The 42,235-nt window shown below is 64.7% G+C and carries 23 protein-coding genes and 1 tRNA gene (1 of these 24 cut by a window edge); 13 read left to right on the top strand and 11 right to left on the bottom strand.

Features of this window, described 5'->3' with window-relative positions; translation table 11 throughout:
- The 8 genes from H3221_RS18740 to H3221_RS18705 all read right to left on the bottom strand — a co-directional run.
- Window positions 1-1,434, bottom strand: a 1,434-nt coding sequence (locus H3221_RS18740) for a condensation domain-containing protein (protein WP_224490681.1), incomplete at its 3' end; no start/stop codon positions are given.
- Window positions 1,431-11,090, bottom strand: a complete 9,660-nt coding sequence (locus H3221_RS18735; protein ID WP_196475307.1) for a non-ribosomal peptide synthetase — start codon at window positions 11,088-11,090, stop codon at window positions 1,431-1,433. The genes H3221_RS18735 and H3221_RS18740, both read right to left, overlap by 4 nt.
- A 98-nt stretch (window positions 11,091-11,188) precedes the next feature.
- A complete protein-coding gene (locus tag H3221_RS18730) occupies window positions 11,189-12,505 on the bottom strand; it encodes a lysine N(6)-hydroxylase/L-ornithine N(5)-oxygenase family protein (RefSeq protein ID WP_196475196.1) in 1,317 nt (438 codons plus the stop codon).
- A 183-nt stretch (window positions 12,506-12,688) separates the two neighbouring features.
- Window positions 12,689-14,365 carry a multidrug ABC transporter permease/ATP-binding protein gene (locus H3221_RS18725; protein ID WP_196475197.1) on the bottom strand — a complete coding sequence of 559 codons (1,677 nt, stop codon included), beginning with the start codon at window positions 14,363-14,365 and terminating at the stop codon, window positions 12,689-12,691.
- Complete coding sequence (locus tag H3221_RS18720) at window positions 14,366-14,998, bottom strand: sigma-70 family RNA polymerase sigma factor (RefSeq protein WP_196475198.1); 633 nt, start codon at window positions 14,996-14,998, stop codon at window positions 14,366-14,368.
- Between the two features lie 233 nt (window positions 14,999-15,231).
- Window positions 15,232-15,306 (bottom strand) — tRNA-Arg (locus tag H3221_RS18715).
- Window positions 15,307-15,381: 75 nt separating this feature from the next.
- Entirely contained in the window at window positions 15,382-16,494 is a 1,113-nt protein-coding gene (locus tag H3221_RS18710) for a Leu/Phe/Val dehydrogenase (protein ID WP_196475199.1), read from the bottom strand.
- Between the two features lie 80 nt (window positions 16,495-16,574).
- Window positions 16,575-20,042, bottom strand: coding sequence for an indolepyruvate ferredoxin oxidoreductase family protein (locus tag H3221_RS18705; protein ID WP_196475200.1), 3,468 nt, complete (start codon window positions 20,040-20,042; stop codon window positions 16,575-16,577).
- 198 nt (window positions 20,043-20,240) lie between these two features.
- Here H3221_RS18705 and H3221_RS18700 point away from each other — a divergent pair, with 198 nt between their 5' ends.
- The gene (locus H3221_RS18700; RefSeq protein WP_160017566.1) at window positions 20,241-20,708 is read left to right on the top strand and encodes an Lrp/AsnC family transcriptional regulator; all 468 of its coding nucleotides are present in this window, start codon (window positions 20,241-20,243) and stop codon (window positions 20,706-20,708) included.
- 158 nt (window positions 20,709-20,866) lie between these two features.
- On the opposite strand, the gene H3221_RS18695 is transcribed toward H3221_RS18700, so the two are convergent.
- On the bottom strand, window positions 20,867-21,823 hold the full coding sequence (locus H3221_RS18695) for a DMT family transporter (protein WP_196475201.1): 957 nt from the start codon (window positions 21,821-21,823) through the stop codon (window positions 20,867-20,869).
- A gap of 278 nt (window positions 21,824-22,101) precedes the next feature.
- Here H3221_RS18695 and H3221_RS18690 point away from each other — a divergent pair, with 278 nt between their 5' ends.
- Entirely contained in the window at window positions 22,102-22,362 is a 261-nt protein-coding gene (locus tag H3221_RS18690; RefSeq protein ID WP_196475202.1) for a DUF6316 family protein, read from the top strand.
- An 11-nt stretch (window positions 22,363-22,373) separates the two neighbouring features.
- Here the strand turns inward: H3221_RS18690 and H3221_RS18685 are convergent, their stop codons facing one another.
- On the bottom strand, window positions 22,374-23,363 hold the full coding sequence (locus H3221_RS18685; RefSeq protein WP_196475203.1) for an alpha/beta fold hydrolase: 990 nt from the start codon (window positions 23,361-23,363) through the stop codon (window positions 22,374-22,376).
- A 199-nt stretch (window positions 23,364-23,562) separates the two neighbouring features.
- Window positions 23,563-25,866: a 5-methyltetrahydropteroyltriglutamate--homocysteine S-methyltransferase gene (metE, locus tag H3221_RS18680; protein ID WP_196475204.1), complete on the bottom strand. Its 2,304-nt coding sequence runs from the start codon at window positions 25,864-25,866 to the stop codon at window positions 23,563-23,565.
- A 168-nt stretch (window positions 25,867-26,034) separates the two neighbouring features.
- Between metE and metR the strand changes: the two genes are divergently transcribed.
- From metR to H3221_RS18625, 11 genes are all read left to right on the top strand, one after another.
- Window positions 26,035-26,952 (top strand): transcriptional regulator MetR, encoded by a 918-nt coding sequence (gene metR, locus H3221_RS18675; protein WP_125834287.1) that lies wholly within the window; start codon window positions 26,035-26,037, stop codon window positions 26,950-26,952.
- Window positions 26,953-27,155: 203 nt separating this feature from the next.
- Window positions 27,156-27,812, top strand: coding sequence for a TetR/AcrR family transcriptional regulator (locus tag H3221_RS18670; RefSeq protein WP_196475205.1), 657 nt, complete (start codon window positions 27,156-27,158; stop codon window positions 27,810-27,812).
- A 6-nt stretch (window positions 27,813-27,818) separates the two neighbouring features.
- Window positions 27,819-28,901: an efflux RND transporter periplasmic adaptor subunit gene (locus H3221_RS18665; RefSeq protein ID WP_196475206.1), complete on the top strand. Its 1,083-nt coding sequence runs from the start codon at window positions 27,819-27,821 to the stop codon at window positions 28,899-28,901.
- Window position 28,902: 1 nt separating this feature from the next.
- The gene (locus H3221_RS18660; RefSeq protein ID WP_196475207.1) at window positions 28,903-32,058 is read left to right on the top strand and encodes an efflux RND transporter permease subunit; all 3,156 of its coding nucleotides are present in this window, start codon (window positions 28,903-28,905) and stop codon (window positions 32,056-32,058) included.
- Window positions 32,059-32,858: 800 nt separating this feature from the next.
- Window positions 32,859-34,169, top strand: a complete 1,311-nt coding sequence (gene algD / locus H3221_RS18655; RefSeq protein ID WP_196475208.1) for a GDP-mannose 6-dehydrogenase — start codon at window positions 32,859-32,861, stop codon at window positions 34,167-34,169.
- A gap of 303 nt (window positions 34,170-34,472) precedes the next feature.
- Window positions 34,473-35,897, top strand: coding sequence for a mannose-1-phosphate guanylyltransferase/mannose-6-phosphate isomerase (locus H3221_RS18650; protein WP_196475209.1), 1,425 nt, complete (start codon window positions 34,473-34,475; stop codon window positions 35,895-35,897).
- Between the two features lie 61 nt (window positions 35,898-35,958).
- Window positions 35,959-37,479 (top strand): glycosyltransferase, encoded by a 1,521-nt coding sequence (locus H3221_RS18645; RefSeq protein WP_196475210.1) that lies wholly within the window; start codon window positions 35,959-35,961, stop codon window positions 37,477-37,479.
- 17 nt (window positions 37,480-37,496) lie between these two features.
- Window positions 37,497-38,642 (top strand): PilZ domain-containing protein, encoded by a 1,146-nt coding sequence (locus H3221_RS18640; protein WP_192981895.1) that lies wholly within the window; start codon window positions 37,497-37,499, stop codon window positions 38,640-38,642.
- 7 nt (window positions 38,643-38,649) lie between these two features.
- Window positions 38,650-40,125 (top strand): sel1 repeat family protein, encoded by a 1,476-nt coding sequence (locus H3221_RS18635; protein ID WP_196475211.1) that lies wholly within the window; start codon window positions 38,650-38,652, stop codon window positions 40,123-40,125.
- On the top strand, window positions 40,122-41,513 hold the full coding sequence (locus tag H3221_RS18630; RefSeq protein ID WP_196475212.1) for an alginate export family protein: 1,392 nt from the start codon (window positions 40,122-40,124) through the stop codon (window positions 41,511-41,513). The genes H3221_RS18635 and H3221_RS18630 overlap by 4 nt, the downstream gene beginning before the upstream one ends.
- Window positions 41,514-41,530: 17 nt before the next feature.
- Window positions 41,531-42,235, top strand: partial view of an MBOAT family O-acyltransferase gene (locus H3221_RS18625; RefSeq protein ID WP_196475213.1) — the beginning only. It continues 729 nt past the right edge of the window; the window shows 705 of its 1,434 coding nt (coding positions 1-705); it begins with the start codon at window positions 41,531-41,533; the stop codon falls past the right edge of the window.

Below are 42,235 nucleotides of genomic sequence, written 5' to 3'. Positions count from 1 at the left end.
ATGCTCGCCGATGGCCAGTTGCGGCTGTTCCAGCAACTGCTCCAGCAGGCGGATGAAGCGCTGATGCAGACGCTCCACCGTGGCTGCTTCGAACAGATCCAGGGCGTAGTTCCAGTTGCCGGCCAGCGCTTCGCCCGGGCCTTCCCAGGTGTGCAGGGCCAGGTCGAACTGCGCGCTGCCGCTGTCCAGGGCGATCAGCTCGGCACGCAGGTCGGCGGTCAGTTGCAGGCTGTCCTGCGGGCGCTGCTGATGGTTGTAGAGCACTTGGAACAGCGGGTTGTGGCTGAGGCTGCGCTCGGGCTGCAACGCCTCGACCAGTTGCTCGAAAGGCAGCGCCTGATGCGCCTGGGCGCCCTGCGCCGTACGCAGCACCTGCGCCAGCAGCTGGTTGAAGCTCTGCTCGCCGCTCAGCTCGCTGCGCAGCACCTGGGTGTTGACGAAGAAGCCGATCAGCCCCTGGGTTTCGCTCTGTGTACGCCCGGAGATGGGCACGCCGACACGCAGGTCGCGCTGCCCGCTGGTGCGCTGCAACAGCACCTTGTAGGCCGCTAGCAACACGGTGAACGGCGTGCAGCCCTGTTGCCGGGCCAGCTCGCGCACGCGCGCCGCCAGCGCGGGCTCCACGCGAAAGGCCAGGCGCGCGCCACGGAAGCTTTGCTGCGCCGGGCGCGGATGATCGCAGGGCAGCTCCAGCAACGGCTGCTCGTCGCCCAGTTGTTCGCGCCAGTAGGCCAGTTGCCGCTCGCCTTCGCCGGCATCCAGGCAAGCGCGCTGCCACAGGGCATGGTCGGCGTAACTCAGCGGCAGCTCGGCAAGTGCGGCTGGTTCGCCCTGCACACGCGCGTGGTAGAACTGCGCCAGTTCGGTCAACAGCAGCTGGATCGACCAGCCGTCGGCGATGATGTGGTGCAGACAGACCAGCAGCGCATGCCGCTGCTCATCCTGGCGCAGCAAACCGATGCGCCACAGCGGCGCCTGCTCGAGATCGAACGGGCGCTGGGCGAACTCACGCGCCAGGGCGGCAAAGTCATCGCCCTGCAGCAGCTCCAGTTTCAGTGCCGACGCTGCTTCGACGCACTGACGCGGGTTGCCGTCGGCATCGGCGAAGAAGCGCGTGCGCAGGCTCGGGTGACGCTGCGCCAGATCGCCGAAGGCGCCCAGCAGCGCGGCCTCGTCCAATGGCCCCTGCAATTGCAGGGCACCCGGCAGGTGATAGGCGCTGTTGCCCGGCTGCAGCTGTTCGAGGAACCACAGGCGCTGCTGCGCGTAGGACAGCACGCTGCCCTCGGCATCGGCCGCATCCGGCGGGATCGGCAGCGCCGAGGCGTCGAGCCCCTGTTCGCGCAGCTTGTCGAGGAAGGCGCGGCGCTGCTGCGGCCCCAGGCCGAGAAAGCGACGCGACAGCAGCAGGGCTTTGTCATGCAACAGGTTCACTGAATTTCCTCCAGAGCGCTCATCAGGTCGTCGAGCGCATCCAGCCGTTCATCGTTGAGGGCCTGGCTTTCCAGGGTGCGGATCAGGCTGGCCATGGCGGCCACGGTGGTGGCCTCGAAGGCCTGCGCCAGCGGCACCGTGACGCCGCGCGTCTCGCGGATCAGCGCCAGCAGGCGGGTGGCCAGCAGCGAGTGGCCACCGAGTTCGAAGAAGTGGTCGTGACGGCCGACCTGCTCCACCTTGAGCAGGTCGCGCCAGAGCTGCGCCAGGTGCTGTTCCAGCTCGCCCTGTGGCGCCTCGACGCTGCGCACCTGCGCCTCGGGTGCCGGCAGCGCGCGGCGATCCAGCTTGCCGTTGGCGTTGAGCGGCAGACGCGGCAACAGGATGATCTGCGCCGGCACCATGAAGGCCGGCAACTGCGCAGCCAGGGCCTCACGCAGCGCCTGCATCTCGATCCGCTGGCCGGCATCGGCCACGCCATAGGCGATCAGCTGCGTACCGGCTGCTCCCTCATGGGCGACCACCACCGCCTGACGCAGCGGCGCATTGGCCAACAGGCAGGCTTCGATCTCGCCCAGCTCGATGCGCTGTCCACGGATCTTCACCTGGAAGTCCACCCGGCCGACGTATTCGAGCTGGCCCTCGGCGTTCCAGCGCGCCAGGTCGCCACTGCGGTACAGGCGCTCACCCGGTGTGCCGAAGGGGTCGGGCACGAAGCGTTCGGCCGTCAGCCCCGGGCGCGCGGCATAACCACGGCCCACGCCGGTGCCGCCGATGTACAGCTCGCCGACCACGCCAGCGGGCAACAGCTCGAGGTCGCCGCCCAGCACGTACAGGCGGTTGTTGTCGGTCGGCCGGCCAATGGCGATGGGCTGCCGACGGGCCGGCGCCGCATCCAGGCGGTACAGCGCCACGTCGTCGGCGCACTCGGCCGGGCCGTAGGCGTTGATCATCGGTACCTGCGGGTAGCGGGCGAACCAGCGCGTGGCCAACTCATGGCTCAGCGCCTCGCCGGTGGGCAACAGCCAGCGCAGTGCCGGCAGCGCCACGGACGCAGCTTCGAGCATGCCGTCGATCACCGCCGGCACCGCCTCCAGCACGCTCACCCCGGTATCAGCGACGCACGCGAGCAAGGCCTGCGGGTCGTGGGTGATGGCATCGGGGATGATCTCCAGCGCGCCACCGAACAGCGGTGCGGTGAGCAGCTGCCAGACCGAGATATCGAAGCCGGTGGCGGCGGTCTGGGCGATCACGTCCGCTTTGCCGAGCTGCAGGTACGGCACCTTGGCCAACTGGTTGTTGAGCATGCCGCGCTGGTTGACCATCACCCCTTTTGGCTCGCCAGTGGAGCCGGAGGTGTAGATCAGGTAAGCCAGATGCTCAGGGCCGGCGTAGCGCCCGGGGTTGTCGCGGCGGCCATGCTCCAGCAAGTCCTCATAGACCAGCACGCGCGGCGGCTGCGGCAGTTCGGCGAGCATCGCCTGAACCTGCGCCAGTTGCTCGCGCGGGGTGATCAGCACCGGCGCGGCGCTGCTGGCCAGCATGCGCGCGCTGCGCGCCGGCGGATGGCGCTCGTCCAGCGCCAGGTAGGCGGCACCGGCCTTGAATGCGCCGATGATCAGGCTCAGCAGCGGCAGACCACGGGGCGCATACAGCGCCACCACGTCATCGAACTGCACACCGCACTCGATCAGGCCATGGCCGATGCGGTTGGCCCGCTCGTTGAGTTCGAGGTAGGACAGCGTCTGCCCCTGGCAGCGGGCCACGGTACGTGCGCCCTGCTGCTGCACCTGCGCCTCGAAACGCGCCAGGTAGCTCTGCGCATACCAGTGCGGCTGCATGGCGCCCTGGCCCAGTCGGCACAGGGCGTCGCGCTCGTTTTCATCGAGCAGGCGCAGCTCGCTCAACGAACGCTGCGGCGCCTCGCTCAGCTGCAGCAGCAGACGACGGAAATGCTCGACCAGTACCTGCATGTCGGCCACGGCGAACTGCTGGGTATCGAAGCTCAGTTGCAGGATCAGGCTGGCACCCGGCAGCAGCACCACGGTCAACGGATAGTTGGTGTGGGTGCGGTTGGCCAGCGGCGTGATGCGGTAGGTTTCAACGGCCTCCTGCACCTCGCCACCGAGCGGCACGTTCTCGAACACGAACAGGCTGTCGAACAGCGGCTGGCCGCGCGGCGTATCGGCAAGGTTCTGCACCTCGGCCAGGGACAGCTGCTCATGCTGACGCATGCCGGCGTTCTGCGCTTGCAGCGCCTGCAAGAGGTGCAGGCCTGTCACTGCCTCGCCCGGCACTCGAACGCGCAGCGGCAAGGTATTGATGAACAGCCCCAGCGCCTCTTCGATACCTTCCAGCTCGGTGGGTCGCCCCGCCACAGTGACGCCGAACAGCACATCGTCGCGCCCGCTGTAGCGCATCAGCAGCAGCGCCCAGGCCGCCTGGACGAAGGTGTTGACGGTCAGCTGATGACGCCGCGCCTGCTCGGCCAGCGCGCGGGTCTGCCCGGCATCGAGCGCGAGGCTGACATCGCGCATGCCCGCCTCGCCCTGCTGGCGGCGATAAGGCAGCGGCGTGACCGTGTCGAAGCCGGCCAGCGCATCGTGCCAGTAGCGGCGGCTGGCCGCCTCGTCCTGGCGTGCGAGCCAGGCGATGAAGTCGCGATAAGGCCGCGCTGGGGGCAGTTGCAGGCTGCGCCCGAGCAGGCGAGCGCGGTACTGGGCGAAGAACTCCGCCAGCATCAGGCCCCGACACCAGGCGTCGATCAGGGCATGGTGATGGCTCTGCACGATGCGCAGATCGGCTTCGGCGAACTTCACCAGGCGCAGACGCAGCAAAGGCGCCTGGGTGAAATCGAAGCCGCGCTGACGCTCCTCGCGCAGGATCGCCTGCAACCTGGCCTCGGCTTCATCGCGCGGCAGCTCGCTGAAGTCGAGGAACTGCACGGGCGAAGGCACCTGGCGCAGCACCAGCTGATGCGGCGTCCCTTCGAGGTTGCAGAAGGCCGTGCGCAACGCCGGGTGACGCTGCACCACCTGCTGCCAGGCATGGGTGAAGGCCTCTACGTCCAGCGCGCTGGCCACGGCGTACTGGTCCTGCATCAGGTAGATGCCGCTGCCCTGCTCCAGCTGGCTGTGCAGCAGAATGCCCTGCTGCATCGGTGCCAGCGGGAACAGGTCTTCGATCTGCTGCGGCGCATGAGGCAGCGCGTCGAGCTGCGCCTGGCCGAGCGTTGCCAGGGGGAAATCGCAAGGTGTCAGGCCACCGGCACCAGGCGCACAGCAATGCTCGATCAGTTGCCGCAGCGCCTGTTCGTAGAGGGCCAGCAGACGCTCGACGCTGCGCGTCTCGAAGCGCGCACGGCTGTAGGTCAGCGCCAGTTGCAGGCAACCACCACGGACCTGGCCGTCGATGGCCAGGGCATTGGCCAGCGGGCCGCTGCCGTCGCGTGGCGAGCCGCTCGCTTCGTCGGCCAGACGCCAGCGTGCAGCGGCTTCGTCATCGAAACGGCCCAGGTAGTTGAAGGTCAGCCCCTCGCCCGTCAGCTCCTCCAACGGGGCCTTGGCCAGGTACTTGAGCACGCCGTAGCCGATGCCCTTGTCCGGCATCTGACGCAGCCCTTCCTTGACCTGCTTGAGGGTAGCGCCGAGGTCATCGCTGGCCTGCAGTGCGACCGGATAGAGACTGGTGAACCATCCCAGCGTGCGGCTCAGGTCGAGCTGATCGCCTTCGCGGCCATGGCCCTCCAGGCTGATCACCGTGCGCCGACGCCCGCTCCACTGCCACAAGGCCTGGGCCAGCGCCGCCAGCAGCACGTCGTTGATCTGCGTGCGGTAAGCCGCCGGCACCTCGACGAGCAGGCGCGCGGTGGTGGCTGCATCGAGCTGCAAGTGCAAATGGCCAGCATCGGCGACCCTGGCACTGCCTTCGGGCCGGTCGCAGGGAAGGCCGGCTTCGGCCGCGCTGAAGCCCTGCCAGTACTCCAGTTGCGCCGCCAGGTCCGCACTGCCGGCCAGGGCCTGCAAATGCGCCGACCACTGCTGGAAGCTCGCGGCCACTGCGGCGAGGCCGACCACCTGTCCGGCCAGTCGCTGCGTGTAGGCCTGCTGCAGATCGTCGAGCAGCACGCGCCAGGACACACCATCGACTGCCAGATGATGCACAGCCAGCAACAGGCGGTTGCGCCCGTCCGGCAACTGCGCCAGTACCGCACGCAGCAGCGGGCCGCGCTCGATATCCAGGCTGCGCTGGGCTTCGTCGCACAGCGCCGGCAGGTCGGCGGCGGCGGCCACCTGGCAGACCCACAGCAGCTCCTGCGCCGGCTGTGCGTCGCGATAGCGCTGCTGCCAGTTGCCCTGCGCATCCTGCTGGAAACTCAGGCGCAGGCTGGCGTGATGGCGCACCACGGCTTGCAGCGCCTCGGCCAGCGCACGCGCATCGAGCGGCTCGTCCGCCGCCAGCAGCAAGGACTGGTTCCAGTGACCGATACGCGCCGGGGGCTGGGCGAAGAAGCGCGCCTGGATCGGCGTCAGGGCGAAGCTGTGCGTCACCTCTGCGCTGGCACTTGCGGGTGCCACTGGCGTCTCTGCAACTACGGCGACTTGCGCCAGCTCAGCAATGCTCTGTTTCTCGAACAGCTGCTTGGGCGTCAGGCGAATGCCCTGGCGCCGCGCACGGGCGATGATCTGCAGGCTAAGAATGGAGTCGCCACCGAGGGCGAAGAAGTTGTCGCGACGACCGACACGCTCGACCTTCAGCACCTGCTGCCAGAGCGCCGCCAGTTGCGTCTCGACGCCCTCGTTCGGCGCCTCGAAGCCCTGCTCTGCCGCCTGCGGCTGCGGCAGCGCCTGACGGTCGAGCTTGCCATTGGCGGTCAGCGGGAAGCGTTCGAGCAGCAGTACATGGCTCGGCAGCATGTAGTCCGGCAGGCGCTCGGCAAGCTGCGCCTGCACCTGTGCGGCGTCGAGAGAAGACTCTTGCGCAACCACATAGGCGAGCAACTGGCCGCGTTCGTCCAGCTGCACATGGGCATCGGCGACGCCCGCCAGGCCACGCAACTGCGCCAAGATCTCACCGAGGGCAACGCGATAACCGCGCACCTTGACCTGATCGTCGCCGCGCCCGATAAATTCGATACGCCCGTCGGCCAGCAGGCGCGCACGGTCGCCGGTGCGATACAGACGCTCACCACTGGCGAAGGGATCGGGCAGGAAACTCGCCGCCGTCAGCCCCGGACGCGCGAGATAGCCGCGCGCCAGGCCAGGCCCGCCCAGGTACAACTCGCCAACCGCACCTTGCGGCAGCGGCGTCATACCAGCGTCCAGCACCAGGGCGCGGACGTTGGGCAATGGCCGGCCAATCGGTACCACGCCGTCCAGCGCTGCCAGCTCGGCGTCCGTGACCTCGTGAGTCAGCACGCCGACCGTGGTTTCGCTGGGGCCGTAGTGGTTGATCACCCTGCACTGCGGACGCAGGCGCTTGACCTCCTTCACCAGCTCGGCCGGCAGCGCTTCGCCGCCGAAGATCAGGGCATGAGCCGGGATGGCCCGCGCCCCCGCGCCAGCCTGCAGCAGGCCGGCCAGATGAGTCGGCACGATCTTGAGAATGCCGACCTGCTGCGCGCTCAGGTAGTCCGCCAGGCTATCGGCGTCGGCCACGCTTTCCGGGCTCAGCAGGTGCAGGGTCCGCCCGGACAGCAGCGCACCGAACAGCACGGTATGACCCAGGTCGGCCGCCACCGTGGAGACCATCGCCATGCTCGCCTCAGGCGCCAGTGCCAGTTGTTCCAGCAAACCTTGTACGTAGTCGGCCAGGGCCGCATGGCTGATCACCGCGCCCTTGGGCTGGCCGGTGGTGCCGGAGGTGTAGATCAGGTAGGCCGCCTGTAGCGGATGCACCGGCACCGTTGGCGCATCGCTGGGCTGCTGGCGCCACGGCGCGTCGGCGCTGAAGTCCAGCCGTGGGCCGGCGAAGGATTGCGCCGACGCGGACTCAGCGAGCAATACGACGCAGGCGCTGTCGGCTAGGACGAACGCCTGGCGCTGCGCCGGCCAGGCTGGATCGAGCGGCACGAAGGCGGCGCCTACCTTGAGCGCGGCCAGCAGGCCGATGACGAAAGCCGGCGAACGCTGCAGGCACAGGCCGACGCGCTGCTCCGGCGCCACGCCGAGGGCGAGCAGATGCTGCGCCAGCTGATTGGCCTGGGCGTCCAGCGCGGCGAAGCTGCAGGGCACGCCGTCGTGCATCAGTGCCACGGCCTCGCCGTGCACCTGCGGCTGCCACAGGTCGAGCACCTGCGCAGCGGCGAACCTGCGCTCGACGCCCACGACCTGCGACGGCTGTGCCGTCAGTTGCAGGCTGGCCAGCGGCGCTTGCGGCTGCGCCAGCAGTTGCTCCAGCAGATGTTCGAAATCGGCGGCGAAACCAGCGATGCGCTGCGCCTCGAACAGATCCTGCGCATAGGTGAAAGCCGCCTCGATGCCCTCGGGCAAATCGGTGATGTCCAGCCCCAGATCGAAGTGCGCGGCCTGCTCGTCCAGCTGGTGCGCGCTGAGGGTCACTTCGGGCAGGGCCAGGTCCTGGGCCAGGGCGAACTGCTGGGTGAACTTCACCTGGAACAGCGGGTTGTGGCTCAGGCTGCGCTGCGGCGCCAGCGCGTCGACCAGTTGCTCGAAGGGCAGCAACTGGTGATCCTGCGCGCCGAGGGCCGCTGCCCGAACCTGGGCCAGGACATCGGTGAAGCGGTGCTCACCGCCGAACTCGCTGCGCAGCACCTGGGTGTTGACGAAAAAGCCAATCAGCGCCTCGGTTTCCCGGCACACGCGCCCGGCACTGGGCACGCCAATGCGGATGTCGCGCTGGCCACTGTAACGCTGCAGCTGCACCTTGAAGGCGGCCAGCAGCAGCATGAACAGGGTGATGCCCTGATCCGCGGCGTGCGCGCGCAGGCGCTGGCTCAGCGCCTCACCGAGCCGAATGGCGTGGCGCGCGCCGCGATGGCTTTGCCGAGCCGGGCGCGGATGGTCGGCAGGCAGTTGCAGCAACGGCTGTTCGTCTCCCAGCTGCTGCTTCCAATAAGTCAGCTGACGCTCGCCCTCGCCCGCCTGCAGCCAGCGCCGCTGCCAGATGGCGTAGTCGGCGTACTGCACCGGCAGGGCCGGCAGGTTCGCCGCCTGGCCGAGGACATGGGCGGCGTAGAGCTGGGCGAACTCGCGGATCAGCACCTGGATCGACCAGCCGTCGCAGATGATGTGATGCATCACCAGCAGCAGGCGCTGATCGTCCTCACCCATCCGCACCAGGGCGAGGTGCCACAAGGGCCCCTGCTGCAGATCCAGTGGCAGGTTCATCCGCTCATCGCGCAGGCGCGCCAGTGCTGCTTCGCTATCTACCTCGCCACGCAGGTCGAAACGTGTCAGGTCGACGGTAAAGGGCGGATCGATGCGCTGCAGCGGTACGCCATCCTCTTCGCCAGCGACGAAACGCGTGCGCAGGCTCTCGTGGCGACTGACCAGGTCATCGAAGCTGCGCTGCAGCGCCGTCTCGTCGAGTCGGCCCTGAAAGCGCAGTTCACCACCCAGCCGGTAGGCGCTGGCGTCACCCTGCAAGCGCTCGAGAAACCACAGGCGCTGCTGCGCATAGGATTGCGCGCACTGTGCGTCACGCGCCTCGCCCAGCAGTGCCGGCATCTGCCGCGTCGTACGCGGCTGCGCCGCGACCCAGGCACTGAATTCCCCCAGGCGCGGCCGCTCGAACAGGCTGTCGGCCTGCAACTCCAGCCCCAGCTCGGCGTTGAGACGCGCCAGCACCTGCATCACGCCCACCGAATCCCCGCCGCGCGCGAAGAAGTGATCGCCCGGCTCCAGGTCCGTGTAACCCAGCACCTCCTGCCAGGCCTGCAGCACCTGCGGTAGCACGGCGCCGGCTTGCGACGCCGGACAGGCCGCATCGGCCCCTTGCAGGCGCCCCTTGTACCACTGTGCGAAGATCGCCAGGCTGCCGTTCTGCCAGCCACTGCGGCAGGCCGAGCGCTGCAGCTTGCCGCTGGTGGTACGCGGCAAGGTGCCCGGCTCGAGCAGCAGGATCAGCTGTGGCGCCAGCTGGAAACGCTCGCCCACGCCATCGGCGATGCGCTGGCAGATCATCTCGGCGCTGATCAGCTTGCGCACGTTGCGGCTGATCTCCAGCGCCAGGCCGACACCCTCCTGCCCCTGCTCGTCGGTGACGGCGAACGCGGCGATACGCCCCTGGCGCAGCAGCTCGATGTCCTGCTCCAGGGCCTGCTCGATGTCCTGCGGGTAATGGTTCTGGCCATTGAGAATGATCAGATCCTTCAGGCGCCCGGCGATGAACAGCTGACGCTCGCGCACCACGCCCAGATCGCCGGTACGTAGCCAGCGCTGACCATCACGTTCGACGAAGGCCTCGGCGGTCGCTTCAGGGTTGCGCCAGTAGCCCTGGGCGATGCTTGGCCCGGCGAGCCAGATTTCGCCGACCTGATCGTCCCCCAGCACCTCCAGCGTCTGCGGCTCGACGATGCGCAGCGGGTGCTCGGTATCGCTCCAGCCACAGGCCGGCAGGCAGCTGTCCGCCTGGCCCGCTGTCGTGCCGGCGAACGCTTCCACCTGCGGTTCACGCTCGGCAGCATCGACGCACACATACAGCGTCGCTTCGGCCAGGCCGTAACTCGGCGCCAGCGCCTGGGCGCGGAAACCCGCTGCCGCGAAGCGCTGACTGAAGGCCTGCAGGGTGTCCAGGCGGATTGGCTCGGAGCCGGAGAACGCCAGGCGCCAGCTGCTCAGATCGAGCGCTTCCAGGCTGCTCTGCGGCACGCGTTCGGCGCACAGGCGATAGGCGAAATCCGGCCCGCCGGAGAAGGTGCCGCCGTATTGGCTGATGGCCTGCAACCAGCGCGCCGGCCTGGCGAGGAAGAAGTTCGGCGCCATCAGCGTCAGGCTGCCGCCATGCAGGATCGGCAGCAGCAGCCCGGCCATCAGGCCCATGTCGTGATACAGCGGCAGCCAGCTGACCCAGGATTCTTCCCGAGTGGCGCTGAAGCCGCGACTCATGCTGCGCTCGTTGGCGAGCAGGTTGGCATGGCTGACCATCACGCCCTTGGGCGCACGGGTGGAGCCCGAGGTGTATTGCAGGAAGGCCAGCGCATCGCTGGCGATCAGGCGCGGCTGGTAGCCGGCGCGGTCGCAAGCATCGACATCCTCGATGGCGATCAGCGCCGCGCCAGGCACGAGCAGTGGTTGCAATGCCGCCTGGCAACGCAGGATCACCTCGCGCGGCGCCAGCACCACAGAGGGCTGGGCATCGAGCAGGATGCCGGTGAGGCGCTCGATATGCATCTGCCGGTTGTTCTCCGGCGGGAAGGCCGGCACCGCGATCACGCCGGCATACAGGCAGCCGAAGAAGGCAGCGGCGTAATCGGCACCGCTGGGCAGCATCAGCACGCAACGCTCGCCACCCTGACAGCCCATGCGCTGCTGCAGCAGGCCGGCGATGGCCAGCGCCTGCTCGCGCAGTTCGGCGTACGTCGTCAGCAGCGGCTCGCCCTGATCCGCCACGATATGCCGGATGGCCACACGGCCCGGCGCGCGCTCGGCGTGATAATCCAGAATATCGGCAAAATGCTGCGCCTGATCCACCATCGATCTCATCTCGTCACCCGTGAAAACTCGTGCCTGCGTACGGCCCGGCAGCAACTGCCGAACCGCTCGCGGAAGAAGGAAAAAACTGCGTCAGCCGACTAGCTGAGCGACCCTGCGGCCAGACGCAGCGAATCGCGCACCTGTGTGCCGGCGGGCTCGACGAACATCGCGCTGACCAACTCCTCGGAGCGCATGGCCAGCACCGACAGCAGGGTGTCGCTGAGGCCATGGCTGCCCTCGCAGCCGCCTTGCAGGAAGATCTGCGCCTGGCAGTCCACTCGCAGCGGCAGGCGATACCGGCGGTCGACCGCATCGCCTTCGATGTAGTCGGCGAAACCCGCCAGCAGGGTGCGGTGATAGTCACGGCGGTAGCCGGTGGCGAGGATCACCGCATCGAAGCGCTCGCTGTGCTGGTCGCCGTCCAGGGTGTTGCGCAGGCTCAGTTCCACCGCGTTGTCGTCGGTGGCAACGGCCATGACTTCACGGTGAGTGAGCAACCTGTGAGGGTGCTGACCCCGGACCTTCTGCTGGTAGAACAGGTGGTAGATCTTCTCGATCAGCTCCAGGTCGACCACCGAATAGTTGGTGTTGCGGTACTCGTCGAGCATCTGCGCGCGCTGCACGGGGCTTTGGGCGAAGATGCGGTCGGTGAAGTCGGCATTGAAGATCTCGTTGACGAACGGGCTGTCGTCAGACGGTTTGAGGCTACCGCCGCGCACCAGCAGGCTGGCCTCGATCTGCGGGAAGCGGCACGCCAAGTCATGGAAGATTTCCGCAGCGCTCTGCCCGCCACCGATGACGGCAATACGTCGCGGACGACTGCCATCGCCCAGCAGGGCATCGAGCGCGCCCAGGTAGCGCGAGGAATGCACGATGCGCGGGTCAGTCATGCCGGCGAACGCCGCCGGAATCTGCGCCACGCCACCGATACCCAGCACCAGGTTGCGCGCGCGGCGACGCGTGCTCTGCCCGTCGCTGCCACGCGCGACCACCTCGACACCGGCACAGACGCCAGCGCTGTAGAACGGCTCGATGCTGGTCACCTCCTCGCCGTAATGCACCTGCCCGGCGAATGCATCGGCGGCCCAGCCGAGGTAGTCGTTGAACTCCTCGCGACTAGGGTAGAAGGTCTTCAGGTTGATGAAGTCCTCCAGGCGCCCGCATGCCTTGAGGTAGCTGATGAAGGTGAAGCGGCTGGCCGGATTGCGCAGGGTGGCAAGATCCTTGAGGAAGGAGATCTGCATGCTCGAGCCGTCGATCAGCATGCCTTCATGCCAGCTGAATGAAGTCTTGCGCTCGATGAAGCAGACGCTGGGCTCTCGCCCACTGCGCTGGGCGAACTCTTCGGTGGCGATGGCCAGTGCCAGGTTCGAGGGCCCGAAGCCAACCCCGATATAGTCATGAACGAGCCCCATAAATCCTCCCGATATCTGCGTGCTGAATGGGTGGTTCGCCAGCCGGAATGACTGGAAAACATTCTCATTAACACTGACGAACGAGAGGAAGGAATGTTTAGGGCAATTGCCTGGGGAATGGAAAATCACTTCGCTAAAACGACTGCGCCCGCATGATGCGGGCGCAGTGAGGGTAGCCAGTGCTCAGGAATGGGCACGGCCACCGATCTCCAACAGCGCGTTGCGGCTGGCCCGGGCCCGCTGCTCACCCTGCAGTTCGTGGAGCTGCCCGCCATCCATCTTCAGCAGGCGGTCGGCCTGGTCGAAGTAGTGATCGTCGTGACTGATGGCGAATACGGTCTTGCCTGCGGCCTTCAGCTGCGGCAGCAGCTCGCGGTAGAACACCTGACGAAACAGCGGATCCTGATCGGCGGCCCATTCGTCGAGCAGCAGGATGTCGCGCGCTTCGAGCAGCGCCAGGAGCAAGGCCAGACGCTTGCGCTGACCGGCGGACAGGCGCGTGTCGCGCAGGCGCCCCGCCGCCACCTGCACCTTGTGGCGAATGTGCAGGCTGCCGAGCCAGTGATCGAGTTCTTCATCCGACGCTGCCACGCCGTGCGGGCCAAGCAGCTGCGAGAACAGGTGGTAGTCGGTGAAGACCGATGCGAACAGCTGACGGTAGGCGGGCCACTCCTGCGGCCCGAGCACCCTGCCATCGATGCGGATCTCGCCGCGCTGCGGGATGTACAGGCCCGTCAGCAGACGCGCCAGGGTCGACTTGCCGCTGCCGTTGCCGCCGACCAGAAATACCGTCTCGCCACGTTGCAGGCGCAGGCTGACCGGCCCCACGTCGAAGCCGGGCTCACCGTCCTGCGCCGGATAGCGATACTCCACCTCGTGCAACTCCAGCACCTGCCACTGGCCGCTCAAAGGATCGGCCGGATGCTCGAAGGCCTCCACATGCGGCGCCAGCGCCAGCGATTCGACCTTGTCCAGCGCCACGCGTCCGGCGATCTGCGCAGGGATCGCCGCGACCGCCGACACCAGCGGCGTGCGCATGAACAGAATGGTCAGCGCATAGGTCGAGGCCACCGCCGTGGATGCCCAACCCAGGCCGTTGGCCAGGTAGAACACCAGGCCGATGGTGCCCAGCACCATGATGTTGGCCCAGTTGCTGGCCAGGCCGTGGTAACGGTCGGCCAGGGTCACGTGATCGCGATAGGCGCGGGCGCTGAGGTCGAACTCGTCCTCGTACAGACGCTGCGCGCGGTCGCGGTTGAGGGTCAGCTCCTTGCGCCCGTCGATCACCGCCTGGTAATCGCCGTACAGACGATCCTCGGACTCACGCAGCATGCGCAGATGATGATTGAGACGCCCGACCAGCAACCAGCCGATGCCGAGGGTAAAGCTCATCCACAGCAGCGTGGTGACGAACAGACCGGGCGACAGCCAGGCCAGGTAAGCGAATGCCGCCAGCGTCAGCACGCTGCCGTAGATCAGCTCGGGCAGATGCACGAAGGCCAGGGTGATGTTGCGAATATCGCTGGACAGGCTGGCGATGATGGTCGAGCCACCGATGATCTCCAGACGCTCGACGGCCGTGTCCAGCACCCGCTTCACCAGCGCGCGGCGCATGCGATAGACGAAGCGGTGACCCAGCGCCGTCAGCGACAGCTGCGCGGCCGAGGCCAGCACCAGCAGCAAGGCCAGCAAGGCGACGAACTGCCCCAGTGCCGCGCCCGGATTGCTCGCCGGCGTGAGCATGCGCTGATTGATGAAGGCGATCACCGCCACGCTGAGCAATGCGCTGCTCAGGCTGAGCCCCAGCACCAGCGCGATGGACCAGCGATATTCGTGGAAAACCAGACGCAGCAGCTTCATTCAGAACCTCTTGGCCAGGGGACAGTTGCGCGAACACTGCCCGTCGAGTCGAACACGGCAATGCCCTAGGGTATCGCGCAGGATCAGATTGATGAGCGCCGGTGACGCACCCAGTTGAGTCGCCACCTCACGCTGGGTGAGGCCATCGAGCTGACTGAGGGTGAACACCCGGCGCATGCGCGGGGTCAGTTCGGCCAGCGCAGCGAGCAACTGGCGCACGGCCTGCTGCCCGCCTACGGCCTGCTCCGGGGAGATTTCCGAAGGCTGCAGATCCGCCAGTTCGGCGGCAGCACCGTAGCGCTGCTCCAGCTGCCAGCGGCGCAGATGATCGATGGCCAGATTGCGCACCAGGCGACTCAGATAACGCTCGGGCGCCTCCACCCGGGAGAGCTTGAGACTGCCCTCCCATAGTTTGAGAAAGGCGTCCTGCAGCACATCCTCGGCTCTGCTGCGACAGCCCAGTACCCGCGTCGCCAGATTGAGCAACGCATGACGCTGAGCCTGATAGGCAGCCAGCAAGGCCTTGCGATCGATAACCGCAGCAGCATGGCCATAAGCAGGTGCATTGGCAGCAAAGGACGGTCGAAAACCTCTCCGACCCGAGGCCGGCAATGACTGTTGAGAACATTCCATGTGAGGTCACGCTCTTGGCAAGGAGCGACAATCCTGAATGCAAACACTTCTCATTGCAATAATGGCGAGACGCCTTGATATGACGACCCTCTGCCGACAATGGAAATGTCCGCACGGCATCACGCCGCCGTGGCATCAGCGGATGATCAACAGGGCTGCAGGTGATCGAGGAGTACGTGCAGAACAGCGCGTTGCGACGAGCGTTCGATGAACGCGAGGGAGAGAAACGAAGATGGCGTCCCCTGCTGGAATCGAACCAGCATCTAGCCCTTAGGAGGGGCTTATTCTATCCGTTGAACTAAGGGGACACGGCCGTATTGGCTACGGCCGGGCCGCATCTTAGCGGCGGCGCGCGCATTTGTCATGTCGCGCGCCGCTCGCTGCTAACGCTGCCAACCCTGAGCCACAGCCTTGGATGCGGTTACCGCACGCACGGGCTGCAGGCCACCGCGCAAACGCTCCAATGCCATGCGATCGGCAACCGCGGTGGTGGTCGCGCCTTCGCGGTCGGCACGCTGGAAGATTTCCGTCAGCGTCGGGCCGATGCCTTCGATATGCGCCTTGAGGTCGGCGGCGCTGCCACCGGTGCGTTCGTAGCAGACATCGATGATGCCGCCGGCATTGATCGCGTAATCCGGGGCGTACAGGCACTCGCGGCGACGCAGCAGCTCGGCCAGGCTGGCATCGGCCAGCTGGTTGTTGGCCGCACCGGCGATGATCGGCGCGCGCAGGGCTTCCAGCGTCTGCAGGTTGATGATCGCGCCCAGCGCGCACGGTGCGAACACATCCACATCGAGACGGTAGATCTCATGCTGGCCGACCGCCGTGGCGCCAAGCTGGCTGACGGCGCGCTGCACGTTGGCCTCGACGATGTCCGTCACCCACAGCTGCGCGCCGGCCTCCTTGAGCAGTTTGGCCAGGCCGAAACCGACCTGCCCCATGCCCTGAATGGCCACGCGAACGCCGTTGAGATCCTGGCGCCCGAGGCGATGCGCTACGGCCGCCTGGATGCCGATGAACACGCCATAGGCGGTCGAGGGCGACGGATCACCATCACGGCTACCGCCACCGAATGCTTCGCGCTGCCCGGCGCCGGCCACATGGCGGGTGCGCTCGGCCATGATGCGCATTTCGGCCACGCCGGTGCCCGAGTCCGCCGCGGTGACATAGCGCCCGCCCAGGCTGTCGACAAAATCGCCCATGGCCTGGAACAGCGCCTCGCTCTTGCCGGTGTGCGGGTTGCCGATGATCACCGCTTTGCCGCCACCCAGCGGCAAGCGTGCCAGGGCCGATTTGTAGGTCATGCCGCGTGACAGGCGCAGCACGTCGCGCAGTGCCTCCTCGTCACTGCTGTAGTGCCACATCCGGCAACCGCCCAGCGCCGGGCCAAGGGTGCTGTCATGAATGGCGATAATGGCTTTCAGGCCGCTGGCCTGGTCGTGGCCATAGACCACCTGTTCGTGCTGATCGAAGTCGACGTGAGTGAAGACGGACATCGGGTTACCTCGGTTATCGGGTCGTAAAAAGCCGCCCCTCTCCCGCACGGGAGAGGGTGGCAAAGGGGATCGGTTGAGGTTCAGGCAGCCGGTTCGAACAGCTGCACGGCGGCGATCTCGCTGACGGTCAGGCGCGCCTTGAGCTGCGTCGCCTGCTCGCGCGCCTTGGCCAGCGCCGCTTCCTTGACGTGGCCGTAGCCGCGGATCTGCTCGGGAATCTCGGCCAGCGCCACCGCCGTGCGGTAGTTGCCGGTATTGAGTTCGGCGAGCAGGTAGGCCACGTTGGCTTCGTACTCCTCGATCAGCTCGCGCTCCAGGCGACGTTCGGCACTGTGGCCGAACGGGTCGAGTGCGCTGCCACGCAGGAACTTGAAGCGCGCCAGCACGCCGAACGCCTTGAGCATCCAGGGGCCGAAGCTGCGCTTGCGCGGCTCACCAGTCACCGCATCGGGCTTGCTCAGCCAGCTCGGCGCCAGATGGAACTGCAACTGGTAGTCGCCTTCGAACTGGGCTTCGAGCTGCTTGCGGAAGGTGGCATCGCTGTACAGCCGCGCCACTTCGTACTCGTCCTTGTAGGCCAGCAGTTTGAAGTAGTAATGCGCCACGGCCTTGCTCAGGCGCTGCTCGGCATCGCTGTCGGCCTTGCGCACACGCTCGACCAGCTCACGATAGCGCTCGGCGTACGCCGCGTTCTGGTAGGCGGTCAGGCGCTGCACGCGGTCGGATACGATTTCATCCAGGGTGCTGCAATGCGGCGCTTCGACGACCTTGGGCGCGGCGAGTTTTTCCACCGCAGCCAGGTCATGCGCGGCACGACGGCCCCAGAGGAAGGCCTGCTGGTTGAGCTGAACGGCCACACCGTTGAGCTCGATGGCCTTGTTGATCGCTTCGGCCGATACCGGTACCAGGCCCAGCTGATAGGCGTAGCCGAGCATGAACAGGTTGGTGGCGATGCTGTCACCAAGCAGGCGAGTGGCCAGGCGAGTGGCATCGACGAAACGGGTCTTGCCCTCGCCCACCGCCTCACTGATCGCCTCGCGCATGGCCGCGCCGGGCACCTGGGCGTCCGGGTTGCGGGTGAACTCGGCAGTAGCCGCTTCATGGCTGTTGATCACCGCATGGGCGATCTTGTCGTTGAGCTTGGCCAGCGCCTCTTCGCTGGACGACACCACCAGGTCGCAGCCCAGCAGCAGGTCGGTTTCCCCGGCGGCGATCCGCACGGCGTAGATATCGCTCTGCTGCGCGGCGATACGGATATGGGTGATCACCGGGCCGAACTTCTGCGCCAGGCCGGCCTGGTCCAGCACGGTGCAGCCCTTGCCTTCGATATGCGCAGCCATGCCCAGCAGCGCACCGACGGTGGTTACACCGCTACCGCCAACGCCGGGCAGGAGGATGTTCCAGGGGCGATTCAGGGCCGATTGCTTCGGCTCCGGCAAGGCGATGAACAGCGCGCTCAGGCCAACGGCCTCAGGCTTGCGCAGGCTGCCGCCGTGGACGGTCACGAAGCTCGGGCAGAAGCCTTCCAGGCAGCTGAAGTCCTTGTTGCAGGCACTCTGGTCGATCTCGCGTTTACGCCCCAGTTCGGTTTCCAGCGGCAGCACCGACAGGCAATTGGATTTGACGCTGCAATCACCACAACCCTCGCACACCGCCGGATTGATGAAGGCGCGCTTGGCCGGATCGACCAGCTTGCCGCGCTTGCGCCGACGGCGCTTCTCGGTGGCGCAGGTCTGGTCGTAGAGGATCACCGAGCAGCCTTTGACCTCGCGCAGCTCGCGCTGCACGGCATCCAGCTCGCGGCGGTGATGGAAGGTCACGCCCGGTGCGAAGGTGGCGCGGGTCGGGTATTTGTCCGGCTCGTCACTGACCAGGGCGATGCGCCTGACGCCCTCGGCATGCACCTGCTGGCTGAGCTGGTCGATGCGCAGTTCGCCGTCGATGGGCTGGCCGCCAGTCATGGCCACCGCGTCGTTGTAGAGAATCTTGTAGGTGATGTTGACCCCGGCGGCGACGGCTGCGCGCAGGGCCAGGTGGCCGGAGTGGAAGTAGGTGCCGTCACCGAGGTTCTGGAACACGTGCGGCGTGTCGGTGAAGGGCGCCTGGCCGATCCAGGTCGCGCCCTCGCCGCCCATCTGGGTGAAGGTGTCGGTGCTGCGGTCCATCCACTGGGTCATGTAGTGGCAGCCGATGCCGCCGAGAGCGCGACTGCCTTCCGGCACCTTGGTCGAGCTGTTGTGCGGGCAGCCGGAGCAGAAATGCGGGGTGCGCACGGTCTTGTGCTTGGGCGCGGCCAGGGCCTTTTCCTTGGCATCGAGAAAGGCCAGGCGCTCTTCGATGGTCGGGCTGCTGTAGATCGGCGCCAGACGCTTGGCAATCACCCGGGCGATCATCGCCGGCGTCAGCTCGCCCAGGTTCGGCAGCAACGAATTGCCTTGCTCGTCGAATTCGCCGACCACGCGCGGGCGCTTGCCCACCGGCCAGTTGTAGAGCTGACCGGTGAGCTGGTCTTCGATGATGCTGCGTTTCTCCTCAACTACCAGAATTTCGTCCAGGCCTTCGGCGAACTGGTGCACCGACACCGGCTCCAGCGGCCAGCTCATGCCGACCTTGAGCACGCGAAGGCCGACCTTGGCGCACAGCGCCTCGTCCAGGCCGAGGTCATCGAGGGCCTGGCGCACGTCGAGGTAGGACTTGCCGGTGGTGATGATGCCGAGGCGCGGGTTGGGCGAATCAAGCTTGACCTGGTTGAGGTTGTTGGCCAGGGCGAAGGCGCGCGCGGCGTAGATCTTGTAGACGTTGAGACGCTTTTCCTGCGCCAGGGGCGGATCGGGCCAACGGATGTGTACGCCGTCTTCCGGCAGCTGGAAATCCTCGGGAATCTTCACCTGGATACGCAGCGGGTCGACGTCCACCACCGCCGAGGAATCGACGTTCTCGGCGATGGTCTTCAGCGCCACCCAGCAGCCGCTGTAGCGCGACAGCTCCCAGCCGATGATGCCGTAGTCCAGCACCTCCTGGACGTTGGCCGGATTGAGCACCGGGATCGACGCGGCGATGAACGCATGCTCGCTCTGGTGGGCGATGGTCGAGGACTTGCAGCCGTGGTCGTCACCGGCCAGCAGCAGCACGCCGCCATGCTTGGAAACGCCGGCCGAGTTGCCGTGCTTGAACACGTCGCCACTGCGGTCGACGCCGGGCCCCTTGCCGTACCACATGGCGAACACGCCGTCGTAGCGCGCGCCAGGGAACAGGTTCGCTTGCTGGCTGCCCCATACCGCCGTCGCACCCAGCTCTTCGTTGACGCCGGGCTGGAAGTGGATGTGGTTTTCCTTGAGGTACTCGCGCGCGTCCCACAGGCTCTTGTCCAGGCCGCCCAGAGGCGAGCCGCGATAGCCGGAGATGAAGCAGGCGGTATTGAGTCCGAAGGCGGCGTCACGCTGCTTCTGCAGCATGGGCAGGCGGGTGAGCGCCTGAGTGCCGGTCAGATAGAGGTGACCCGTAGCGAGGCGGTATTTGTCATCCAGGCGGATTTCGGCCAGTGACATGGAGCGCTCCTTTTATTTTTATGGCGAGCACGAGGAGCGCGACGGTAAACACGCTCCGTTGGATCCTGCCGCAGGATCACTGCGACGGATTTGCCTAAATCATGACCGGAGGGTTCCGCTTTTTTCTTTCTATTTTCGAGTATCGAAGGCGATACTTCGCATGATCCTTCCAACAATCACAATAAATCGGAAACAATCATGCAGGACAAGCTCAGCCCCATCGACCGCCGGATTCTCCGCCTGCTGCAGCACGATGCCGACCTCTCTGCCGCCGAGGTCGCCGAGAAAGTCGAGCTGTCGCAGTCGCCCTGCTGGCGGCGCATTCATCGCATGCAGGAAGAAGGGCTGATCGAACGCAAGGTCGCCCTGCTCAATCACAAGCGCCTGGGCTTCGGCATCACGGTGTTCGTCGACATCAAGCTGTCGGCCCACGGTCGCGGCAATCTGGATGAGTTCGAGCAGGCCGTGGTCGGCTACCCGCAAGTACTGGAGTGCTACAGCATGGCCGGCGGCTCGGACTACCTGCTCAAGGTAGTGGCCAAGGACATCGCCGATTACGAGCGCTTCCTGCGTGACCACCTGCTGCAGCGCCCGCACGTACACGAAGCGCACTCGCACATCGCCATGAGCGAGGTCAAACGCACCACCGAGCTGCCGCTGGATTAAGACTGGGTCTGACAACGAATGCCGGTCACTCAAGTATCGGGATACGGCCAGGCAAGGTGCGCCATGCGTACCGAAATACCGGTGCTGCCTTCATGGGTGCGCATGGCGCACCCTACAAAGGCCATCCGTACCAAACACGACGTCTTATCTGATCGGCATCAGGCCAGGCGCCTGGCCTGGCGTGCCCGCCAAGCGGCCAGCAGCGATGGACCCAATGCGGTGAGCGCCGAACCCAGCACCACCACCACAGCGCCTGCGTAGGCGATCCAGTTGACCTGCTCGGGCAGCACGTGGTCCGGCCACCAGGTCGAGGCCAGAGCCACGGAGACGAAGGTCACCAACGGTGTCAGCGCCAGGGTCGCGCTGACCCTCGAAGCCTCCCAATGCGCCAGCGCCTCGGCAAAGGCACCATAGGCGACCAGGGTGTTCAGGCAGCAAGCCAGCAGCAGCCAGCCCTGCAGCGGGCTCAACTCCAGTACCTGCATGGGCTGCGCCCAGGGCGTCAGCAGCAGCGCGCACGCCAGGTAGATGACCATCATCACCTGCACCGAATTCCACGTGGTCAGCAGTTGCTTCTGCGCCAGGCCGTAGAAGGTCCAGACGAAGGCAGCCGCCAGCACGGTCAGCACACCAGTGGTGTAGGCGGTCAGCGAGGTCAGCAGCTCACCCAGGCGCTGATTGAAGAACAAGCCGAAGCCCAGCAGCATGACCATCAGGCCAACCGCCTGGCCCAGGCTGAAGCGTTCGCGAAAGACGAACAGGCTACTGATCAGCAACAGGATTGGCGCCACCTGGATCACCAGCTGCGTGGTACCGGGGCTGAGCAGGTTGAGCCCGACCAGATACAGCACGTAGTTGGCCGTCAGCCCGCCGATAGCCAGTGCCAGCAGCCAACCCCCCTTGCGTCCCAGCGGCCGAAAACGCGGTAACCGGCGACTCGCAGCGAGATAGGCAAGTAGCAGAGAACCAGCCACGGCCAGGCGATACCAGGTGACCGTCACCGGGTCCATCACCTGCAGAACTTCTTTCAACTTGATGGGCAGGATGCCCCAGAGCACGGAAGTGATCAGGGCGAGCAGCAGGCCGTACATCCAACGGCCGGAAGAAATGTGCATGGCAACCTCTGGCAGGCGGCCAACAGAGCATGTCGACCGCAGCAGAGCATTCTAGGAGAGGCATACACACCTACACAGCAACAGTTCAGCCCGGTTGCCGAGCGAAACTGTACTGCTCAGCATCCGCAGAACGCCAGCCGACCGGCGCCAATAATCCATAAAATCCGCTAAAAGACGCTAACAGGCTGCCAAAATCTACCATCTGTCGTTTTGACAAGCACGCCGCATTGGCCACAGTAGACTCAGATTATCCAGAACCTGCAGATGGAGCTCTCACCATGTTCGGCCAACGCGATATCGACCCCCAACCGGGCACGCACTACCGCAGTTCACGTCTGAGCGCCGTCAACGGCCAATACTTCTTCGCCACTCGCGAAGGCACGCTGGAAGGCCCCTTTATCTCCCGCCATGACGCTGAGCAGAGCATCACGCGCTATATCGAGCGCATGTCCATGGCCAACAAGCTGCTTCGCCATAGCAGCGAGCACATCGACCAACTGCAGCGCCGCGAAGCGATCAAGCACAGTCAGGAGCCCTGAGCGCTCGCCCCTTACAGATGCGCCAGGCCCAAATCCCCCCGATGCGCTGCGAGATGCGGCAACACCGCGGCAAGCAAAGGCTCCTTGAAGGCATCCTGAAAGCGATGCGCCAGGCCCGGAATCAACTTGAGCTCCGCGCCCTTGATGTGCGCCGCCACGTGCACGCCATGCATCACCGGCAGTAACGGATCGGCCGTACCGTGCACCACCAGCGTCGGCACTGTCAGACGATTGAGTAGCTCGACCCGACTCGACTCGGCAAGAATCGCCAGCAACTGACGCTGTACGCCTTCGGGATTGAAGGCGCGGTCATACGCCTGCTCGGCCTGCTGCAGGAGCAAGGCACGGTCATCGTGCACCGAAGGGCTGCCCAGGGCCGCGAGCAAGTCTGCCTGCTGCTGCAACGCCGCTTCGCGACTCCCCGCCTCACGCCTCGCCAGCAGCGACACCAGCGTATCGCTGGGTGCAGGCAATCCCTGAGCACTCGAACTGGTCATCACCAGCGTCAGACTGAGAACGCGCTGCGGCGCCACATCGGCCAGGTGCTGGGCGATCATGCCGCCCATGCTCGCGCCCAGCACATGGAAGTTGTCGACGCCCAGGCGATCCATCAAGCCCAGGGCATCGCCCGCCATGTCGCGCAGGTGATAAGGCGCATCGAGCGACAGGCCCAGGCGATAGCGCAGCACCTCGTAAGGCAGGTTGATGCTCGGCGCCGGCCGCCGCCAGGTGCTCAGCCCCACGTCACGATTGTCGAAGCGCACGACGCGAAAACCCTGCTGACACAGGCGTTCGACCACCTCGTCAGGCCAGTGGATCAACTGTCCGCCCAGGCCCATCACCAGCAGCAGAGCCGGATCGCGCTCGCTGCCGATGCTTTGATAAGCCAGGCGCACTTCACCGACATCCGCGTAACGGGTCGGCTCGGACAGGTCGCAACGATTGGCCGCAAAAGACGGCAGGCCACACAGCAACGCGGCCAGGAAAATGAATGCACGCATGGAAACACCAGAAACGCAGAACCCCATTGGAACGCGAGTCTGATGAAAGTCGTTCGATGGCGCCGCCACACATGCATGACAGTTTGATGAAGGAGGACGAACGGTTGCTTTGCAGGTGACCAGAAGCCCAGCCCAGAGCGTCGCGGACGCCCCTCCCACGCAACCGTGGGAGGTGGGGGTCAACCGCGCCTGGCGGGAATCAGGCCAGCTCGGCGCGCAACTGCCTGGCTGCGGCCACCATGTTAACCAACGCGGCCTCGGTTTCCGGCCAGGCACGGGTTTTCAGGCCGCAATCGGGGTTGATCCACAGCCGTTCGAGCGGGATACGCCGTGCCGCCTTGCGCAACAGCCCGGCCATCTCGGCGCTGTCGGGCACGCGCGGCGAATGGATGTCGTAGACGCCCGGACCGATTTCGTTCGGGTAGGCGAATTTCTCGAAGGCCTCCAGCAATTCCATGTCCGAACGCGAGGTTTCGATGGTGATCACGTCGGCATCCATCGCCGCGATGGACTCGATCACATCGTTGAACTCGCTGTAGCACATGTGGGTGTGGATCTGCGTTTCGTCACGCACGCCGCTGGCGGTCAGGCGGAAGGCCTCGGTGGCCCAGTTCAGGTAGTGCTGCCAGGCGGCCTGGCGCAGCGGCAGCCCTTCGCGGAACGCGGCTTCGTCGATCTGGATGATCTTGATGCCGGCCACTTCCAGGTCCACCACCTCGTCACGAATCGCCAGCGCCAGTTGCCTGGCCTGCACTTCACGGGAAACATCCTCGCGCGGGAACGACCACATCAGCATGGTCACCGGGCCGGTCAGCATGCCCTTCACCACCTTGTCGGTCAGGCCCTGCGCGTAGGTGATCCACTCCACGGTCATGGCCTTGGGCCGACTCAGGTCACCGACGATCACCGCCGGTTTGACGCAGCGTGAGCCGTAGCTCTGCACCCAGCCGAAGCGGGTGAAGGCGTAGCCGTCGAGTTGCTCGGCGAAGTACTCGACCATGTCGTTGCGCTCGGCCTCGCCATGCACCAGCACGTCCAGATCCAGGCGCTCCTGCACCTGCACCGCATGGCGAATTTCGCTGTGCATGGCCTCGGTGTATTCGGCCGCACTGAGCTTGCCCTGCCTGAACGATTGCCGCGCCAGACGAATCGCCGAGGTCTGCGGGAAGGAGCCGATGGTGGTGGTCGGCAGCAACGGCAGTTGCAGGCACTCACGCTGCTGCTCGATGCGCTCGGCGAATGGCGACTGGCGCTGGGCATGACGCGGACGAATCGCCGCCAGGCGCGCCTGCACCTCAGGCTTGTGAATACGTTTTGAAGCTGCACGAGCGGCCTGCACCGCCCGGCTTGTTTGCAGTGCGGCTTGCACGACGGAATCCTCCGGCGCCTCGAGAGCCTTGCCAAGCACGGCAACTTCCTGGCATTTCTGCACGGCGAAGGCCAGCCAGCCTTTCAGCTCGGCATCGAGTTTGTCCTCACGGGCCAGATCCACCGGACTGTGCAGCAGCGAACAGGATGGCGCCACCCACAGCCGTTCGCCCAGGCGTTCGTGAGCGTGACGCAGCACCTCGAGCACCTTCTGCAGATCGCAACGCCAGACGTTGCGCCCATTGACCACCCCCAGCGACAACACTTTATAAGCAGGCAGGCGGTCGAGGATGGTCGGGTACTGCTCCGGCGCACGTACCAGATCGATATGCAGACCATCCACCGGCAGGTTGGCGGCCAGGCCCAGGTTGTCTTCCAGGCCGCCGAAATAGGTGGCGATCAGCTTCTTGCAGGGTTCGCGCTGGATCAGGTTGTAGGCGCGCTCGAAGGCGTTCTTCCACGCCTGCGGCAGATCGAGCACCAGAATCGGCTCGTCGATCTGCACCCACTCCACGCCCTGCGCGGCCAGGCGCTGGAAGATCTCGCCATAGACCGGCAGCAGGCTTTCGAGCAACTCCAGCTTGTCAAAGTCGCCCCCCTTGGCCTTGCCCAACCACAGATACGTCAACGGACCGATCAGCACGGGCTTGACGCTGTGCCCGAGGGCATGCGCTTCATCCACCTCCTCGAACAACTGCTCCCAGCTCAGGGCGAACTGCTGGTCCGCGCTGAATTCCGGCACCAGGTAGTGGTAGTTGGTATCGAACCACTTGGTCATTTCCTGGGCGTGGGCACCACCGCAGCAAGTGCCACTGCTCTGGCCTGCAACGGCACCACGGGCCATGGCGAACAGGGTATCCAGCGTCGGCTTGCCATCGGCCGGGCGAAAACGCTCGGGAATCACACCGAAGGCCAGGGAATGACCCAGCACCTGGTCGTACCAGGCGAAGTCGCCCACCGGCAGCATGTCGATGCCCGCATCCTTCTGCAGCTGCCAGTGCTCGGCGCGCAGGCGCTGGCCGACGACGCGCAGGCCGGCTTCGTCCAACTCACCTTTCCAGTGGGCTTCGAGGGCTTTTTTCAGTTCGCGGTCGCGGCCAATACGCGGGAAACCGAGGGAATGGGACAGGGCCATGTCGTGAAACTCCAGAATCAATCGAGATGGCGCCATTCTCGGCATCGACACCGAATGAGACAAACTCAAGATTTTCGCCTTGATCTATAGATTTACTCATGTAGGCTGTATGAACCATTTTCATCCAGCCCCGGCATTGGATGAATGAATCCCTCGCTGAGACCCGCCATGCTCGAGCTACGCCACCTGAAAACCCTGCACGCCCTGCGCGAGACCGACAGCCTGGTGGAGGCCGCCGAGCGCCTGCACCTGACCCAGTCGGCGCTGTCGCACCAGTTCAAGGAACTGGAAGAACGCCTCGGCCTGCAGCTGTTCGTGCGCAAGACCAAGCCGGTGCGCTTCACCAGCGCCGGCTTGCGCCTGCTGCAACTGGCCGATGCCACCCTGCCCCTGTTGCGCGGCGCCGAACGCGACCTGGCGCGTCTGGCCGGCGGTACTGCCGGTCGCCTGCACATGGCCATCGAATGCCACAGCTGCTTCCAGTGGCTGATGCCGACCATCGATCAGTTCCGCGATGCCTGGCCGGAGGTTGAGCTGGACCTGGCCTCGGGCTTCTCCTTCGCCCCGCTGCCCGCCCTGGCCCGAGGCGATCTGGACCTGGTGGTGACGTCAGACCCCATCGAGCTGGCCGGTATCACCTATGTGCCACTGTTCACCTACGAGGCCATGCTTGCCGTGGCCAACCAGCACCGTCTGGCGCACAAGGCCTGCATCCAGCCACAGGATCTGGCCACGGAAACCCTGATCACCTACCCGGTGGAACGCGACCGCCTGGACATCTTCACGCGCTTTCTCGAGCCCAACGATATCGAGCCAGCCCAGGTGCGCACCTCCGAGTTGACGGTGATGATGATGCAACTGGTCGCCAGCGGTCGCGGCGTATGTGGCCTGCCCAACTGGGCGCTGCACGAGTACAGCTCGCGCGGCTACGTCAGCGCCAAGCGCCTGGGCGAAAAAGGGTTGTTCGCCACGCTCTACGCGGCGATCCGCACCGACATGCTCGACGCGCCGTTCATGCGCGACTTTCTGCTCACCGCCAAGGACACCTCCTTCGCCAGCCTCGAAGGCGTCAGCGTGGCACGTTGACGGCCGCACGCAGGGTGCGCTGTGCGCACCAACAATCCATCACCGCCGGCCCTGTTGCGCACGGCGCACCCTGCGACTGCATCTCCAATCGCCAACGCCATGGCGAACGCCCGTCCACGCCAATTGCCTTGTTACAACTCCGTCTTGCCGCGTCGTGACCAACAGTCATAGCATGACCACCGGTCACAGAACCCGGAACCGTCATGCGCTACCAGGATCAACTTTTCCAGCAGCGGGAAAACGCCCTGCTGCAATCCGCTCGCCAGCTGTTTCAGGAGCAATCCTGGGATCGCGTCACCATCGCCGAGGTGGCCCGTCACGCCGGCATTGGCAAGGGCACGGTGTACAAGCACTTCTCCAGCAAGGAGGCGCTCTACGCGCGCCTGGTGCTGGACTGCTCGCGCCAGCATCTGAGCGAACTGCTTGAGACCGCGAACCAGGCTCCTCCTCGCGAAGCCATGCGCCATGTGATTCGCCGCGCCTTCGAACAACTGCTGGCCGATCCACTGCAAGCCCAACTCTGCCTGCTGTGCGACCGCCCCGCCTTCCAGGAACGTCTGGACGCGCCCTACCGTGAACAGTTCCTCGAGCTGGAAGGTCAGTACATGGCCCTGTTCAACCAACTGCTGCAGGGCAGCTTCGGCGAACTGAAACTCTCCCCCACGAATTGCCAGCACCTGCTCTGGGGCGTGGAGGCTTGCGTCAATGGCGTGATGGCACGCATCGCCTCCGGCGGCTTCGCCCACTGGGCCGAACCCATCGAGCTGGACGCCTATTTCCAGCGCGTCACCGATTTCATCATTGCCGGCCTGCAAGGCCAGGCCGCCGCGCTGCACGCAGCGCCTGCACTCAGCGAGTAAACCCACATGTTCGCCCAACTCAGCAAGCGTCCCTGGATCATCGCCATCGTCATCGCAGTCCTGCTGCTGGCCTGGCTGTTCAGCGGCGAGCGTTTCGTCGCTCGCGACGAGGTCGAGCCCGACCAACCTGCCGCCAGCAACGAGCTGGCGCGTGTCGAAATTCAATGGCTGCAAGCCCAACCCATGCAGCGCGAGCATGTGGTGCAGGGGCAGGTCGAGGCCTGGCGCCGAGTGGAACTGCGCGCCCAGGTCAGCGGCAGCGTACAGAACCTGGATCAGGACAAGGGCAGCCGCGTTGCAGCCGATCAATTGCTGCTGAGCCTTTCGCCAGATGACCGCCCGGCCCAGGTCGCGCGCAGCGAGGCCGATGTGCGCCAGCGTCAGAGCGACGTCACCGCCGCCAAGCGCCTGCGCGAACGCAGCCTGGTTTCGGCCAACGAGCTGATGCGTCTGGAAAGCGAGCTGGCCAAGGCACGCGCCGAACTCGACAGTGCCCGTCTGCAACTGCGCAACACCAAGATCAAGGCTCCGTTTGCCGGCATCTACGACCAGCGCATGGTCGAGCTGGGCGATTTCGTCCAGCCCGGCCAGAGTCTGCTGACCCTGGTGGATATCGACCGCCTCAAGGTCAGCGCACAGATTGCCCAGCAGCAGGTCACCCAGCTGGAGCTGGGCCAACCGGTAAAGGTGGAACTGCTCGATGGCCGCACGCTGCAAGGCGAACTGCACTTTATCGCCGCAGCTGCCGACCCCGGTTCGCGCAGCTTCCGCATCGAGGTCAAGGTGGACAACCCGGACAGCCTGCGCCTGGCCGGCGCCAGCGCCACCCTGCACATCCAGACCGGCGAAGCCATGGCCCATCGCCTGTCCCCTGCCCTGCTCAGCCTGGATGAAAGCGGCCGCCACGGCGTCAAGTGGGTCAACGAGGCGCAGCGCGTGGAGTTCACTCCGGTGCAACTGATCAGCGTCGACAACCAGGGCGCCTGGGTCAGCGGTCTGCCGCCGAAAGTGGCGTTGATCACCCTCGGTCAGGGCTTCGTCCAGCCCGGTCAGCAGGTCCGCACGCAACTCGCGGCCGAGGGCAGTTGAGATGCACGCATTGATCGCTGCCGCACTCGACCGTAGCCGTACCACCATCCTGGTCCTGCTGTTCCTGCTCTGCGGCGGGCTGGTGGCCTACATCGCCATGCCCAAGGAATCCAACCCGGACGTGGTCATTCCCATCATCTACGTTTCGGTGACCCTGGAAGGCATCAGCCCGGAAGACGGCGAACGCCTGCTGGTGCGTCCACTGGAGCAGGAGCTGCGCAGTCTCGAGGGCGTCAAGGAAATGCGCTCGGTATCCAGCGAAGGGCACGCCTCGGTGACACTGGAGTTCGACGCCGGCTTCGACGCCAAGGTGGCGCTGGCCGACGTACGCGAGAAGGTCGATACCGCGCGCAGCAAGCTGCCAGAAGAAGCCGACGAGCCAACCGTCAACGAAGTCAACGTGGCGCTGTTCCCGGTGCTGTCGGTGGGGCTGTCCGGGCCGATTGCCGAGACCGAGCTGGTGTACATCGCCCGGCGCCTGAAGGAGAACATCGAGGGCATCGCCGAAGTGCTGTCGGTGGAGATCGGCGGCGACCGCGAGGACCTGCTGGAAATCGTCGTCGACCCCCAGGTGCTCGACAGCTACGGCATCGACTACAACGAGCTGTTCAACCTGGTCAGCCGCAACAACCGCCTGGTCGCCGCCGGCAGCCTGGATACCGGCGCAGGCCGCATGAGCATGAAGGTGCCCGGCGTCATCGAAGACCTCGAAGACGTGATGCGCATGCCGATCAAGGTAGTCGGCGACAGCGTGGTCACCTTCGCCGATGTCGCCACCATTCGCCGCACCTTCAAGGACCCCACCGGCTTCGCCCGCATCAACGGCCAGCCGGCCATCGTGCTAGAAGTGGCCAAGCGCAGCGGCGCCAACATCATCGAGACCATCGACCAGGTCAAGGCGCTGATGGAGCAGGCCAAACCCCTGCTGCCGCCGGGCGTTGAAGTCAGCTACATCATGGATCAGTCGCAGGAAGTGCAGAGCATGCTCGGCGACCTGCTCAACAACGTGCTCACCGCCATCGTCCTGGTACTGATCCTGGTGGTGGCGAGCATGGGCATGCGTTCGGCGCTGCTGGTCGGCCTGACCATTCCCGGCGCTTTCCTCAGCGGCATCCTGCTGATCTGGATGCTCGGTTTCACCCTCAATATCGTCGTGCTGTTCAGCCTGATTCTGGTGGCCGGCATGCTGGTGGATGGCGCCATCGTCGTCTCCGAGCTGGCCGACCGCTACCTGCAGCAGGGCCAGACGCCGCGTCAGGCCTGGGCCAATGCCGCAACGCGAATGGCCTGGCCGGTGATCGCCTCAACCGCCACCACCCTGGTGGTGTTCCTGCCGCTGCTGTTCTGGCCGGGCGTGGTCGGGCAGTTCATGAAGTACCTGCCGGCCACGGTGATTCTCTGCCTGCTGGCGTCGCTGGCCATGGCCCTGGTGTTTCTGCCGGTGCTCGGCGCCGTCACCGGCGGCCAGGCACGCCCACAAGCCCCCGCCGCCAACCGTGCCGGCAACGCCTACCGCAACCTGCTGGCGACGCTGCTCAAACGACCCGGCCTGACGCTGCTCGGCATGCTCGCGCTGATTGCACTGATCTATGTCGGCTACGGCCGCTTCAACCACGGCGTGGAGTTCTTCCCCGACGTCGAGCCGGAAAGCGCGCAGATCTGGCTGCGCGCACGCGGCGATCTGTCGGTGCAGGAAAAGGACGCCTTGCTCCAGCAGGTGGAAAAGCAGGTGATCGGCATGCGCGAGGTCAAGGCTCTGTATGCGCGTTCGCTGGCCCAGCCGGAAGGCCAGCAGGGCCAGCTCGGTGCCGACGTGATCGGCACCCTGCAGTTCCAGTTCGTCGACTGGCATCAGCGCCGCCCGGCCAAGGACATCCTCGCAGAGATGAGCCAGCGCACCGCCGACATTCCCGGCGTGGTGCTGGAGTTCCGCAAGCAGGAACAGGGCCCCACCGACGGCAAGCCGGTGAAGCTGCAGATCAGCTCGCTGGACCCGGCACAGGGCGAGCAGTGGGTCGAGCGTATCCGCGGGGAAATGCAGAAGCTCGGCGGCTTCACCGATATCGAAGATGACCGTGCGCTGCCCGGCATCGAATGGCGAATCAAGGTCGACCGCGAGGCCGCTGCGCGCTTCGGCGCGGACGTACTCAGCGTCGGCAACGCCGTGCAGATGATCACCAACGGCCTGAAACTGGCGACCTACCGTCCCGAAGATGCCACCGACGAAGTGGACATCCGCGTACGCCTGCCCGGCAACTGGCGCTCGCTCGACCAACTCGGCCGCCTGACCCTCAATACAACGGCCGGCCAGGTACCGCTGAGCAACTTCGTCGACCTGCAGCCTGCGCCCAAGGTCGGCACCCTGCGCCGCGTCGATGGCGACCGCACCATCACCCTGCAGGCCGACCTGGCGGAAGGTGCGCGCCTGGACGAACGCCTCAAGGCGTTGCGCGAAGCGCTCGGCGAGGTACCGGCCGAGGTCAAGGTGAAGTTCGCCGGCGAGGATGCCGACCAGCGCGAGGCGGCCACCTTCCTGATGACCGCCTTCGTCGTCGCTATCTTCCTCATGGCGATCATTCTGGTGACCCAGTTCAACAGCCTCTACCAGGCGGCACTGGTTCTATCGGCCATCGTCCTGTCCACCGCTGGCGTGTTGATGGGCTTGCTGATCAATGGTCAGTCGTTCGGCATCGTCATGGTCGGCATGGGCCTGATCGCCCTGGCCGGCATCGTGGTGAACAACAACATCATCCTGATCGACACCTACAACCAGTTGCGCCGCCAGGGCCTGGAGCCGCGCGAAGCGGCGCTGGAAACCGGCAGCCTGCGCCTGCGTCCGGTGCTGCTCACTGCGGTGACCACCATCCTCGGGCTGATGCCCATGGTGCTCAGCATCAACGTCGACCTGCTCACCCCGAGCCTTGGTTTCGGCGCGCCCTCGACGCAGTGGTGGACGCAACTGTCCAGCGCCATCGCCGGCGGCCTGGCCTTCGCCACCGTGCTGACGCTGCTGCTCACACCCTGCCTGCTGGTACTCGGCGCCCGCTTCGAGCGCCGCCCGCCACCGCTGGAGACCTACGACACCGACCTGCTCGACCTGCCGGAACACCTGATCGCCGCCAAACCCGACAGGACGCAGGTGCAGCACACCAGCTGACGCCGAACCTTCCTGGAATACATGGCAAAACGCCAGATATCGCCTAGGCTAACCAGCAACGATGCTAAGGGCGGGAATGGAAAGTCAGCAGGGATGCTCTTGACAGGCAGCAGACGCGCAAGGCGTCTTGCAGAAACGACAAAGCCCTCACTCGGAGGGCTTTGCTCTTCTACTCGCTGCACATTGCTCAACGGAAGGATTACCGAGCTAACGAAGTGTATGGGGTCGGCATCCTGCCTGTTGGCCACTTCGTTAGCCCGGTGACCGGAGAGTAGTTCAGGCAGTGGCACTGTGCCAAGCCTCAATTGCGTGGCATGACTCACAGAGCGGAGTAGCTCTCCAACGCAAGCTGTCGCCCTTCGGAATCCCCCTGTCTATTCGCATGACGGCTAATCAGCATTCCCGCTTCCAGCGTCGAACACGGCACAGCGCACTCATGCACAACTTCCGAGCAGAACCTTACTGCAGCGCCATACAACTAAGCACAAAGAATAATGTTTTTATGGCGCCATAAAAATAACACACTAAAAAGCTGCAACTATTTTTTGGCGCCCAAAAAACAGCAAATATAACTATATGTTTTAATTGATAAAAAAATTAAAGCCTGACAATAAAAAACAATTCAAAACTTTTGGTTCAGGTTTTGCTTGAAATGCTAAAACAGCCAACTTAGTATCCGCGCCAATTCGAGTACCCCTATTCGATTGCAGTCACCATTACGCAATCTTAGTGGCGTACTTAATGAACACGGATGTTGGCCAATTCAAACCGGCTAACTCATTTATATGAGAGAGGGACCTATGAGAATCAGCATCTTTGGATTGGGTTATGTAGGCGCCGTATGCGCCGGTTGCTTGTCGGCTCGCGGCCATGAGGTCATCGGCGTCGACGTCTCGCAAACCAAGATCGACCTGATCAATCAAGGCAAGTCCCCCATCGTCGAACCCGGCCTCGCCGAACTGCTCGAAGCCGGCGTCAACTCCGGCCTGCTGCGTGGCACCACCGATGTGGGTGCCGCAGTGCTGGCCAGCGAACTGTCCTTCATTGCCGTAGGCACGCCGAGCAAGCGCAATGGCGACCTCGATCTCGGCTACATGGAATCGGTGTGCAAGCAGATCGGTACGGCCCTGCGCGACAAGCAGGAACGCCACACCGTGGTCGTACGCAGTACGGTCCTGCCGGGCACGGTAAAGAACGTGGTGATCCCCCTGATCGAAGCAGCGTCCGGCAAGAAAGCCGGTGTCGATTTCGGCGTGGCCACCAATCCGGAATTCCTGCGTGAAAGCACGGCGATCAAGGATTACGACTTCCCGGCCATGACCGTTATCGGTGAACTGGACGAACAGTCCGGCGACCTGCTGCAAGAGCTGTACAGCGAGCTGGACGCTCCGATCATCCGCAAGTCCATCGAAGTGGCGGAGATGATCAAGTACACCTGCAACGTCTGGCACGCGGCCAAGGTCACCTTCGCCAACGAGATCGGCAACATCGCCAAGGCAGCCGGCGTCGACGGCCGTGAAGTGATGGATGTGGTCTGCCAGGATCACAAGCTCAACCTCTCCAAGTACTACATGAAGCCCGGCTTCGCCTTCGGCGGCTCGTGCCTGCCCAAGGATGTGCGCGCCCTCTCCTACCGCGCCGGCAGCCTGGACGTGGAAACGCCGCTGATCGGCTCGCTGATGCGAAGCAACGCCGCCCAGGTGAAGAGGGCCTTCGACATCGTCACCCACTATGACAAGCGCCGCATCGGCCTGCTGGGCCTGAGCTTCAAGGCCGGCACTGACGACCTGCGGGAAAGCCCCCTGGTCGAACTGGCTGAAATGCTCATCGGCAAAGGCTACGAACTGCGCATCTTCGACAGCAACGTCGAGTACGCACGGGTGTTCGGTGCGAACAAGGAATACATCGAATCGAAGATCCCCCACGTTTCCTCGCTGCTGTGCAAGGAACTCGACGAGGTGGTCGCGCAATCCGACGTGCTGATCATCGGCAATGGCGAACAGCGCTTTGCCGAGGTCATGAACAGCGTCGGCGACGACAAACAGATCGTCGATCTCGTGGGGTTCATGGCGCATGCCACCCAGGCCAACAAGGAAGGTATCTGCTGGTAGCAGCAAGCCAGGGCCTGTTCGAAAAGTCGCCGCGCGAAGGTCAGGTAATACCGATGGCGGCCCCGCAAAAACAGGCGAAGAACGGACTGGGCTCGCATTCGAGTTTACGTGCTGTAAATGAGCATTCTGACTGGGCTCGCACACGAGCCCGTTTTTAACGCAGCATCACCGATGCGTAGGCACTTTTCGTACTGAGCCTAACAAGAACAGAGGCGGCACCGGTCAGGCGCCGCTTGGTTGGTTATGGCGTGTTGCCCGTTCACTGCCCATACGATCCGAATCGATGTTTACAGGAGTGACAGCATGATTCCTCTGATTTTGTCCGGCGGCAGTGGCTCCAGACTCTGGCCGCTCTCGCGCAAGCTGTATCCCAAGCAGTTCCTGGCCCTCACTGGCAGCGAAACCCTGTTTCAGCAGACGCTCGGCCGCCTGGCAATCGAGGGCATCAGCAAGCCCATCGTGGTGTGCAACGAGGAACATCGTTTCATCGTCAGCGAGCAACTTGCCGCTGTCGGCAACGAGGCGCAAACCATTCTGCTCGAGCCGTTCGGCCGCAACACCGCGCCGGCCGTGGCCATCGCCGCCATGCACTTGCTCGCCGCCGGCCGTGACGAGCTGCTCCTGGTTCTGCCGGCCGATCACGTGATCGAAGACTTGCCGGTATTCCACAGCGCACTCGGCGTAGCTCGCAAGGCTGCCGAACAGGGCGAGATGGTGCTGTTCGGCATCCCCGCCGAGCGGCCTGAAACCGGTTACGGCTATATCAGGACCGGCGAGCGATGCGGGCTGCCAGGTGGTGTTCTGTCAGTCGAGCAGTTCGTCGAGAAGCCCGACCTGGCCACCGCCAGCGCGTTCGTGGCGCAGGGTGACTACGTCTGGAACAGCGGCATGTTCCTGTTCCGCTGCAGCCGCTACCTGGAAGAGCTGCAACGCCACGATCAGGACATCTACGACACCTGCCAGTTGGCGCTCAGCCGCAGCAAGAGCGACCTGCAGTTCATCCGTATCGACCCCAGCGCCTTCGAGTGCTGCCCGGACAACTCCATCGACTACGCGGTGATGGAAAAGACCGATCGCGCCTGCGTGGTACCGCTCGCGGCAGGCTGGAACGATGTCGGGTCCTGGTCCGCGCTGTGGGACGTCCAGGACAAGGACGACCAGGGCAACAGCCGCTCTGGCGACGTGGTGATCCATGACAGCCAGGACTGCCTGGCTCACAGCCAGAGCAAGCTGGTGACCCTGGTCGGCCTTAAGGATGTGGTGGTGGTCGAGACCAAGGACGCCGTGATGGTCGCCCACAAGGATCGTGTGCAGGACGTCAAGCAACTGGTCAACACCCTGACCTGCGACGGACGCGCCGAGGCGCAGAACCATTGCCAGGTCTATCGCCCGTGGGGCAGCTACGACTCCATCGACAGTGGCAACCGCTTTCAGGTCAAACGCATCGTGGTCAAGCCAGGCGCCAGCCTGTCGCTGCAAAAGCACCACCATCGTGCCGAGCACTGGATCGTGGTCTCCGGCACCGCGCGGGTGACCTGTGACGACAAGACCTTCCTGCTCTGGGAGAACCAGTCGACCTACATCCCCATCGCCGCCGTTCACCGCCTGGCCAACCCCGGCAAGATTCCTCTGGAGATCATCGAGGTCCAGTCCGGCAGCTATCTGGGTGAGGACGACATCGAGCGCTTCGAGGATGTCTACGGCCGCACCGACGCCACGGTCGACTAGCGACTGCCAGCATCACCACACCTGACGTCCGTACACAGCTTCACCGGAGGAAGCACGTCACATGCCCAGGTTATTCAACGGAGTCGACACCTCATCCGGTTTCGGCAAGTTATGCGGTTGGCTTTGCCTGATCGCGACGCTCGCGCTTGCCTCGGAAATGGTCGACCCGAGCTACCTCGACCCGTCGCATCAGAAATTCATTTTTCTGATCGGTGCGCTGGGCATGTGGCGTTACGGCAACGCCGCCACTCACTACCTGCGCGGCATGTACTTCCTGCACTGGCGCTTCCCACGGATGCGCAAGGCCGTCGAACGCATGGGGGCCGCGGCACTGCCCGAACACATGTTCATGGTGGTGACCAGCTTCCGCATCCCGACCCACACCACCTTCAAGGTGTACCAGTCGGTGTTTCAGGAAGTGCAGCGGATGCCGGTGCCCTGTACCGTCATCGCCTCGATCGTGGAGAAAGGCGACGAGAACTTCATCAAGGACATCATGCGTCAGGAGGTCCGCGACCGCGACGACATCAAGCTGATCATCGTGCGCGCCCGCGGCACCGGCAAACGCGACGGCCTGGCGCATGCCTTCCGCGCGCTGTCCCGGCAGATGCCCATGGAGAACGCCGTGGTCGGTGTGGTCGATGGCGACACCATGATGCTGCCCGGCTGCGTCGAGCGCGCCGTCAGCATGTTCGCCTATCTGCCCAGCGTCGGCGGCATCACCACCAACGAGTTCTGCGAGGTGGAAGGCAGCCGGCTGATGCAGGAGTGGCACACCATGCGCTTCGTCCAGCGGCACATCAACATGTGCTCGATGGCACTGAGCAAACGCGTGCTGACCATGACCGGGCGCCTGTCGTTCTTCCGCGCCAGCGTGATGACCAACCCGGAATTCATCAAGGACGTGGAAGCCGACTTCCTCGATCACTGGCGGCTGGGACGCTTCCAGTTCCTCACCGGCGACGACAAGTCCTCCTGGTTCAGTCTGATGCGCGCCGGCTGGGACACCTTCTACGTGCCCGACAGCCACACCCTGACGGTGGAGCATCCACCCGACAACAGCTTCCTGCGCGCGACCCGGCAACTGATGTACCGCTGGTATGGCAACTCGCTGCGGCAGAACTTCCGCGCCACCCGACTGCTGGGCCTCGACCGTCTGGGCCTGTTCACCATGTACGTGCTGTACGACCAGCGCGTGTCCATGTGGACCTGCCTGATGGGCCTGAGCGCCTCGGTGGTGGCCGGCCTGCTGTTCGGCATCCAGTACCTGTTGCTGTACCTGTTCTGGGTGCTGTTGTCGCGCACCCTGGTAACGCTGTTGTTCTTCTTCGCCAAGCACCCGGTGCATCCGATGTACCCCTTCGTTCTGTATTACAACCAGATCGTCGGCTCGGTGATGAAGGTTTACACCATGTTCCACATGGACCAGCAGAGCTGGACCCGGCAAAAGACCACGCTCAGCAATGGCAGCGTCAGTTTCGATGCGGCCCTTAATCGATGGACGTCGAAGACGATGTTGTTGTCCTCCATCGCCATCTTCTTCGGGGTCATTTCGGTCCTGCTGGAACTCACGCAACCTTAAGTAAAGGCGCGAATGCTATGAGTAGCACCACTGTCTTACCTGCAAACGTTGTTCACGAAGCGATCGATGAGCGCCAGTTCGTACGCGCCAAGATTCCCGCCCGCATCAGCCTGCAAGGTCACGGCCTGAACGGCGTGGAGTGCGAGATCCTGGACATCTCCCTGGGCGGCATCGGTCTGTCCCACGAGCAGCCGCTGAAGCTCGGCAGCCTGTTCCAGGGCTCGATCAAGCTGAAGTTGAACAGGGTCGACCTGAACATCGACACCAAGCTGAAGATCGTCTCCCAGCGCGGCCATGAAGTGGGCGCCGAGTTCGTCGAGCTGGATCGGCAGAAGCGCGACATCCTGCGCTACATCATCTCGGCCTACATGTCCGGCGACATCGCCGACATCAACGGCCTGTTCAACGTGATGCAGCGCGAGAACTACATCAAGGAGCGCAAGACCAAACAGGCCAGTTCGCGCACGCCCACCGAACGCCTGAAGGCGGCGCTGGGGTCGATGCTGTTTCTCGGCGCCGGCCTGGCGGCACTGAGCCTGATCCTCTACAAGAGCTACCTGCTGTTCTTCCAGATGCCGGCTGCACAGGCGGTGGTCAGCGCCAATGCCTACGTGGTGAGCATGCCGGAGAACGGCAACCTCAAGTACCTGATCGGCCCCGAGCAGACCAGCGTGAGCACCGGCCAGCCGCTGGCCAGCGTGTCCACGCAACTGGCCAGCAGCCTGACCAGCCCGACCGACATCGCCGCCCTGGCCAGCCTTTCCGAGCAGGATGCAGCCGCCCTGCTCGGCCGCGTGACCGTCGAGACGGTGATCGCCAGCCCCTGCGACTGCAGCCTGTACTTCCCCCGCCCGCGCATGGACGGCTTCGCCTACAAGCAGGAGCAACTGGTGCATCTGCTGCCGCAGGATCAGCCGCTGAACGTCAAGGCCAGCGTGCCGTTCGATCGCATGGACAAGATCGAGCGCGTGCGGGCGGTCGAGATGCGTGTGCTGGGTAGCGACGCCCTCTACAGCGGCGAAATCATCGCCAGCCGCGTTGACGACCAACGGCAGATGGTCGAGCTGACCATCAAGCCTGATCAGGCGTTGCCGCGCAGCGCCTATCAATTGCCGACGGCCGTCGACTTCAAGCTCGGCCTGCCCCTGCGCTGGACGTTCTGAGGTCGCCATGCCGGTCAGATATCTTCTTTGCACAACCGCCCTGACGCTGGCGCTCGCCAGCTCGGTGCATGCGGCGCGCAGCCTCGAGCAGGTCCGTTATGCGCTGTTTCAGGACAGCCAGGCGGAGGTCGAAGCAGACCTGCGCCATCTGTCCGCGCGTGGTGACCTGGGCGCCACGCGCCTGCTCGGCGAAGTGCTGGCCGGCCGCAGCCCGGCGAATACCACGCAGGCCATCGACCTGTTCAAGCAGGCCTTTGCCGATGGCCGCGGTGACATTGGCGCGCTGATCCCTCTGGCCCGGCTGGTGGACAACAAGCCGCGCTGGCGCGAAGCCAACCGCACATACGTGCGCCAGGCCCTCAGCCGCTTTACACCGGGACGCGATTTCATCGCCGTCGACACGCGCCTGGAAGTGTTCCTGGTCTACCCCGAGCTGTTCACGCAGGACGAGGTTACCCGCCTGATCGAGCTCTATGACCGCGCCTGCCTGATCTACTGCCACGCGCCGCTGTACCGGGCGGTGGCGGCAGCCCGCTACGGCGAAAGAAGCGAAGCCGAGAAATGGTTCCAGCTGGCCGTGGAAAGCGACCCGCGCGCCGTGCAGCGCTATTACGAGTTTCTTGGCGAGCAGCGCAACGCGCTGTTTCGCGCCTTCGCCGAACGCCTGACGCCGCGCATGAACGCCCTGCCGGTCGACCTGGTGCACCGCATCGCCCAGCAGATGACGAACATCCGCAACATTGAGATCAGCACTTACAACAACAACCGCCCGACCACTCGCGCGCAGAACGACGAAGAAAAGCAGGCCCGCGAAGTCAAGGCGAAGGCCCATGCCAGCCTGGTCGAACAGCTCGACCGGGAAGTGCTGCAGTGGCTGGACAACGCCATCGAGCATGATTTCGGCCCGGCCATGCTGAGCAAGGCCAGCTTCCTCATGACCGCGCCGGACCGCTACAGCCCGGAGCCCGTGCTGGCCCTGATCCAACGCCTGGAACAACGCCAGGGCGAGAACCTGAGCCTGAGCATGGCCGAACGCGAAAACCCGATCACCCCGCAGCGCATCAAGGCACTGCGCGCCAGCCTGCACATGGTGCTGTGGCGCACCCTCGATCCGCAGTTGAGCCAACGCCTGATCACCGAGCTGCAGGCCGAGCAGTACCCCGAAGCACAGCTGCTCGAAGGCGACCTCTACAGCCAGGGCGGGCTGGACGAACCCGATCAGGATCGCGCCCTGGCGCTGTACATGGCAGAAGCCCGCCAGGGCTCGGCGAACGCCCTGCTGCGCATCGCCCGCCTCTATACCTACGGCCGCGCTATCTGCCGCGATAACGGCAAGGCCTACGCCTTCGCCTATGCCGCCCACGAGCTGGGCGACCAGCGCGCCACCGACCTGATGCACTCGCTCAGCACCCGGCTCACGCCCGAACAGCGCGATATAGCCGCCGCCGAAGGCAACCGTCTTATCGAGGAATCCACACTGTGAGCGCTCCTAATTCCTTTGGCCGCGCAGCCCTGCTGCTCGCTTGCCTGCCGCTCGGTCTGCTGCACGCAGAAGAAACCAGCATCGCCTCGCCCGAGCTGGAGCCGGTCACTTCGCTGCTGACGCACAAGTTGTTCCTGCGCACCGGCTATGGGCCGGACGAAACGCGCCTGGGCGAAGACCGTCGCAGCTTCTTCAGCCTGCGCTACGAGCCATCCTACCGCTGGTACTCCCCCGAACAACGCTGGGCCAAGTGGGAAGCCTTCGGCCGCCTGTGGCTCAACTACGACACCGATCCGAATGCCCTGCAAAGCGACGAGGGCAACGACGAGAACCTGTCGAGCCGGCGCCATGCCTACAGCGAAGCCCGCGAGTTCTATGTACGCCGCAACCTGCTGGGCGACGACCCGCGTTTTTCCGCGACCTTCGGCCGCCAGCGCTTCAGCGATCGTTTCGGCATCTGGTGGGACGACAGCATCGAAGCCCTGCGCCTGGACTACAACGACAGCTTCGGCAAAGGCTTCGTCGCCATCGCCGAGAAGTTCTACTACTACAACTCCGACGACAACCGCCTCGACCCGCGCGACAAGAAGATTCGCTACCTGATGGCCGAGTACGCCTGGCGCTGGCATGCCGATCACTGGATCGGCGCGCGCCTGCTGCACGAGGACGACTACTCGGGCAGCTCGCCCGATGATCGCCAGGACTTCGACGGCCTGCGTTACGGCGTATTCCTGCATGGTGACACCCGCCACCTGACGTCGCTGGTCAGCGACTATCACCTGGAAGTCGCGGCACTCGACGGCAGGCTGGAAACCACGCAGAACAATGGCCTGCGCGACAGCGGCGACAAGACCGGCTGGGCTGTGGTGGCGGATGTCGGCAAGCGCTTCGAAACGCTGCCATGGACACCGCGCGTGGGCATCAGTGGTGGTATCACCGATCGCCCGGACGACAGCGGCAGCGACGGTTTCACCCTCAACCGCATCCAGTCTGATCGGCGCAACGATCCGCTGAGCTACAGCAGTCGTCTGGTCAGCAACCTGGTCAGCGTCAACCTGAGCAACCTGGCCTTCTACGGCATCGTGCTGGAAACCCAGCCCACCGACCGCACTGCACTGGATCTGCGCATCAGCGATCTGCATCTGCGCAACCGTTCGGCACAGCTGCCCCTGCGCACCACCACCGAAGGCGTGGTGCGCGATACCGGCTCGTCCCATCTGGGTCAGGTGCTGGACATCAACCACTACTGGCGCATGTTCCCGCTGGCCTACGACGGCAAGCGGGTTCAGCTCAACACCCTGGCCAGCCTGAGCTACTTCAAGGCCGGCAGTGCGCTGGAAATCGGTGATGACTATCAATTGACGCTGGGCATAACCCTGACTTACTGACCGAGAGCAGCGCTAGCATGATCTTCGCCTCCAACGTCTTCCTGTTCCTGTTCCTGCCGGTGTTCCTGCTTTGTTACTACATCGCCAGGGACCACTGGCGCTCGTACGTGATCGTGCTCGGCAGCTACCTGTTCTACGCCTGGTGGCGTCCGGACTTCCTGCTGCTGTTCGTCGCCATCTCGTACTGGAACTACTGGTTCGGCCTGCGTATCAAGGCGCGGATCGATGCCGGCGAGAAGAAGATCGCCTTTCGCCTGTTGACCGTCGGCGTGATCGGCAACCTGGCCACGCTCGGCTACTTCAAGTACGCCAACTTCGGCGCCGACGTGCTGGTGGCGGTGCTGGAACCGCTGGGCATCAATACCTTCACCCTGGAACACATCATCCTGCCGCTGGGCATCTCCTTCTATGTGTTCCAGGCGCTGAGCTACATCGTCGACATCTATCGACGCAATGCCGAACCCACCCATCGCTTCGTCGATTTCGCCGCCTATATCGCCCTCTTCCCGCAACTGATCGCCGGGCCGATCCTGCGCTACAGCCTGATCGACAAGCAGCTGAAGAACCGCACCCACTCGCTGGAGCTGTTTTCCTTAGGGGCCTGCCGCTTCATGCTCGGTTTCATCAAGAAGGTACTGATCGCCGACTCCCTGGCGCCGATGAATACCCTGTTCATTGGCGGCGGTGGCGAACTGCAGATGGCCGATGCCTGGTTCGGCCTG

Source organism: Pseudomonas chaetocerotis, assembly GCF_015712105.2.
Taxonomy (GTDB): Bacteria; Pseudomonadota; Gammaproteobacteria; order Pseudomonadales; family Pseudomonadaceae; genus Aquipseudomonas; species Aquipseudomonas chaetocerotis.
The sequence above is the reverse complement of the archived record's forward strand: the minus strand, read 5'-3'. Positions and strand labels throughout refer to the sequence as shown.

What these genes read in the sequence shown, in the direction of transcription:
- H3221_RS18735 (WP_196475307.1), bottom strand. Translation starts at nt 11,090, where the DNA reads ATGGTGGATCAGGCGCAGCATTTTGCCGATATTCTGGATTATCACGCC.
- H3221_RS18730 (WP_196475196.1), bottom strand. Translation starts at nt 12,505, where the DNA reads ATGGGGCTCGTTCATGACTATATCGGGGTTGGCTTCGGGCCCTCGAAC.
- H3221_RS18725 (WP_196475197.1), bottom strand. Translation starts at nt 14,365, where the DNA reads ATGAAGCTGCTGCGTCTGGTTTTCCACGAATATCGCTGGTCCATCGCG.
- H3221_RS18720 (WP_196475198.1), bottom strand. Translation starts at nt 14,998, where the DNA reads ATGGAATGTTCTCAACAGTCATTGCCGGCCTCGGGTCGGAGAGGTTTT.
- H3221_RS18710 (WP_196475199.1), bottom strand. Translation starts at nt 16,494, where the DNA reads ATGTCCGTCTTCACTCACGTCGACTTCGATCAGCACGAACAGGTGGTC.
- H3221_RS18705 (WP_196475200.1), bottom strand. Translation starts at nt 20,042, where the DNA reads ATGTCACTGGCCGAAATCCGCCTGGATGACAAATACCGCCTCGCTACG.
- H3221_RS18700 (WP_160017566.1), top strand. Translation starts at nt 20,241, where the DNA reads ATGCAGGACAAGCTCAGCCCCATCGACCGCCGGATTCTCCGCCTGCTG.
- H3221_RS18695 (WP_196475201.1), bottom strand. Translation starts at nt 21,823, where the DNA reads ATGCACATTTCTTCCGGCCGTTGGATGTACGGCCTGCTGCTCGCCCTG.
- H3221_RS18690 (WP_196475202.1), top strand. Translation starts at nt 22,102, where the DNA reads ATGTTCGGCCAACGCGATATCGACCCCCAACCGGGCACGCACTACCGC.
- H3221_RS18685 (WP_196475203.1), bottom strand. Translation starts at nt 23,363, where the DNA reads ATGCGTGCATTCATTTTCCTGGCCGCGTTGCTGTGTGGCCTGCCGTCT.
- metE (WP_196475204.1), bottom strand. Translation starts at nt 25,866, where the DNA reads ATGGCCCTGTCCCATTCCCTCGGTTTCCCGCGTATTGGCCGCGACCGC.
- metR (WP_125834287.1), top strand. Translation starts at nt 26,035, where the DNA reads ATGCTCGAGCTACGCCACCTGAAAACCCTGCACGCCCTGCGCGAGACC.
- H3221_RS18670 (WP_196475205.1), top strand. Translation starts at nt 27,156, where the DNA reads ATGCGCTACCAGGATCAACTTTTCCAGCAGCGGGAAAACGCCCTGCTG.
- H3221_RS18665 (WP_196475206.1), top strand. Translation starts at nt 27,819, where the DNA reads ATGTTCGCCCAACTCAGCAAGCGTCCCTGGATCATCGCCATCGTCATC.
- H3221_RS18660 (WP_196475207.1), top strand. Translation starts at nt 28,903, where the DNA reads ATGCACGCATTGATCGCTGCCGCACTCGACCGTAGCCGTACCACCATC.
- algD (WP_196475208.1), top strand. Translation starts at nt 32,859, where the DNA reads ATGAGAATCAGCATCTTTGGATTGGGTTATGTAGGCGCCGTATGCGCC.
- H3221_RS18650 (WP_196475209.1), top strand. Translation starts at nt 34,473, where the DNA reads ATGATTCCTCTGATTTTGTCCGGCGGCAGTGGCTCCAGACTCTGGCCG.
- H3221_RS18645 (WP_196475210.1), top strand. Translation starts at nt 35,959, where the DNA reads ATGCCCAGGTTATTCAACGGAGTCGACACCTCATCCGGTTTCGGCAAG.
- H3221_RS18640 (WP_192981895.1), top strand. Translation starts at nt 37,497, where the DNA reads ATGAGTAGCACCACTGTCTTACCTGCAAACGTTGTTCACGAAGCGATC.
- H3221_RS18635 (WP_196475211.1), top strand. Translation starts at nt 38,650, where the DNA reads ATGCCGGTCAGATATCTTCTTTGCACAACCGCCCTGACGCTGGCGCTC.